The organism is Fredinandcohnia onubensis (genome assembly GCF_002734285.1).
In the GTDB taxonomy this organism is placed as follows: domain Bacteria; phylum Bacillota; class Bacilli; order Bacillales; family Bacillaceae_L; genus Ferdinandcohnia; species Ferdinandcohnia onubensis_A.
Genome location: NZ_NSEA01000014.1, coordinates 1 through 57,671 on the forward strand (window position 1 = coordinate 1; position 57,671 = coordinate 57,671).

General features: G+C 37.2%; 51 protein-coding genes, 1 pseudogene and 2 riboswitches. Of the genes and pseudogenes, 21 read left to right on the plus strand and 31 right to left on the minus strand.

Annotation, left to right across the window (positions count from 1 at the left end):
• Positions 1-54 precede the first annotated feature (54 nt).
• Positions 55-180, minus strand: a complete 126-nt coding sequence (locus CKJ95_RS23840) for a DUF6254 family protein (RefSeq protein WP_010283238.1) — start codon at positions 178-180, stop codon at positions 55-57.
• Positions 181-304: 124 nt separating this feature from the next.
• Here CKJ95_RS23840 and CKJ95_RS14130 point away from each other — a divergent pair, with 124 nt between their 5' ends.
• Both CKJ95_RS14130 and CKJ95_RS23420 read left to right on the plus strand, forming a co-directional pair.
• On the plus strand, positions 305-919 hold the full coding sequence (locus CKJ95_RS14130; protein ID WP_099354089.1) for a CPBP family intramembrane glutamic endopeptidase: 615 nt from the start codon (positions 305-307) through the stop codon (positions 917-919).
• Positions 920-923: 4 nt separating this feature from the next.
• A complete protein-coding gene (locus tag CKJ95_RS23420) occupies positions 924-1,088 on the plus strand; it encodes a hypothetical protein (protein WP_165918087.1) in 165 nt (54 codons plus the stop codon).
• Here the strand turns inward: CKJ95_RS23420 and CKJ95_RS14135 are convergent.
• From CKJ95_RS14135 to CKJ95_RS14145, 3 genes are all read right to left on the minus strand, one after another.
• Positions 1,085-2,482 (minus strand): amidohydrolase, encoded by a 1,398-nt coding sequence (locus tag CKJ95_RS14135; RefSeq protein WP_099354090.1) that lies wholly within the window; start codon positions 2,480-2,482, stop codon positions 1,085-1,087. The genes CKJ95_RS23420 and CKJ95_RS14135 overlap by 4 nt on opposite strands.
• A gap of 73 nt (positions 2,483-2,555) precedes the next feature.
• Positions 2,556-3,278, minus strand: coding sequence for a small-conductance mechanosensitive channel (locus CKJ95_RS14140; RefSeq protein WP_099354091.1), 723 nt, complete (start codon positions 3,276-3,278; stop codon positions 2,556-2,558).
• A 21-nt stretch (positions 3,279-3,299) separates the two neighbouring features.
• Positions 3,300-4,007: a DUF5058 family protein gene (locus CKJ95_RS14145; protein WP_099354092.1), complete on the minus strand. Its 708-nt coding sequence runs from the start codon at positions 4,005-4,007 to the stop codon at positions 3,300-3,302.
• 203 nt (positions 4,008-4,210) lie between these two features.
• Here CKJ95_RS14145 and CKJ95_RS14150 point away from each other — a divergent pair, with 203 nt between their 5' ends.
• Positions 4,211-6,292 (plus strand): helix-turn-helix domain-containing protein, encoded by a 2,082-nt coding sequence (locus tag CKJ95_RS14150; protein ID WP_099354093.1) that lies wholly within the window; start codon positions 4,211-4,213, stop codon positions 6,290-6,292.
• Positions 6,293-6,405: 113 nt separating this feature from the next.
• Here CKJ95_RS14150 and CKJ95_RS14155 read toward each other — a convergent pair whose 3' ends face one another.
• Positions 6,406-7,437 carry a YkvI family membrane protein gene (locus CKJ95_RS14155; protein ID WP_099354094.1) on the minus strand — a complete coding sequence of 344 codons (1,032 nt, stop codon included), beginning with the start codon at positions 7,435-7,437 and terminating at the stop codon, positions 6,406-6,408.
• Positions 7,438-7,685: 248 nt separating this feature from the next.
• Between CKJ95_RS14155 and CKJ95_RS14160 the strand changes: the two genes are divergently transcribed.
• Positions 7,686-9,821: an ATP-dependent Clp protease ATP-binding subunit gene (locus CKJ95_RS14160; RefSeq protein WP_099354095.1), complete on the plus strand. Its 2,136-nt coding sequence runs from the start codon at positions 7,686-7,688 to the stop codon at positions 9,819-9,821.
• 43 nt (positions 9,822-9,864) lie between these two features.
• On the opposite strand, the gene CKJ95_RS14165 is transcribed toward CKJ95_RS14160, so the two are convergent.
• Genes CKJ95_RS14165 through CKJ95_RS14175 form a run of 3 tightly spaced genes read right to left on the minus strand, consistent with a single transcriptional unit; the run spans position 9,865 to position 12,256 of the window.
• Positions 9,865-10,845 carry a DMT family transporter gene (locus CKJ95_RS14165; protein WP_099354096.1) on the minus strand — a complete coding sequence of 327 codons (981 nt, stop codon included), beginning with the start codon at positions 10,843-10,845 and terminating at the stop codon, positions 9,865-9,867.
• Between the two features lie 14 nt (positions 10,846-10,859).
• Entirely contained in the window at positions 10,860-11,324 is a 465-nt protein-coding gene (locus CKJ95_RS14170) for a GNAT family N-acetyltransferase (protein ID WP_099354097.1), read from the minus strand.
• A 59-nt stretch (positions 11,325-11,383) separates the two neighbouring features.
• Positions 11,384-12,256: a GNAT family N-acetyltransferase gene (locus CKJ95_RS14175; protein ID WP_099354098.1), complete on the minus strand. Its 873-nt coding sequence runs from the start codon at positions 12,254-12,256 to the stop codon at positions 11,384-11,386.
• 133 nt (positions 12,257-12,389) lie between these two features.
• Between CKJ95_RS14175 and CKJ95_RS14180 the strand changes: the two genes are divergently transcribed.
• The gene (locus CKJ95_RS14180) at positions 12,390-12,692 is read left to right on the plus strand and encodes a hypothetical protein (protein WP_099354099.1); all 303 of its coding nucleotides are present in this window, start codon (positions 12,390-12,392) and stop codon (positions 12,690-12,692) included.
• Positions 12,693-12,733: 41 nt separating this feature from the next.
• Here CKJ95_RS14180 and map read toward each other — a convergent pair whose 3' ends face one another.
• Entirely contained in the window at positions 12,734-13,486 is a 753-nt protein-coding gene (gene map, locus CKJ95_RS14185; protein ID WP_099354100.1) for a type I methionyl aminopeptidase, read from the minus strand.
• 307 nt (positions 13,487-13,793) lie between these two features.
• Positions 13,794-15,488 carry a M3 family oligoendopeptidase gene (locus CKJ95_RS14190; RefSeq protein WP_099354101.1) on the minus strand — a complete coding sequence of 565 codons (1,695 nt, stop codon included), beginning with the start codon at positions 15,486-15,488 and terminating at the stop codon, positions 13,794-13,796.
• A gap of 212 nt (positions 15,489-15,700) precedes the next feature.
• On the opposite strand from CKJ95_RS14190, the pseudogene motA reads away from it, so the two are divergent.
• Together motA and motB are read left to right on the plus strand one after the other, a co-directional pair.
• Positions 15,701-16,563, plus strand: a pseudogene (motA, locus tag CKJ95_RS14195) (flagellar motor stator protein MotA).
• Positions 16,524-17,237, plus strand: coding sequence for a flagellar motor protein MotB (gene motB, locus CKJ95_RS14200; protein ID WP_373604855.1), 714 nt, complete (start codon positions 16,524-16,526; stop codon positions 17,235-17,237). The pseudogene motA and the gene motB overlap by 40 nt, the downstream one beginning before the upstream one ends.
• 35 nt (positions 17,238-17,272) lie before the next feature.
• Here the strand turns inward: motB and CKJ95_RS14205 are convergent, their stop codons facing one another.
• A complete protein-coding gene (locus tag CKJ95_RS14205; protein ID WP_099354104.1) occupies positions 17,273-18,838 on the minus strand; it encodes a bifunctional metallophosphatase/5'-nucleotidase in 1,566 nt (521 codons plus the stop codon).
• Positions 18,839-19,054: 216 nt separating this feature from the next.
• Between CKJ95_RS14205 and CKJ95_RS14210 the strand changes: the two genes are divergently transcribed.
• On the plus strand, positions 19,055-20,560 hold the full coding sequence (locus tag CKJ95_RS14210) for an ATP-binding protein (RefSeq protein ID WP_180271520.1): 1,506 nt from the start codon (positions 19,055-19,057) through the stop codon (positions 20,558-20,560).
• Positions 20,561-20,606: 46 nt separating this feature from the next.
• Here the strand turns inward: CKJ95_RS14210 and CKJ95_RS14215 are convergent, their stop codons facing one another.
• Positions 20,607-21,554: an aldo/keto reductase family protein gene (locus tag CKJ95_RS14215; protein ID WP_099354106.1), complete on the minus strand. Its 948-nt coding sequence runs from the start codon at positions 21,552-21,554 to the stop codon at positions 20,607-20,609.
• Positions 21,555-21,783: 229 nt separating this feature from the next.
• Here CKJ95_RS14215 and CKJ95_RS14220 point away from each other — a divergent pair, with 229 nt between their 5' ends.
• A complete protein-coding gene (locus CKJ95_RS14220; RefSeq protein WP_099354107.1) occupies positions 21,784-23,019 on the plus strand; it encodes an MFS transporter in 1,236 nt (411 codons plus the stop codon).
• A 576-nt stretch (positions 23,020-23,595) separates the two neighbouring features.
• Here CKJ95_RS14220 and CKJ95_RS14225 read toward each other — a convergent pair.
• The 7 genes from CKJ95_RS14225 to CKJ95_RS14255 form a co-directional block, all read right to left on the minus strand.
• Positions 23,596-23,856, minus strand: coding sequence for an aspartyl-phosphate phosphatase Spo0E family protein (locus tag CKJ95_RS14225; protein WP_142353951.1), 261 nt, complete (start codon positions 23,854-23,856; stop codon positions 23,596-23,598).
• 307 nt (positions 23,857-24,163) lie between these two features.
• Positions 24,164-24,793 (minus strand): cyclic di-AMP binding protein CbpA, encoded by a 630-nt coding sequence (cbpA, locus tag CKJ95_RS14230; protein ID WP_099354108.1) that lies wholly within the window; start codon positions 24,791-24,793, stop codon positions 24,164-24,166.
• Positions 24,794-24,969: 176 nt separating this feature from the next.
• Positions 24,970-25,515, minus strand: coding sequence for a 1,2-dihydroxy-3-keto-5-methylthiopentene dioxygenase (locus CKJ95_RS14235; RefSeq protein WP_099354109.1), 546 nt, complete (start codon positions 25,513-25,515; stop codon positions 24,970-24,972).
• A gap of 22 nt (positions 25,516-25,537) precedes the next feature.
• Entirely contained in the window at positions 25,538-26,158 is a 621-nt protein-coding gene (locus CKJ95_RS14240; protein ID WP_099354110.1) for a methylthioribulose 1-phosphate dehydratase, read from the minus strand.
• Positions 26,145-26,813 carry a 2-hydroxy-3-keto-5-methylthiopentenyl-1-phosphate phosphatase gene (locus tag CKJ95_RS14245; RefSeq protein WP_099354111.1) on the minus strand — a complete coding sequence of 223 codons (669 nt, stop codon included), beginning with the start codon at positions 26,811-26,813 and terminating at the stop codon, positions 26,145-26,147. Before CKJ95_RS14245 ends, CKJ95_RS14240 begins: the two co-directional genes overlap by 14 nt.
• A gap of 2 nt (positions 26,814-26,815) precedes the next feature.
• Complete coding sequence (gene mtnW / locus CKJ95_RS14250) at positions 26,816-28,054, minus strand: 2,3-diketo-5-methylthiopentyl-1-phosphate enolase (RefSeq protein ID WP_099354112.1); 1,239 nt, start codon at positions 28,052-28,054, stop codon at positions 26,816-26,818.
• 77 nt (positions 28,055-28,131) lie between these two features.
• A riboswitch (SAM riboswitch) is annotated at positions 28,132-28,238 on the minus strand.
• Positions 28,239-28,379: 141 nt separating this feature from the next.
• Positions 28,380-29,555: a pyridoxal phosphate-dependent aminotransferase gene (locus CKJ95_RS14255; protein WP_099354113.1), complete on the minus strand. Its 1,176-nt coding sequence runs from the start codon at positions 29,553-29,555 to the stop codon at positions 28,380-28,382.
• Positions 29,556-29,651: 96 nt separating this feature from the next.
• On the opposite strand from CKJ95_RS14255, the gene CKJ95_RS14260 reads away from it, so the two are divergent.
• From CKJ95_RS14260 to mtnA, 3 genes are all read left to right on the plus strand, one after another.
• On the plus strand, positions 29,652-30,443 hold the full coding sequence (locus CKJ95_RS14260; RefSeq protein ID WP_099354114.1) for a carbon-nitrogen family hydrolase: 792 nt from the start codon (positions 29,652-29,654) through the stop codon (positions 30,441-30,443).
• A gap of 86 nt (positions 30,444-30,529) precedes the next feature.
• A riboswitch (SAM riboswitch) is annotated at positions 30,530-30,664 on the plus strand.
• A 255-nt stretch (positions 30,665-30,919) separates the two neighbouring features.
• The gene (mtnK, locus tag CKJ95_RS14265) at positions 30,920-32,110 is read left to right on the plus strand and encodes an S-methyl-5-thioribose kinase (RefSeq protein ID WP_099354115.1); all 1,191 of its coding nucleotides are present in this window, start codon (positions 30,920-30,922) and stop codon (positions 32,108-32,110) included.
• A 4-nt stretch (positions 32,111-32,114) separates the two neighbouring features.
• Positions 32,115-33,164 carry an S-methyl-5-thioribose-1-phosphate isomerase gene (gene mtnA, locus CKJ95_RS14270; RefSeq protein ID WP_099354116.1) on the plus strand — a complete coding sequence of 350 codons (1,050 nt, stop codon included), beginning with the start codon at positions 32,115-32,117 and terminating at the stop codon, positions 33,162-33,164.
• Positions 33,165-33,215: 51 nt separating this feature from the next.
• Here mtnA and CKJ95_RS14275 read toward each other — a convergent pair whose 3' ends face one another.
• Both CKJ95_RS14275 and CKJ95_RS14280 read right to left on the minus strand, forming a co-directional pair.
• Positions 33,216-33,704, minus strand: a complete 489-nt coding sequence (locus tag CKJ95_RS14275; RefSeq protein WP_099354117.1) for a methylated-DNA--[protein]-cysteine S-methyltransferase — start codon at positions 33,702-33,704, stop codon at positions 33,216-33,218.
• Between the two features lie 113 nt (positions 33,705-33,817).
• Positions 33,818-35,578 (minus strand): methyl-accepting chemotaxis protein, encoded by a 1,761-nt coding sequence (locus tag CKJ95_RS14280; RefSeq protein WP_099354118.1) that lies wholly within the window; start codon positions 35,576-35,578, stop codon positions 33,818-33,820.
• A gap of 209 nt (positions 35,579-35,787) precedes the next feature.
• On the opposite strand from CKJ95_RS14280, the gene CKJ95_RS14285 reads away from it, so the two are divergent.
• On the plus strand, positions 35,788-37,533 hold the full coding sequence (locus CKJ95_RS14285; protein ID WP_099354119.1) for a B12-binding domain-containing radical SAM protein: 1,746 nt from the start codon (positions 35,788-35,790) through the stop codon (positions 37,531-37,533).
• Positions 37,534-37,756: 223 nt separating this feature from the next.
• On the opposite strand, the gene CKJ95_RS23425 is transcribed toward CKJ95_RS14285, so the two are convergent.
• Positions 37,757-37,912 (minus strand): hypothetical protein, encoded by a 156-nt coding sequence (locus tag CKJ95_RS23425; protein WP_099354306.1) that lies wholly within the window; start codon positions 37,910-37,912, stop codon positions 37,757-37,759.
• 145 nt (positions 37,913-38,057) lie between these two features.
• On the opposite strand from CKJ95_RS23425, the gene CKJ95_RS14295 reads away from it, so the two are divergent.
• On the plus strand, positions 38,058-38,414 hold the full coding sequence (locus CKJ95_RS14295) for a DUF3905 domain-containing protein (RefSeq protein ID WP_257215805.1): 357 nt from the start codon (positions 38,058-38,060) through the stop codon (positions 38,412-38,414).
• A gap of 161 nt (positions 38,415-38,575) precedes the next feature.
• Here the strand turns inward: CKJ95_RS14295 and CKJ95_RS14300 are convergent, their stop codons facing one another.
• Positions 38,576-39,925 carry a TrkH family potassium uptake protein gene (locus tag CKJ95_RS14300; RefSeq protein ID WP_099354121.1) on the minus strand — a complete coding sequence of 450 codons (1,350 nt, stop codon included), beginning with the start codon at positions 39,923-39,925 and terminating at the stop codon, positions 38,576-38,578.
• A gap of 231 nt (positions 39,926-40,156) precedes the next feature.
• Between CKJ95_RS14300 and CKJ95_RS14305 the strand changes: the two genes are divergently transcribed.
• Positions 40,157-40,351: an alpha/beta-type small acid-soluble spore protein gene (locus CKJ95_RS14305; protein ID WP_099354122.1), complete on the plus strand. Its 195-nt coding sequence runs from the start codon at positions 40,157-40,159 to the stop codon at positions 40,349-40,351.
• 47 nt (positions 40,352-40,398) lie between these two features.
• Here CKJ95_RS14305 and CKJ95_RS14310 read toward each other — a convergent pair whose 3' ends face one another.
• Both CKJ95_RS14310 and sigI read right to left on the minus strand, forming a co-directional pair.
• Positions 40,399-41,439 carry an anti-sigma factor domain-containing protein gene (locus tag CKJ95_RS14310; protein WP_099354123.1) on the minus strand — a complete coding sequence of 347 codons (1,041 nt, stop codon included), beginning with the start codon at positions 41,437-41,439 and terminating at the stop codon, positions 40,399-40,401.
• Positions 41,436-42,188, minus strand: coding sequence for an RNA polymerase sigma factor SigI (gene sigI / locus CKJ95_RS14315; protein ID WP_099354124.1), 753 nt, complete (start codon positions 42,186-42,188; stop codon positions 41,436-41,438). The genes CKJ95_RS14310 and sigI overlap by 4 nt, the downstream gene beginning before the upstream one ends.
• 356 nt (positions 42,189-42,544) lie before the next feature.
• On the opposite strand from sigI, the gene ku reads away from it, so the two are divergent.
• Both ku and CKJ95_RS14325 read left to right on the plus strand, forming a co-directional pair.
• Positions 42,545-43,477 (plus strand): non-homologous end joining protein Ku, encoded by a 933-nt coding sequence (gene ku, locus CKJ95_RS14320; protein WP_099354125.1) that lies wholly within the window; start codon positions 42,545-42,547, stop codon positions 43,475-43,477.
• A gap of 48 nt (positions 43,478-43,525) precedes the next feature.
• Positions 43,526-45,358 (plus strand): DNA ligase D, encoded by a 1,833-nt coding sequence (locus CKJ95_RS14325; RefSeq protein ID WP_257215806.1) that lies wholly within the window; start codon positions 43,526-43,528, stop codon positions 45,356-45,358.
• A 444-nt stretch (positions 45,359-45,802) separates the two neighbouring features.
• Here the strand turns inward: CKJ95_RS14325 and CKJ95_RS14330 are convergent, their stop codons facing one another.
• From CKJ95_RS14330 to proV, 4 genes are all read right to left on the minus strand, one after another.
• Positions 45,803-48,871 (minus strand): efflux RND transporter permease subunit, encoded by a 3,069-nt coding sequence (locus CKJ95_RS14330; RefSeq protein ID WP_099354126.1) that lies wholly within the window; start codon positions 48,869-48,871, stop codon positions 45,803-45,805.
• 126 nt (positions 48,872-48,997) lie between these two features.
• Positions 48,998-49,900, minus strand: coding sequence for a glycine betaine ABC transporter substrate-binding protein (locus CKJ95_RS14335; RefSeq protein WP_099354127.1), 903 nt, complete (start codon positions 49,898-49,900; stop codon positions 48,998-49,000).
• Complete coding sequence (locus tag CKJ95_RS14340) at positions 49,900-50,748, minus strand: ABC transporter permease (protein ID WP_099354128.1); 849 nt, start codon at positions 50,746-50,748, stop codon at positions 49,900-49,902. Before CKJ95_RS14340 ends, CKJ95_RS14335 begins: the two co-directional genes overlap by 1 nt.
• A complete protein-coding gene (gene proV, locus CKJ95_RS14345; RefSeq protein WP_099354129.1) occupies positions 50,748-51,998 on the minus strand; it encodes a glycine betaine/L-proline ABC transporter ATP-binding protein ProV in 1,251 nt (416 codons plus the stop codon). The genes CKJ95_RS14340 and proV overlap by 1 nt, the downstream gene beginning before the upstream one ends.
• A 331-nt stretch (positions 51,999-52,329) precedes the next feature.
• Between proV and cudC the strand changes: the two genes are divergently transcribed.
• Together cudC and CKJ95_RS23430 are read left to right on the plus strand one after the other, a co-directional pair.
• Positions 52,330-52,860, plus strand: a complete 531-nt coding sequence (gene cudC / locus CKJ95_RS14350; protein ID WP_099354130.1) for a choline uptake/conversion transcriptional regulator CudC — start codon at positions 52,330-52,332, stop codon at positions 52,858-52,860.
• Between the two features lie 105 nt (positions 52,861-52,965).
• Positions 52,966-53,130, plus strand: a complete 165-nt coding sequence (locus CKJ95_RS23430; protein ID WP_180271521.1) for a hypothetical protein — start codon at positions 52,966-52,968, stop codon at positions 53,128-53,130.
• Positions 53,131-53,309: 179 nt separating this feature from the next.
• On the opposite strand, the gene CKJ95_RS14355 is transcribed toward CKJ95_RS23430, so the two are convergent.
• Positions 53,310-54,569 (minus strand): helix-turn-helix transcriptional regulator, encoded by a 1,260-nt coding sequence (locus CKJ95_RS14355; protein ID WP_099354131.1) that lies wholly within the window; start codon positions 54,567-54,569, stop codon positions 53,310-53,312.
• Positions 54,570-54,827: 258 nt separating this feature from the next.
• Entirely contained in the window at positions 54,828-55,325 is a 498-nt protein-coding gene (locus CKJ95_RS14360) for a PTS sugar transporter subunit IIA (RefSeq protein ID WP_099354132.1), read from the minus strand.
• 207 nt (positions 55,326-55,532) lie between these two features.
• Here CKJ95_RS14360 and CKJ95_RS14365 point away from each other — a divergent pair, with 207 nt between their 5' ends.
• On the plus strand, positions 55,533-56,795 hold the full coding sequence (locus CKJ95_RS14365) for an ATP-binding protein (RefSeq protein WP_257215807.1): 1,263 nt from the start codon (positions 55,533-55,535) through the stop codon (positions 56,793-56,795).
• Positions 56,796-56,813: 18 nt separating this feature from the next.
• Positions 56,814-57,491: an SOS response-associated peptidase gene (locus tag CKJ95_RS14370; RefSeq protein WP_099354133.1), complete on the plus strand. Its 678-nt coding sequence runs from the start codon at positions 56,814-56,816 to the stop codon at positions 57,489-57,491.
• The last annotated feature ends 180 nt before the right edge of the window (positions 57,492-57,671 follow it).

Genomic DNA, 57,671 nt, shown 5'->3' on the forward strand with positions numbered 1-57,671 from the left:
TCTATCCCTAATTATAGTTGTGTTTTCAAAACAGAGTGTGTGCGCCGCATTTACCTATTCTTTTGTATCCTTGCCAGCTTCTTCAGCCAGCTGTTCAAAGGATTTGACTTTTCCATGTGGGTTTTGTGATTGTTTTCTAACTGTCCACTGGCGTTCTTGTTGACGTTTTGATTGTGTCATGTAGAATCTCTCCTTCTTTCAGATCATCACCATTAGGATGAGTCACCGTCGGTTATTTATTCTAAAAAAATGTCGTTCATGTTAAAATGACTACGACATAATCTAAGTAAAGAGGAACGACAATATGCATAGAAACTTTTATCTACTATTACTATTGGTACATATTTTATTGGCGACGAGTTTCCTGTCCACCATCCCTTTTTGGGTCATATTCACCATATCCTTTTTCCTTTTAACAGCAGCAGCAATCCGTTTCGCCAATTTTGATAAGAAATCTATATCAGCATCCAACCTAGCTATCGCTATCTTCTCTGGCATTATGATGTATGGCCTTTTCTCGATTGGAAAAATGGGTTCCGCTTTCCTCTTTCCGAACATGCTAGATGAAGTGGCGGATTTATATATGAAGATTCAGCCACAGCTTTCCTGGCATTTTGTAGTACTCTTTCTCATCATCATTCCGGGTGAAGAGCTCTTTTGGAGAGGCTATATACAGAAGAATATCGAGGCAAAATTCGACAACAAGCTAGTCGCAATCGTCATATCCTCTCTTCTTTATACGTCTGCCAATCTTTATACGTTTAATCCACTTTTTTTGCTTGCGACATTTGCAGGTGGGGTTGTTTGGGGAACATTATATATGTGGAAACGAAATATTTTTCTAACAATCCTTTCCCATCTTGTCTTCAATTTATTTTTGCTAGTACTTTTCCCACTATTTTTAAATAAGGGGGCATGACTACATGAAGAAACGCAGAAAAAGGAGAGCGAAGGATGGTAAGTATACCTTCTCCGATCTCCTAGGTGATATTTTATTTGCTTTGCCTGAGATTATTATTTTCCCATTTCGTATCATTTTTTACCTAATTAGAGGTCTCTTTAGGAATATATTTGATTTCTTTAATTAAGCTAAATTTGTCGTTTTCGGTTTAACATTTTCAGGAATACCTGCAACATATGACTTATCTTTTGTGCTTAGATTAAACTCCTCTTTTGCTCTTTCAAGTATATGATTATTATTTAGTAACAAATCATATGCTGATAATGCCATTGTTTGCGCGGCAAAGTGCATTCCCTTGATACCAATGGATGAACCAAATGAGGCTGTGGCCTGCCAGGTATGTAACTGTATACCGATAGGAGCACAAGTTGCCATTATTGAACCTACAGGTGTAATCCAACTAACATCACCAACATCTGTTGAACCAGTTAAAACTTTGCCCTTTGTCAATTTATCATTTTGTAAGTCTGACGCCAGGTTTTCATTTGTAGCATTATGGGTCATTTTTACGATGTTAGAATCTACTGTCTTAAGTAATTCCTGAGCAAATTTCGCTTCTTCAACAGTATATGCTAATGGTTCTGCTAGTTTCATATTTTCAAACATGAGGTCATTTAAGGCTTCATTTGGAAGTGTGTCATAAGCAAAAGCATCAATTTCTGAATAGACCTCAGTTTCTGTCATAAGTGCTGCTCCTTGAGCAATTTTCTCTACCCTTCTAAGGATATCTTCAACTTGTTCTTTTGTAGATGCCCGTAAATAATACCAAACACTAGCATGTTCAGGAACAATATTAGGAGCAAGTCCCCCATTTGTAATGACATAATGTATTCGCGAACCGTCCACCACGTGCTCTCTTAAAAAGTTTGTACCGACATTCATCAATTCAACTGCATCTAGTGCACTTCTTCCAGCATGTGGTGAGGCGGCCGCATGGGCTGGGATGCCTTTAAAGTGAAACCTAATGGATACAATTGCTTGCATGCTCATATTTAATGTCATGGTAGTTGTCCATGGATGCCAAGTTAACGCACAATCTAAATCGTCAAAGACGCCTTCTCTCGCCATGAACGTTTTTCCAGACAATACTTCTTCAGCTGGACAGCCATAATAACGAATAGTCCCATTGATATCACACTCATCCATTACTTCTTTTAATGCGATTACTGCTTCAACCCCTGCTGTTCCGAGTAAATTGTGACCGCAGCCGTGACCTGGGCCATCTAATTCAACTGGTTCCTGAACTGTATTAACCGTTTGAGAAAGGCCAGGCAAAGCGTCGTATTCCCCTAATATCCCTATTATTGGTTTACCTGAGCCATATTCAGCAACAAACGCAGTAGAAATTCCTCCTATCGGGGAATGAATTCGAAATCCTTCTTCTTTTAATTTAGACGCTTGTAGATCACTTGCATAGTTTTCCTCATATGCAATTTGCGGATGTTCCCATATTTTTTTTGCCATTTCAGTAAAATCTGATTGGTTGTTTTTAATCCACTGTAAAATATTCTGTTTACTCATCTTTTAATCCATCTACTTAATGGATTTTCACCCCTTCCAAAAATTCATTACATACAAGGTCGACACCAAGAATTTATTTATTTTTCTCTTGTTTTTTGATTTTCTCTAAAAGTAAACAAACTACAACTGTTCCGAGTATGCAGACAAATGTTTGGAATGCACGGGGAACAGGATCTAAATTAACAAATAAACCAAAAGCTATCCCAACTACACCAAATAATGGTTTTTTTATAGCAAACTGAGCAATGACTCCTCCAAAAATAGCCGGAAGGACAAAGTTTAGGCTATTTAAGACTGATTCAGGCAAGATTGTTAAAATGTATGAACCACTTAGTATTGCTAAAATAAGAATGATAGCATTCACGATCGAAGCAGTCGCAATTGCCAATGAGGCAGTGATTTCTCCCTTTTTAGTTCCTGGTTCTGCATCAACAACACGTTGAGCAACCGAAGCACATGGAAGACACATGTTTCCGATATTACCTGTAAGAAATGCAAGATATGTACCAGAAACCCCCAAAACAGGATAATAGCTAATCGGCTCCAGCACCCAAACAAACATGATAATAGCTGCATAAGCAGTAAAACCTGAAATTATAGTTGACCAGCCTGGATGGTAACCAAGAACATATGATAGATATAGAGGCACAATTAATGTTAATGCAATGATTCCCCAAATTGTTAAGCGTCCCCAAAAATGAGACTTTAATTGAAAGGTTTCAAAGTCCATTGATGATGCAGACACTGGCACTGATTCGTTTATAGATAGATTATTTTCCTCTCTAGTAACTGGCATATAGCTCTCCTACTTTCTTTTTTAAGATATCAAGTAACCAGCAAACATACCCACAATAATAACCAGACCTAATGACCATTCTTTTATCCACCTCAACTGGGTTTTATCTCCGATCCATATAATGATGGGCATAACAATAAAGGCAACAATAAATACGACGAATTCACTAATACCTTTTACCATTTCTCCCCCACCAAGGTAGCTAAAAGCCCCAATCATTGCAGCAACTGATACTGTACTTAACATCGTTACATTTTTGGGATTAGCTTCTGCTTTTTTCTGTATTTTCCCTAGAGATTTAGTAAATAGAGCAACGAATAATAACCAGCCCATTCCACCAAGACACATCACCCATACTGCATTTGTAAAGGCTTGTAACGTATAACCTTGAGAACCTAAATCTACCCCAGCTGCTTTAGACCCTATACTTGCACCAACTGTTTCTATTGCTGCTGATCCAATAATAGAGATTCGCATTAATGTAACTGGGCTTCCAATTAAAGAAATCATTGAAATAGCGACAACGATGATTGCTAAAGATGGTCCAAGCGAACTAATCGCACCCGCCCTTATCGCAGACTTTACATCTGTGGAAGTCATACCGACGGATTGGCTTGTTTTTGATGCAAGCCGAATAAAGACGATAGCTTGAAAGATTACGATACCTACTACCAGTGAGGCCAAAATCCAGAGTGGTAAGCTATTTGCCGTTTGTAATACTTTTTCCAAAATAATCTTCCTCCTTTTTTTAATTACTTTTAATTACAACCTCTAACTCCTAAAGAAAGTGCATTCAAAACTTAATGGTTGAAAATTCTATATTTTCTAATTCTTATAGTAATTTATTGAATTACCGATTACAATGTAATAAATTACATAAATGATACGGATGAGATAGAACTTTCTACATTTTCTAGTCTTGGAGGTTAGTAATGAAAATAAATCAGCAAATTTTATCTTTTCTAGATAAGATGTTTAAAGGCGCTTCCTATGAAATCTTGGTACAAAAAGCACATGATACTTCGTTCAACCTTATGTATAAAAAAGGAACTCTAAGAAAAGAGAATATTAGTTTACTAACATGTAATGGAGAGAGCAAATACAAAATCATGACAAAAAAGGGGTACTTATATATTTCATTTTCTTACGTAAACGAGCATTTAGTGCTTCTTCGCTCTAACTGTGAATCTTGTCCTTTTGATGAAAGAGATTTGGATTATTTATATGTGTGCTTCGAACTTTTAGATGCTAAAAGTCAAATCGAGGCTAAAGGTGCAGAATTAGAGATGCTAATCGAGGGGATACGTTCTGTTTCTTCCTCTCTTGTCCTTGATGATCTATTAGAGAAGATTACAAAAAATGCATTATCAGTAATACCAGTTGCAAATGCAGGTTATCTACAACTCTATGACTATGATCAAGAAAAAATCATTACAAAAACAAGTGTAGGATTTGAACCGAACATCAGAAAGCTTAAAATGAAGGTCGGAGAATCGATTACGGGTATGGTTTTTAAGGAAGGAAAACCGTTGATTTATCATTCTAAAGAACAGATTTATAAAGTAATGAGTGAGAATTCTATTTCCGAGAGAAATCTAAATATTATCAAGTCTTCGTACAAAGGAAAAGAAATTCAAGCAATTGTTAGTGTACCTATATCTATTGGGGAGAAGCGTATTGGAGTCATGACGATTCACCAATTTAATAAAGTAGGGAAATTTACGGATGATGACGTGCGACTTTTACAAGGATTTGCATCCCAGGCTGCAATTGCGATTCAAAATGCACGTCTTTATACAGAGGTAAAGCAACAATTAAATGAGCTCGCAAAAAGAAACGAAGTCCACGACAGACTTATTAAGATTTCTATACAAAACAAAGGTTTAAAGTCAATTATCAGAGAAATAGGTAAAATGATAAATGATCCGTTTTCCTTCTACGACTATTTAGAAAACGATTGGTACCATAATCAAGAGAAAGAAAAAATTTATTTTAGCGTGGATGAAATTACTACTATTTTTAAACATAGAAGAAATGCTGTTTTCGTGGAATTGCGTAAGCCTGATGAGGGAAAATTTTATCTTTACCCAATACTCAATGGTACTATTTTTCTTGGATGTTTTATTTACCCCTACTCTAATACATTATCAATCATTGATCGAATAATTATCGAACAAGGTGGCTCCCTACTCGCACTTGAACTTGTAAAGAAACACACACTAGAGGAAATCTATTATAAGAAATCTCATGAATTTTTTAATGAATTGATTCAAAGCAAAGAGCCAGAAGTCTTACTTGAGAAAAGAAAAGAGTTTAACTTAAATCCTTCTCATGTGTTTTATGTGGTCTTAATTGAACTTGTTAATTATAAAGATTTATATAAGCTTGGTGCTGATATTCATAGTATTATCTCATTGATAAAAAAAAACATCCAAGTCGTGCAACTCATCTACGGATTTCATAATAAAATCATATTACTTGTTTCATTTGCACACAATTCAGTATCTGACAACACGATAAGGGGATTAAAAACAATTATTACTAACTGGAAAACTAATAATGATTCGTTTGTGTGTGTGGGTATTGGTTCTGAAAAACAGGGAGTATATCACATAGGAAAGAGTTATGAGGAAGCAAAGAAGGCAGTTGCCTATCTAGTTAATAAAAAAGAATCTGGTATGATTGCATATGAAAGCATTGGGGTTAATCGCTTGTTTATTAATCAGGATACAAATGAGATTCAGGAATTCATAAATAACTTTTTCCAGCCTTTAAGTACAGCAAAATCAAAGAAAAATGATTTAGAACAAACATTGCTAACATATGTAAAGTTAAATAAGTCTATTAGTGAAACTGCGAAAAAACTTCACGTTCATATTAATACACTATATCAGCGTCTTAAAAAAATTGAGGACATGCTAAATTTGAGTTTTAATGACCCTAAAGACTTTCTTGAAATACAACTTGCCTGTCATCTTAAAGAAACATTCGCTTATTCTAAGGATGTACATTAGTTATTTAAGTAGTTACGTTAATCACCATAAAAAGTAAATAAAGAGGTTGAAAATACCTCTTTATTTTTCCTCTTGTATAGTTTTATTTATCCAGGTTTTGATTATTCCCTCGGTTAGCGTTTCATCGGTCTTGCCAACAGGACTAATAAAATCAAACTCATATACCCAAACAACGGATATAAGAATGAGATCAATGAGCCATAACCTAATTGACTTATCACATACGCAATCGATAGTATACCAAACACAATTAAAATGGATGGTAGTTTGAGGACATTTTTCAGTTGGCGCTCAAGGCCAAATAGGTTTCCGATTACAGACGTAAAGATTTCCCCATAAATCACAAGGATGTACAACCAGTAAAACGCAGCCATGAAGTTTTTCATCACTTCAGCCATCGGGATTTCAAAACCTTCTACATTTGGTAGTGCGGATAATGATATATGGCTCGTAAATAAAATGAGACATAACGCGCCACCACCGATAAAACCGCCCCATCTTAATGTTTTTTCATGGTCAATTTCCTTTGCAAGCGGAACTAATACGGGCATCGCCATTGTCAAATTAAAAGCCGAATATAAAAACGGTGAAATCAACCATTTAGCGCTTTGCGACTCAATTTCTGGCCGACTCAAAAGACCCGTTGCATCCGTTGCTATTACCTCTATTGCTAAAACAACACTAAAGAATATCATAATTGGAACAACAAACATATTTACACCAAATAAACCCTTAACTCCATATGTTAAAACAAAAACGGAAAGCCCACCCGTTAATAAGATTCCGAGCTGATAGGATATCCCCAATTGTTCATGAAAAACTGCACCTGCACCAGAAAGCATTACGGAAGTTACTCCTATTAGTACAAGGAGCATAAGTGCATTCACAACAAACCCTATTTTCTTTCCGAATAAATATTCATTAAATTCTTTATATGAATCTGCTTGAATTCGGTTTGCAATAATCATAATTCTTGTTCCTAACCATATAAATAGGAAACCGCTGATGCAGATTCCAATCATGCCATATACACCGTGCTGGGTAAAAAATTCAACAATTTCTCTACCTGTTGCAAAGCCTGCTCCTACGATTGTTCCTACATATACAGCACCAATCTGGAATGCTGCTCCCCAATTCCCTCGCACAAATAGCCACCTCATTGTTTAACTGTATTACTTGATATATATGTACAAGTTCTATAAATAAGACGAGCTATTATTTCGGAAACATGCGGAAAAAATTGCTAGGACTTTTCACTTGAAAGTCAAAATTGGTCAAAGTATAATGTAGTCATAAGGTCAAAGATGGTCAAACGCTATGTATCATCATAAATGACCTATTTCATTTATCTTATTGGTCAAAGATAGTCAAAAATTCAAGGAGGTATTTGTTTATGATTTGTCAAGCATGTAATCAAAATGAAGCTACTGTTCAATTACATCTTCAACTTAACCATGAAAAGCGACAAATTCAACTTTGCAGTGAGTGTTATGCGAAGGAGAAGAACAACATGAAAATACCTTCAGGATTGAACGGTTTCCCTAATTTCACATTTGATGACCTATTTAAAGGCAATGCCTTCGGTCAACAAATGGGAATCAATCAACAACAAACACAAACAAAACACGGTGGAAATGGCGGAGGTCTTCTCGATCAATTTGGACGGAACCTTACTCAAATGGCAAAAGCTGGACTAATTGACCCAGTGATTGGCCGTGATGAGGAAATCCAACGTGTCATTGAAATATTAAACCGCCGTAATAAAAATAACCCCGTTCTAATTGGGGAACCGGGTGTAGGTAAAACTGCAATCGCAGAAGGATTAGCCCTACTTATCGCTGAAGGAAAAGCACCTAACAAGCTTTCAAATAAACAGGTTTATTTACTAGATGTTGCATCATTAGTTGCAAACACGGGTATTCGTGGTCAATTTGAAGAGCGTATGAAACAATTAATTGCGGAGCTTCAAAAACGTAAAAATATTATTTTATTTATCGATGAAATTCACCTATTAGTTGGTGCAGGTTCTGCAGAAGGGTCAATGGATGCAGGTAATATATTAAAACCAGCTCTTGCTCGTGGTGAGCTTCAAGTGGTCGGTGCAACAACCTTAAAAGAATATCGAGAAATTGAAAAAGACGCTGCACTTGAGCGCCGCTTCCAACCTGTTATTGTGGAAGAACCATCGATTGATGAAGCGATTCAGATTCTTGAAGGAATTAAAGGGAAATATGAAGACTTCCATGGCGTAAAATATTCAGATGAAGCGATACGCGCCTGTGTTACATTATCACATCGCTACATTCAGGATCGCTTTTTACCAGACAAAGCCATTGACTTGCTTGATGAAGCTGGTTCAAAAATGAACCTAGTATCTGGTGGAACAAATCCAAAGAATATTGAAGAAGAGCTTTCAAAAATTGCAGCAGAAAAAGAAAAAGCTGCTGGTGAAGAAAATTATGAATTAGCAGCAAAATTAAGACATCAAGAAATTCTACTTGAAAAACAATTAAATAATCCAGAAAACAACGTAGAGCATGTGATTGATGTCGAAAACATTCAACAAATTATTGAAAAGAAAACGGGTATTCCTGTTGGTAAGCTCCAAGAAAATGAACAACAAAAAATGAAGCAACTTGCAGAAAATCTTGCCAAAAAAGTAATTGGTCAAGATGAAGCAGTAACAAAGGTTGCGAAAGCAGTTCGTCGTAGCCGTGCTGGTTTAAAGACTAAAAACCGCCCAATCGGTTCCTTCCTCTTCGTTGGACCAACTGGTGTAGGTAAAACAGAGTTAACGAAAACCCTTGCAGAGGAACTATTCGGCTCGAAGGATGCCATGATTAGACTCGACATGAGTGAGTATATGGAGAAACACTCAGTCTCTAAAATCATCGGTTCACCTCCTGGCTATGTCGGCCATGAGGAAGCTGGTCAACTTACTGAAAAAGTCCGTCGTAATCCTTATAGTATCATTCTTTTAGACGAAATTGAAAAGGCACATCCGGACGTTCAACATATGTTCCTACAAATTTTAGAAGATGGTCGTTTAACAGACAGCCAAGGACGTACAGTAAGCTTCAAAGAAACAGTCATTATCATGACAAGTAATGCCGGAGTTGGTGCTCCTAAGAAAATTACGGTCGGCTTTGAAAAGGCTGAAACTGATGCCTACAAGGAATCATCTATCCTTGAATCACTTGGTTCCTTCTTCAAGCCTGAGTTCTTAAACAGATTTGATGCCATCATCGAATTCAAACAGCTTGAAAAAGAACATCTGCTACAAATTGTCGACTTAATGTTACATGATCTAAAAGCAACTCTTAAAGAACAAGAAGTAACCATCACTGTTGACGATGAAGCGAAACAAAAATTAGCTGAGCTTGGTTACCACCCGGCCTTTGGTGCACGTCCACTACGCCGTGTCATCCAAGAACAGCTTGAAGACCAAATCACAGATATTCTTCTAGAAAATGAAGATCAAACAAGTTTGAATGTAACAGTTGAAGAAAATAAAATTGTAGTAAAATAATCTTCCCACTAAAAATGCAGAGCCCAAAAAGCTCTGCATTTTTTTATATTGACTTAGTCTCCAGGTCAGTCACTTTAATCGGTGTCTTTCGATTCGAGAACAGGCTGTGTAGCACCATGCCACCAGCAATCATAAAGAGTCCAATAAAGGAATACATCGTTGGCATTGGTGCACTTAATAAAAGGACCTCACCGAATATGACAAAAATAATCTGAGTAGCTTGGGTTGCTTCTACAGCAGCAAGTTTACTTTGATCATGTTTAACAAGCTCTGTTGCAAAAAAGAAAAGCACGGTTGCGATAATCCCAGAGGAAATCCCTACAATAAAGGACTGAAACACCTGATCCTTACTTGGAAGTCCAACCGTAGCACCTCCAATTCCAGCAATGATTAGCCAAAATGGAGTCGATGCAAGTGTCATTCCAAGCACACGTTGAAACGTATCAAAGTTATTATTACAATGCTGCATCATTTTCCTGTTACCTAATGGATACGCAAAAGCTGCCACCACAACTGGAAGAATCCCTACAAGTAACATCTCCATTCCAATACCTTCATCTGCTGCTTGAAGTTGAATCAAGATAATCCCAATAAAAATTAGACTAGAAAAAATAAGACCTTTAACAGGGATTTTTTCTCGAACCCTTTGCATTCCATTCTTTGTTTCTATTGTCTTATAGAAAAACGGAACAACTAGTAATCCAGCAATAATCACAAATTGCCACGTTCCCGCAACCAACCAACCGGGACCTGATGCTGCTGCAAATGTAAGGGGTGCATAAAACAATCCAAACCCAATCGTACTCCATAATATCCATGTAACGGGATTTGTTTTTAACTCATGTAACAGTTCCCGCATATTCCCTCTGATGAGAACAATGCCAATCAAAAATGGCACCATAAAAAAATACCGCAATGAAGAGCTCCAAAGCCAACTACCACCTGAAAGCTCCATCGAACGATTTAGAATAAAAGTAACTGCAAAAAATAAAGATGAAACAATTCCAATGAGTATTGCTTTCATTCATTTACTCCTTCCTACACCTTAAAACAATATACATCTTCGTCCACAAAGCCTTTAATGATTTCACCTGTTTTCGTAAATCCCGCTTTTGTATAAATATGGATTGCAGCTTTGTTCGTTGGAATAACCGACAAGTAAATCTCTTCACAATAGGGTAAAGTCCTTATCATTTCTGCAATAATTTCCTTTACTGCCGCTGTACCATAGCCTTTACCTTGAAATTTATAATCAATCATAATCCTGCATAGTTCAAACCGATTTCGTTCATTATCTAGGCCGAACATCGTAAATCCAATTAATTGCGTCCCATCGTAAATTGCCTTTGTTACCCAATCTGGTTGGACTTTTGCCTGGGCAAGTGAAAAAACATTTGAAGCAACCCATTTTTCAAATAAAGCAAACTCTTTGTCCTCTGATTTTAATCGAATGACATCCAGTAAATTTTCCATCGTGACATCACGTAAAATGATTTTTTTCAATTACCCTCCCCCACTTTACAATTGGTTTGGTAACCGATTGGTAGGAATATTCTAATAATTTATTTTATCATAAAGACTTGCTCTGCTTTCACATTAAATCCTTCTTTTTCTAATATATCCCGTAAAATATTATTCGACATTGAAATATTGGCTGCTGTCCTTGCCACTTGTAGACTAGTTGGTTTATAAACCATACATAGTAGATTTCTTACAATGTCCTCTTTTATTAGCTGCGAAGGCTCGGCCTCACATTGAAATAGAATAATAGATTGAAGTGTAGCTTCCTCATTAAACAACCTTTTATAGATTGCATAACCGACCACATTGCCGTTCTCATCTAAGGCTAGAATCGATTCTCCATCACGCGCATTGTTCCACTGCGTTTGCCACGGAACAAGTGCTTTATAAAATGGTGCCTGCAACGCGTCAATTGGAATCCCTTTTTTATATGTATAACGGTTATTTTCTGATGAAAATGCATCCTTTGATAATTGACCTGTATGTTGGAGGTGAACTAACTCATCTACAATTTTATAACCGAACTTCTCGTATAAAGAGATAGCTTTCGCATTTTCTTTCACAGCCTCAAGCGTGGCAACTTCTACACCTTCCTCTTCATAGATTGCTAGAACAGCATCAATCAGCTTTTTGCCAACGCCCTTCCCGCGGTAGTCAGGGTCAACACCTGTTCCACCATTCCAAGAAACCTTCTTACCATTAATAAGGCGAATGCCGTTTAATATAATTCCTACTGGTCGCTCCTCGTCATAAGCAATCACGGAGAGGGTTGGAGAAAGCCCTTCCAAAATTAATCGTCTTGTAAAAAAATCGACAGTAGTTGTCATATCAAAATAGTAACCTTCAAATCCTTTATTCCAAGCAACTACTGCATCTTCAAGTGTACATTGGGACAACCGCTTTATCGTGATCATGATTTTATCGCCTCTTCCTAAAAAGTAATTTAGTTGATTTATTTAACCATATTTTTGGATGGGCTACAAGTAATTTTTGGAAGTGTGTCATCTCCCTCTTTTCCCCCTCATATACATTAATGAGGTGGAAAACATGTCCATTATTCCAAAAATATTCTTAATCATGTCATTTGCCCTATTATTTTTAAATGGTTCAGCATTAGGATTTATTTTGTTTACTGAAAGGTTTAATTCTTTGTTTGGATATGGCTTTTTTATCTTTACGTGTCTAGTGGGGGCAGTTTTTGCGTCGATTGCTGAAGAACCTGGATCGACGACGAAGAGGTTTTATTGTAGATATTGTTTATATGGGAACCTGCTTGTTATAGTTTTCCCGCTCTATTTTCACTGGGTTGCGGACTCCATCTTCCCAGTATTAATCGATACCTTTCTTTAACAAAAAAAGTGCCACAATGGATGTGACACTTTTTTTGATTATTATGCATCTTGATCGGTTAAGATTAGTGGACCATCTTGTGTAATTGCAAGTGTATGTTCATATTGTGCGGAAAGGCTGCCATCGATTGTGCGCGCAGTCCAGCCATTTTTATCCATGGTTGTTTGATATTTTCCGACGTTGACCATTGGTTCGATTGTGAAAACCATACCTTCTTTTAAGCGCAATCCTTTGTTTGGAAGACCATAGTGTAACACTTGTGGCTCCTCATGCATTGTTGGTCCGATTCCATGTCCGATAAAATCACGAACAACTGAGAATCCTTCACCTTCTGTGTAAGACTGGATAGCGTGACCGATGTCTCCAAGTCGGTTGCCGATTACCGCTTGTTCAATTCCTTTGTACATTGCCGTCTTTGTAACATCGAGAAGCTTAGCTGCCTTTGTTGAAATTTCACCGACCCCATAAGACCATGCAGAATCTGCGAGTGCGCCCCCAAGGTTTACGACCATATCAATTGTGACAATATCACCATTCATCAGTGGTTTCTTTCTAGGAAACCCATGACAAATTTCATCATTAATTGATGCGCATGTTGCAAATTTATAGCCCTTGTAGCCTTTTTGTTCAGGCGTGGCACCATTTTTCTTTATAAAATCCTCAGCAAAGCTGTCGATCTCAAGACTTGTGATTCCAGGCTGAATCATTTTAGCAATTTCCTTATGACAAGCAGCTAAAATTTGGCCCGCTTCACGCATTAATTCAATTTCTCTTTTTGTTTTTAAATGAATCATGAAAACACCCTCAATTTCAGTTTGATGTTCTTATTATATCCTTAATTAATACCTTTTGCATAACATACAACTTAATTTGGAAAATTTGAAAAAAAAGCACATCAAATGCGCTTTTGCATTTGCGCCCGATTTTTAGGCCCACAGGAAGTGGGTCAAAAAGACGTTGCCACAGGAAGTGGCGTTCTTAGTCTTTGAACTTATTGCTCGAAAAATTTCCTTTGAAAAATCGTGGCATCCGCCGGAGGCTTTAACTTTATTCATGAATAAAGTTAAAAGACCGCGGATTCCTCCACAGTCCTTATGTTTCTTATAATGTTTTGTCGTCAACGCTATTTAGCCATGCTTCGATTTCACCAATAACAGATTCTACAGTTCCCTCTTCAAATGGAGATAGTAGATTTGCAACCTCCACTAATTCGGTGAAAGGCTTGCTTCCACCTTGTTTACATAAGTGAAGATAATCAGCCCATGCTGCTTCATGGTTTTCTCTAGATTTTTTCCAAAATTGGAATGCACAAATTTGAGCTAATGTATAATCAATATAATAAAAGGCAGTTGTGTAAATATGGCCTTGACGCTGCCAGAAGCCACCTTTTTCTAGATATTCATTACCATCATAATCGCGTAATGGCATATACTTTTTCTCAATATCTCTCCAAGCTTTATTGCGTTCAGATGGTGTTATTTCTGGATTTTCATATACAAAATGTTGGAATTCATCTACTGCAACCCCATATGGTAAGAATAATAACGCTTCACTTAAATGAGAAAACTTGTATTTATCTGTATCTTCTTTGAAGAATAACTCCATCCATGGCCATGTGAAGAATTCCATGCTCATTGAATGAATCTCTGCAGCCTCATATGTTGGCCAGTTGTATTCAGGAACTTCGTAATGTCTACTTGAGTAAACTTGGAATGCGTGACCTGCCTCATGTGTCAGAACATCAATATCTCCTGAAGTTCCATTGAAGTTTGAGAAAATAAATGGTGCTTGATAATCGCTAATGTACGTACAGTAACCGCCACTAGCTTTCCCTTTCTTGGCAACAAGATCCATTAAATTCGTATCAATCATATAATTGAAGAATTCTTTTGTCTCCTCAGAAAGCTCCTCATACATTTTCTTTCCATTTTCAATAATCCACTCAGGGTCACCCTTTGGTACAGCATTACCGGTTTTAAAGCTGAATGACTCATCATAATATTTTAGGCTATCAATTCCAATACGCTCTGCTTGACGCTCACGAAGCTTTACTGCCAATGGAACGATATGATCCTTTACTTGTTTTCTGAAGTTAGCTACCATTTCTGCATTATAATCTGTTCTGGATAATCTTACGTAAGCTAACTCTACAAAGTTTTTAAATCCTAGCTTATGTGCAATACGTGTGCGTACCTTTACAAGCTGATCATATATTTCATCGAACTTCTCTTGGTGCTCTTGGTAAAATGCAAATCGTACTTCATTCGCTTTTTTACGCATACCTCTGTCTTTCGATTCCATAAATGGCTGTAACTGCGCTAACGTACGTTCTTCTCCCTCAAACATAATTTTTGCAGACGCCACAAGCTTTGTATACTCTGAAGAAAGCTTATTTTCTAATTGAAGATCCTCCACAACTTCTGCAGAGAATGTTTTGATTTGTGTTTCAGCAAAATCAAATAGCTGTTTGCCCCATTTGTTTTCTAATTCGGTACGGAATTTAGAATTAACAAGAGCATCATAGTATTTCGTTGTTAAGCCTTGAACTAATGGCTGTATTTCATCAAGATAATCTTGCTCATTTTTATAGAATTCATCATTTGTATCAACCGTATGCCTGATATAGCAAATGTTAAAAGCTGTATCAACTGTTCGTTGAATGGCAATGATTTCTTTCATCGCTTCATCTTGTCGGACTGGATTTGCCGCATTTTTAAACTTTTCAAGCGCTACATTAAATGTTTGCTCTACTTCGTCCATGTTCGGGCGGACATACGTAAAATCATTAAAATTCATAGAAAGTTCCCCTTTTCGCTTAAGAGATTCGTATATGTATACTCTTACATTGTAAACCACTCCTACATATATTTTCCACTCCGAAATATTCGCGATAAAATGATAAGTTTCGCTAAATAATCTAGTAATTTTGTCGATAAAAATAGTAGAATGTTAGATAAACTATTAGAAACAACTTTAGTTGTTACGTATGAAAGTATAGGTGATATTAATTGGATAAATCGTCATTAATTGGTGTAATACTTGGTTTAATTGCCGTCTTTATAGGTATGATTTTAAAAGGGGTTTCAGTAACAGCTTTGATAAACCCCGCTGCCTTTTTAATTATTATTTTAGGAACGATTGCAGCAGTAACAATTGCTTTTCCTACCAGTGAATTAAAAAGGGTGCCACAATTATTTGGGGTCCTTTTCAAAGAAAAAAAGTTGTTAGGTGTTGAAGAATTAATTCCAATGTTCTCAAGCTGGGCAACGATTGCTCGTAAGGAAGGCCTATTAGCACTTGAAGTCAAGGTTGCTGAAGTGGATGATCCCTTCTTAAAAAATGGTTTAAGCATGGCGGTTGATGGACAAAGTGCGGAATTTATTCGTGATGTGATGACGGAAGAATTAGAAGCAATGGAAGACCGCCATTTATCTGGCGCTTCGATTTTCTCCCAAGCAGGAACATATGCCCCAACACTTGGGGTATTGGGGGCAGTTGTAGGTCTGATTGCAGCATTGGGCCATATGGACGATACAAATGCACTTGGGGAAGCTATTGCAGCTGCGTTTGTTGCAACTCTATTAGGGATTTTCACAGGTTATGTACTGTGGCATCCTTTCGCAAATAAATTAAAACAGAAATCAAAGCAGGAAATAAAAATTAAAGAAGTCATGATTGAAGGCGTTTTGTCTGTCCTTGAAGGTCAATCCCCTCGAGCAATCGAACAAAAACTTTCAATGTACCTATCAAACAAAGACCGTGAAAAGGTTTTGACTGAAGGTGAAATGATAGATGGCTAGAAAAAGACGAAAACGAAAGCACGATGAGCATATGGATGAATCATGGCTGGTGCCCTATGCGGATATTTTAACGTTATTACTGGCCTTGTTTATTGTTTTGTTTGCAGCAAGCAATGTAGATGCTCAGAAATTTAATGCGCTCCGAAGCTCTTTTAATAATGTTTTCACAGGTGGAACCTCTGTTTTAGAATACGAGAGTCCGACACCAGTTGAAATTGATACAGTTGCAATCCAAAATGATAAAGACAAAGAAAAAGAGAGAGAAAAACAAGAGCAAGAAGAACTGAAGGAATTGCAAAAGAAGATTAATGGCTATATCGCCGAGAGTGGTTTAGATTTAAGTCTTAAAACGCGCTTAACGGAAGAAGGTTTGCTAGTTACCATTCAGGATGGTGCCTTCTTTAATCCGGCAAGTGCAAAGGTTCGACCAGAGGATATTAAAATTGCAAGAGAAATTTCTGAGCTGTTGGTTATGGATTCTCCTCGCAATATCATTGTAAGTGGACATACAGATACTGTCCCTATTAATAATCATGAGTTTAAAAGCAACTGGCATTTAAGTGTCATGCGTTCCGTTAATTTTATGAGTATTTTATTAGAGAACGAAAAACTTAATCCAAGCCGTTTCAGCGCTCGCGGCCTTGGTGAATATGAACCTGTTGCGACAAATGACACACCAGAAGGTCGTAGTCTTAACCGACGAGTAGAAATACTAATCCTGCCAAATGGAGTTGAGCAAGAATAAAGAAATCCCGCGGAGCACATCCGTGGGATTTTTTATTACCATATTACCTTCCAATTTTCATCAACAGTGGCTTCAATTGTCCCTCTTTTAAGGATATAATCTGCGATTAGCTCGGACATATCGAGTGGAATATCTTTAATAACTGGCTTATCCTTAAACATCACATATTCTCCGCCACCACCTGCACGGTAGTTGTTCATGACCACATCATACTCAGCTTCTGGCTGAATGGGTTCACCCTTAAAGATTAACTGTACGACTCGCTCTCCAATCGGCTTTGAAATATCGATTATATATTCAATACCCTCCCACATATCATAATTGTAATGCTGTGGCTTTGGTGTTGTGAAGGTCGGATTGACTGCTGCCTTCCCATTATCAAGGATAAAATAACTTGCACTTCTTTCTAGTGCCGCCTTCATGTCCTCCCCTGTTATCCGAATGACCGTTAATGTGTTTGGGTAAATATAATTAGATACCACATCTCTCATCGTTATATTTGATGGAAAACCTTTCGTTATATTATTAAAAAGAGCTGTATTGGAAATCGATACCTTGGCAACATCCATTTGCACCTTATTAATAAATTCAACAAGCGCATTATCCTTTAAGCGTGCTTTTAATGGATCATCAATTGTCATATTTCCGATAACCCGGCCAATTGGTTTATCCAACCATTCTTGTGTCGCAGCCTCATATTCGTTTACTAGTTCAATTGAACCTTCGTCTTCTTTTTTATCTTCTACTAAAATAAGTTCAGGCTTAGATTCTGAAATGGTCCACTTATCCTCTTTTTTTGTAAGAGTTAGAGTGACTTTACCAATTGCCTGTCCATTAAAGCTTGGCTGAACAATCGGTATGCCATTTACTTTCCTGGCAAGAGAACGATGTTGATGGCCAGTTAATAAAACGTCAATCCCCTCAATCTCTTTACAAATTCGGTACCCCTGATTTTCTCCAGTTTGCTTTTCGGTTGGTTCACCGGTTTCCAAATCTGCTTCAAAGCCACCGTGGTAGGAAACAATCATCAGATCTGGCTTTTCATCTTTACGAATTTTCTCCACCCAATTTTTCGTTGTTTCGAATGCATCATTAAAAGTTAAACCTTTAATGTGCTCCGGATTCTCCCAATTCGGAATGTAGTGAGTGGTTACACCCAGAATCACAGCCTTTATTCCTTCCTCAAGCTCAACCATGATATATGGCTTTCCAACAAATGGCTCTCCTTTTTCATTTACTATATTTGCAGAAAGCCATGGAAAAGTTGATTCTTTTATTGCCTGCTGTAAAACATCGATTCCATAATTGAATTCATGATTCCCAACTACAGCTGCATCATATTTTAAATCATTCAATATTTTAATCACTGGATTTTGTTTATGACGACTTGAACGTACATAATGATAAGATAAAGGTGTTCCTTGGATTAAATCTCCATTATCAATAACGATGGTATTCTTATTACGACTTCTCTCTTCTTTAATAACAGTCGCAATCTTTGTAAGTCCAAGTCCAACAGGCTCATTGTTCCCATAGTTAATTGGAAAAATATTGCCGTGTACATCACTCGTTTCAAGAATTGTAATTGATATCGATCTCATTTTTTGTTACCTCTTTTGTATAGGGTCAATTTTAGTATACATAATTTTACCAATTTCGGGGTTAAGAATTATATTCTTTTAACATTAGAGTTTTTCCATTCACTCCTAAATAATGTAACAATAGACCGAAATTGATTGTTTTTGTCGAAATTTTATATGTTTCTCTTTGTCATTTTGATATAATATTTTTACAGGAAAATGGCAAGGAGAATGTGTTTGAGAATAAAATCGAATGTTCTAAAAAATATTCTTGTATATCTAATAATTGTAATCTTACCTACCACAATTGGTAGTATTTTATTTGCGAATTATCATTATAATACGGCTATAATTAATCAAACTGCCGAAACAAAAGAGATGGTAAACTTTCAATCTAGCTATATTGATCGATTTATTGGAGAAGCAATAGCCAGCACCGAAACGCTTGGAATTGTCTTTGAAAACAAGAATAGTAATGAAGAGATTAAGAACATGTTACATTCAATTCATAAAAAGGATGATCGCTTTTCTGGACTATATTGGGTAAACCCAAACGGTGATATACTTGTGTCTACTCTCGACTTAGATAAAAAAGTGAACATTTCCTATCGCGAATATTTCCAACAGGCCCTTCAAACAAAAAGGACCGTCATCTCACCAGCCCATAAAGGAGTTATAACAGGGAGATTTGTTGTTACAATTGCCACACCCGTTTTAAAATCTAATGAAGTTAAAGGTGTTGTACTCTTTAGCTTACGCTTAGATTATTTAGAAAACGTATTGAAGGTTCTTGCACCGGATGAAATTTTAAGAGTCGTAGACCCAACTGGTCAGGAATTAATTACCACTAATTTAAATTCACATTCACTTGATAGCGATATCATTCGTACAGAGCTTACTAATGTGAACTGGACAGTTGAAGCATGGCCTCGAACAACATTAACCAATAAAAAAATATTTATTTTAAACTCAGTTATTTTTAGTGGTATTTTATTAATCCTTACTCATATTCTATTTCTTCTTGGAAAATATCTTCTTCTCAGACGCCAAACCATTCGTGAACGAGAGGAAAATGAGTTACAGAAATTAGAATTAGTCGGGACATTAGCCGCTAGTAGCGCCCACGAAATTAAAAACCCTTTAACTGGGGTAAAAGGACTCATTCAATTATTAAGTGAAAAACATAAGGATCCGAACGATCAATTTTATTTTTCGGTGATTCAGCAAGAGATTACAAGAATCAATGATATTGTCAATGAGTTCTTGATTCTTGGAAAACCTACTGCTGATAAACGAAAAAGCTATGATATGAATGATATTGTGAAAGAAGTCCAACCCATTATACAATCTGAAACAAACCTATATAATGTGGAATTTGATTTACAGTTTTCTGAAACGCCACTGTACATCATGTGCTCAAATGATAATATTAAACAGGTTGTTTTAAATCTATCCAAAAATGCAATTGAATCAATGCAAGCAGATGGTGGCAAACTGACAATTTCGATCCAAAAAGAGGGACAGTCTTGTCTATTGTCAATCACTGATACAGGTGTCGGCATCCCAAAACATATCCTTTCAAAAGTGTATACTCCATTTTTCACCAATAAGGATACTGGAACTGGGCTTGGTCTCGTGATTTGTAAAAGAATTGTCAATATGTATAATGGAACTATTAACATTGAGAGTGTGGAAGGTAAAGGTACAACAGTTCAAGTATACTTACCTCTACACGAAGATTAAAAACAAACCCACTTTTTCGAAAGTGGGTTTGTTGATGCTTATGGGACTATACAGTCAAAATCGATTCGATTCTCTTAATCTCTTCAAATCCAAGCACAAGGTCAGAAGCTTTGGCATTTGCTTCAATCTGCTCAGGATTTGTCGCCCCGACAAGTGTACTCGCAATATTGTGTTGTCTTAAAATCCAAGACAGAGCTAATTCTGGCAGGGTAACACCTAGTTCTGTTGCAAATTCTTCGAGACGATCTAATTTAGTTGAAACAATTCCATTAATAATATTTTTCACCCATGTATTTACCTGAGAGTTTGCTCCTCTGCTACCAGTTGGAATCGTACCTCCTCTATACTTGCCTGTTAATACCCCTTGGGCAAGCGGTGAATATACAACCTGAGAAATTCCATTTTTCTCACAAACTGGTATAATCTCATCCTCGATGTCACGATGGAGCATATTGTATTGAGGTTGATTCACAATAATCCGATCTAATAAATACTTATCTGCAATGGCTACAGCTTCCTGGATTTGAGCTGCACTCCATTCACTTACACCCACATAAAGAATTTTTCCTTGCCTAATTAAATCGTCAATTGCTCGTAGTGTCTCATCCAGAGGAGTATCTTCATCATAGCGGTGACAGTAAAACACATCCACATAGTCTAGTTCCATGCGTTTTAAACTCGCATTAACTTGTTCGATTACGTGTTTCCTTGATAAGCCCCTATCGTTTGGACCATCACCCATCGGACCATATGCTTTTGTTGCGATAACATAAGATTCACGCGGGTATTCTTTTAACGCACTTGCTACGATTCGCTCTGCTTCCCCTCGCTCATACACATTTGCCGAATCAAAAAAATTTATTCCAAGTTCATATGCTTTATGAACGGTTTTCGTCGCCATTGATACATCTACTGTTTTTCCAAAAGTTAGCCAACTACCCAAACTAATTTCACTAACTTTAAGACCAGAACGTCCTAATCTTCTGTATTTCATGTCATGCCTCCTCCTTCAAGCGAATATTATCTTACTATTAAATTTATCAGAAATTTCAAACAAGGTAAAGCAATTGTTCAATGAATAAAATGTTGACTTTTGTCTTGATTTACCTATATTTATTTTGAATTTTCACTTTACAAAATTGGAAAAAAGGTTTTTCATAGAGTAAAGGATTATAATGATTAAAATTACTTCATCGGTAAGTAACAAAGGGGAAATAAATAAAATGCTCGCAGCAAAAACACAAGCTACACCTACTGAAAATGACGCGAATAAAACACTTTATGGGATTTTATTTATCATTGGATTTGTCCACATGCTCAATGACTCAATACAGGCGATTATTCCAGCGATGTTTCCAATTTTAGAACGATCGATGGGATTAACGTTTACGCAGCTCGGATTAATATCCTTCGCGTTACAAATTGTATCTTCAGTTGCTCAACCTGTTGTCGGTTGGTATACAGACAAAAAACCAATGCCATTTGCTTTGCCAATTGGACTAACCTCTACTTTTTTTGGAGTTATTGGACTCGCATTTGCACCAAACTTTTTAACGATCATTCTTTCTGTATTGTTTATTGGAATAGGTTCAGCTATTTTTCACCCTGAGGGGTCACGTGTAGCCTACATGAGCGCTGGGAACAGACGCGGATTGGCACAATCGATTTATCAAGTTGGAGGGAATTCAGGGCAAGCCCTTGCACCCGTCATTACCGCTTTAATCCTAGTTCCATTAGGACAATTTGGGGCCATTTGGTTTTCGTTAGTTGCAGCACTTGCAGTCGGACTACTAATCTATATTGCAAAATGGTATTCTAAAACGTTAAAAACAGTTGAGCTTCAAAAGAAAGTAAAAAAGGCCGTTTCAACTGTTCCGCGAAACATGAAAGCTGTAAAATTCGCATTAGTTGTTATCGTGCTATTTGTATTTGCTCGCACATGGTACATGTCAAGCATCACAAATTTTTACTCATTTTATGTAATTGAAAAATATGGTTACAGCATTTCACAAGCTCAAATTTTTATTTTCTTATTCCTAGCTACAGGGGCATTAGGAACATTCTTTGGTGGACCATTGGCTGATAAATTCGGAAAACGGAATGTCATCATTGTTTCCCTTTTAGGTACAGCACCATTAGCACTGGTTCTTCCGTTTGTTGGACCACATGTGGCAATCGTACTCGTAACGGTTATCGGGTTTATGCTTTTATCCAGCTTCTCCGTAACTGTTGTATATGCGCAGGAATTGGTGCCTGGTAAAATCGGAATGATGTCCGGGTTAATTGTTGGCCTCGCCTTCGGTATGGGTGCTATCGGTGGTGTTGGAATTGGTGCCATCATCGACGCAATCGGTTTAACACCAACCATCATCATGATGGGCTTCCTTCCATTGTTGGGATTGTTGGCCTTCTTATTACCAACTGATCAAAAGTTAAATGAATGGAATAGTGCAGGATAACACATTTTTAGGGACGCTTCTGGCGTCCTTTTTTGTTGCTTGGGGCTTTGGGAGCATGCGGTATACCATTTATCGTTTTACGGCTTGATGATATACCGATTACCTCGGTTGCGGTATACCATTTATCGTTTTACGACATGATGATATACCGATTACCTCATTTGCGGTATACCATTTATCGTTTTACGGTTTGGTGATATATCGATTACTTCATTTGCGGTATAGCATTTATCGTTTTACGATTTGGTGATATATCGATTTCCTCGGTTGCGGTATACCATTTATCGTTTTTCGACATGATGCTATACCGATTAGGACGTTTGCGGTATAGCATTTATTGTTTTGCGATTTGATGATATACCGATTACCTCGTTTGCGGTATAGCATTTATTGTTTTATGACATGATGCTATATCGATTACCTCATTTGCGGTATACCATTTATCGTTTCTCGGCTCTTCAATATACTGATTACCCCGCTTACGTTTTTTCTCCTCTAACCCCCACCCCATTCAACACACACTTTCTTTGCAAAAAAATAAACAATCCATTTTCATGAATTGTTAAGTAAATTATATTATGATTGTGATTTATAGCTGACTTTTTGAAGTGCAAAAAATAACATGACTCTCTTTAAAAACTGACGAAAAAGTGAATGGTTTCGTTCTGCTGATTCTGCTCGTTGATAGATATTTATAAGTTCATCAAGTTCTTGACTACATTCAATTGTTTCATTACTTGTAAACCCCGTACTATTAGCAATAGTGATCATTTCTTCTCTTTTTCTATTAATTTCCTCTAATAGTATCTGTTTGTAATCTATACGTCTAGTTTCCAAAACTTCCACTCCTTTATTCACACGTTAGAAGATTCTAACGCCGCATACAACTATCGTATGCCAACCAATACTACCTTTGGTGCATGCTGAGTTGCTATTACTCTATGAATTATTACAAAATCTACTATTTATGTAAATAGATTCGCAAAAATAGACATTTTTTTCTTAAAAATTTTTACAAATTTGTGTACGAAATCGCTTCCAACCCGTCTTTCAACTTTTTTCGACATCCGAAATAATACAAGAAACGACATAAATCTCAATAAAAAAAACCTATAGGTATACTCCCATAGGTCTAAACATTCTCTTATTTAATTCGATCGATATGTGTAACACGGAATTCTTTCGCTTCAAGCTTCCTTTTGATAGCCTGAATCTTTTCCTCTTCAAGTGATCCTGGTAGATTTAGGATGATGCGGCGGAGGTATTTTTCACCATTATCAAGTGTTAACATGCCATCAATGTTAACGTCACGGATTAGAGATACAAGATCTTTTATCGCACCTTTATGTTCAATCGTAGCTATTGTTAGTGTATATCCGCCTGTTCGCATTCCAAATGAATCCTCAAGGACATCCATTACATTTGAATGTGTAATAATTCCAAGAAATTCATTCTCGGAGTTAAGCACGGCAATAAATGGCAAACGGCGAATCGTTAAAAATGTCTTAAAGAAGGAATCCTCATCGTAAACAAAAGCATCCTTGCTCTCGACAACGGTAAGAATACTTGCATTTGCATCTCCACTTTTTTCATAAAGGTACTCTAAAATGTCGACTTTATAAATTAAACCTTCAAATGTTGTTCCATTTTTTGATAATACCGGGACTGACCGATAGCCTGTTTCATTTAAAAATTGAAGGGCTTGCTGAACGTTAAAATCGTCGTGACAATATTTCACATCTGATTTCTCGACAAAATTATAGCGAATCTTCATAATCTCCACTCCTCATACAGTAGAAAGAATTCCCAACTACCTATAGTATATGCAACAAAATATTTCTTTTCCAATGAACAAAAATGTAACATATTTATATTCATATGTAAAGAATATTCTAAACATTTAGATATAAAAAAGAGCCTATGGTAAAACACCATATGCCCTAGCTATTCCTATTTTGCACCCGTAAAATCTGGGTCTTGGAATGGGTGAGCTACCCAACCAGCTGCATCAATAAATAATCGCACTGCAACGACTTCACGATCATCCATTAGTGTGAAAAAGTGTGGTGTGTCAACAGGTACAGAAATAACATCCCCTGCTTCTAGTTCAACGTCAAAGTAGCCAGTATCTCCACTTCCTTTAATAATAAAAATCCCATGTCCTGCTACAATTGCGCGTACTTCATCTTCGGTATGAACATGTACTTGTTCGAATTTCTTAAGAAGTTCATCAAGGTTTGGGGTTGCATCGGATAATGCGATGACATCCCAATTTTGGTATCCATTGCGCTCACCAAGTGATTTGATTTCTTTTTCATAAATGGATAGGATTTGTTCTTTTTGCTCATCATTAATTCTGCAATTTCCTCTTAATTCCACTGGTAGTTTACTAGTGTCCCAGTGCTCATAAAGAACACCTTGTTCTTGTAAAAATGCTGCTACCTTTTCTTGACCCTCTAGTCTTTCACCTGTATTACGTAATTTAATATTTGCCATTTTTCTTCACCTCGTAAAATTTTTATACCCTTAAGGGGGCTAATGCTAATAGTTTTAAATGATAGCTAAAAAGAAACTCATATGCTTCTAAATGTTTTTTTGCATCAAATGCATTCTTGGCCCAGACAGTGATTCCATGGTTTCGGATCAGAACAGCGCCAAAGTCCCCAGTGACATACTTGCCAAAATTTCTAGCAAGTGTCGGGATATCAGCATCATTATGGATGATTGGTATTCTGATTTCTGCATCCTCATCCCATAAACCAAGTGCTTTAATAATTTCCTGTCCCTTGAATACAACCTCACCCCTGTCAGCATATAGTTCAGAAATGACATTGTTATCAACTGTATGGACATGAAGGCTACAGCCTGCATTTGTTTTGTTATAGATCTCAACATGCAGAAGTGTTTCTGCTGAGGGCTTCAAGTGAGTAGGAGTAACTGGATAACCTGCACCGTCCACTAGTAAAAAGTCCTCATCCGTTCGTTTCTTTTTATCCTTACCACTTGCTGTAACGAGAAATGTGATGGGATTGTCGGATACTTTTATAGCAAGATTTCCACTTGTTCCCATAAACCAATCACGGGCTGCAAGCTCATCTTTAATATCCGCAAGCTCAGTCCATTGTTTAATTCGAAGCATTTGTCACAACCTCCTTTTTTAGAACCTCAATAACATCAAAAAAGGAATGGAAGGAAGAATGTTCGATTCCGAGTTCTTCACACTTTTGCCCAAGAAAATCTCTAGCAATGACCTTGTCTCCAAGTTTAGCAGCCTGAAGATCGGTAATGGAATCACCAATGACAATCTTAAAATCAGCCTCATTTGCAAGCTTTCGAATTAATGTTGGCTTACAACAGCCACACTCGTTTGTACACTCATCATCACAAGTGTATGGCCATACAATATTAATTCTTTCATTTGAAAAATCAGATTTGTTACAGTAAATTTGCTCCTTTGGAACAAGTCCTTCGAGTAATGGCTCTACAAAAAAATCAATCCCACCGCTGACAATGTATAGCGGAATTCCCTCATCTTTTGTAAACGCGACAAATTCCTTAAAGCCATCACGAATTTCAGCGTGGTTCAGAATATATTCTGTAATTTCTTCTCGCCAAGCTGATGGTAGAAGAGAAAACATATTACTTACACCCTCTCGAATCGGGATTGTTTGAGTGAGAACCTGATCCTTAATCTCTTCCCAACCAGGCGGTGCAAATCTTTTCATGATGGCTATAATGTTATCTGTATTCGTGATTGTGCCATCAAAATCACAGAAGATAATTGGTTTATTCATTTTTATACCTCTTTATATCCCCATAATTCAATTGCCTTTTTAAGCTCTGGGCTATTTTTTGCAAATTCAATAAGTGTCTTTCCACCTAGTACTGCATCAACCGCAGCATTAAAGGCTTTTCCGCCCCCAATTGCACCATCAGGATGTCCGTGAACACCGCCACCGGCATTGATGACACTATCTTTTCCAAAATCATTGATTAGTAGTGGCACTAGGCCTGGATGGATTCCCGCTGAAGGAACAGGAAATGTTGGTTTAAATGCCTCATCATTTTTTGTTAACTCTTCTGCAATTGCTAATGTCTGTTCTCTTTCAAGCGCAACACTACCATATGGTGAAGGGAACAAGACAAGATCTGCCCCAGCATATCTAAGTAATTTTCCTAGTAATAGCCTATTAGAAAATCCGTAAAACTCAGAGGGAGTAAGTGTCCCACTCACAGCTGGATGAGCCATAATTGGTATTGAAATTTGCGGGTCTTCTGCTAAGCTTTGAAGCACATCAATTCCGTAAGCAAAAACATTAAACAATAGAAGGTCTGCACCTAACTCTACTGCCTTCCTAGCTTTTTCCCTTAGTTCGAATGTTCTTCCGGTCAAGTTTACAGCGTAAAGTGCTCGATGGCCGGTTTCTTTGTAAACATCTTCTAGTATTTTTCTTCCCTCTATAATTCTTGTTTCAAAAGGTGTTAATGTATTCTCAAAGAGGATTTCATCATCCTTGATGATATTCACACCGCCTAAGGCCTGCTCACGTAGCTGATCCTTGAGGTACTCCATATCCCTTCCAATAACTCCTTTAAAAATGCTCATCACGAGCGGTCTATTATATACTCCTAGTTTATCTCGAATGCCATTAATTCCAAATTTCGGACCTGGTAATGTGGATTTTAACTCACTTGAAAATTCCAAGTCTAGTAGTTTCACTTCCCCGTCCAAAGAAAGCTTACCAAACGTAGTTGTTAAAACAGCTGGTAGGTCTGCACTAAAATTAGCGCTTGGGTATGCTATTTTAATAATTCCCTTTTTTACTTGCTTTCCTAAATATTGACTTGCTCGGCTGTCTGTATCTAATTGCTTGACACTTATTACTATACCTTTATGCTTTATAAGCTGGTTTTGTTCTATTTTTGGTAAATTTGTCCAAGATCCAATCGTTAAGCCGAGTGCGATACTTTCAGCTTTTTTCACTAAGTCGTCCCCGGTGTCATGCACCAAATACGTAGCAATCACTTCACTCATTTTTCAACCCCCATTTCAAAAATCTGCCATAAGACGAAAAAAACCTCTTCATAAGAAGAGGTTAGCAAACTAACATCTTCTTATCTCTCAGCTTAACGCTGCAAGAATTAGCACCGTGCTTACAATTTGTAAGTCGGTTGCCGGGCTTCACTGGGCCAGTCCCTCCGCCTGCTCTTAATAAGAAAATAGATTCTATTTATTATGTTGAGCCTTGTTTTAAACAAGCTCAACGTTTATTTAACTTTTACGAATTTGGAATTTAACTAGGATTATGACAGGAATTATTTTTCTTGTCAAACGTTTTTTAATTTTTGAATATTAATGGTTATTTAAACAGGTTTAGTTCTTTAATACGATTAGCAGCTTCAACAAGTCTATCCTCGTCAGTTAAAAGCCCGACACGTACATATCGATCACCATATTCGCCAAAACCGATTCCTGGTGCAACAGCAACATGGGCTTTTTCTAGTAATAGATCTGCAAAGCTAACCGATGTATAACCTTCAGGAACAGGTAGCCACGCGAAAAATGAGCCTGCAGGTGCTTTTACCTTCCACCCTAGTGTATGTAATGCACCGAAAAATGCGTTACGTCTTGATTCATATTTGTCGACTAATTCTTTTACACAGTCCTGTGACTCTGTCAGTGCGACTGCAGCTGCTGCTTGAACTGGACTAAACAAACTAACGTACATATGGTCTTGAATTAAATTTATTGCTTCGATTACGCTCGGATTTCCTACAGCAAAACCAACTCTCCAGCCTGCCATATTATAGGTCTTTGAAAGTGTATATATTTCAATACCGATATCTTTGGCACCTTCCACTTCCAGAAAGCTGATTGGCTTTTTCCCCTCATATCCAATCGCACCATATGCAAAATCATGTACCACACAAATATTATGTTCTTTCGCAAAAGAAATTGTTTCTTCAAAAAATTCTTTCGTTGCAATAGCCCCTGTTGGGTTATTCGGGTAATTTAAGAACATTACCTTTGCTTTTTCAAGCTTTTTTGAATCAATTTCTGTGTAATCTGGTAGAAACTCATTCTCTTCTTTCAGAGGCATATAGGCCATTTCAGCTCGTGCAAGTTCAACACCAGACCAATAGTCTGGATAACCAGGGTCAGGTACTAATGCAACATCCCCAGGATTTAATAGACATTGTGGAATCTCTACCAATCCAGCCTTTCCACCAAATAAAATCGCGATTTCTGTTTCGGGGTCAAGTTCAACACCATATTCACGTTGATAAAATTCTGCTGCTGCCTTCTTTAAGAATGTATGGCCTCGAAACGGAGAATATTTATGAAATTTAGGCTGGTCGGCGGCATTTTTCAATGCTTCAACGATATGCTGAGGCGTAGGTTGATCCGGATTCCCCTGACCTAAATTTATTACATCATGCCCTTGGGCAATTACATTGTTCACCTTAGCTACAAGTGAAGCAAAAAATTGTTTCGGTAATTTTTGTAGAATTTCAGATTGTTGGAAATTTTTCATATATACACCTTCTTCAAAATACTTGAAATACTAACCCAAAATAATATATTGTTAGAGTTAACTTGTAAAGTATTATTTTCACTGGGAGGATACCAAATGAATCTTAAAATTGCTTGTATACAGTATGATATTCAATTCGGTAAACCGCAAGAGAATTTTGCCTATATTGCTAAAGAAATCGAAAAGACAATGAATCAGGACAAACCTGATATAATCATCCTTCCAGAGCTTTGGACGACTGGATATGATTTAACTAGATTAGATGAAATTGCAGATGAAAATGGCGATGAAACAAAAACGTTTATAAAAACCTTAGCAAAACAATACTCTGTAAATATTGTAGCAGGCTCTGTAGCCAAAAAGACAGAGCAAGGTGTGACAAATACGATGTTTGTCTTTAATCGAGACGGAGAATTGCTAAGTGAATACAGCAAACTACATTTATTCAAGCTAATGGATGAACATTTATATTTAAAGGCCGGTGAAGCAAAAGGCGATTTCATAATTGAAAATGTACCAGCAGCTGGTGTGATTTGTTACGACATTCGCTTCCCTGAATGGATTCGTGCACATACAACAAGTGGCGCCGAAGTTTTATTCGTGGTAGCAGAATGGCCACTACCCCGCATTGAGCATTGGCGAACATTACTCCTTAGTCGAGCGATTGAAAATCAGTGCTATGTTGTTGCATGTAATTGTGTTGGAAGTAATCCTAATAATGAATTCGGAGGTCATTCGATGGTCATCGACCCTTGGGGAAACATTATTGTTGAAGCAGGTACTGAAAGCACAACACTAGTTGGAGAAATCGACCTTAGCAAGGTAGAAGATGTGAGAAAACAAATTCCTATCTTCCAGGATCGTCGTCCAAATTTTTATCATTCATAGAAATAAAAATATATTGACAATTATGTACATTCGTTGATATCATTCTTTTCAGTATCAACATATAATAGAATATCAATTAATTTGATCTCTTATCAAGAGTAGGCAGAGGGACTTGGCCCGATGAAGCCCAGCAACCGACCGTAATTCCATCGCAAGGTGGGGCGCTATCTTTTAGCGCTGGGGAAACCCACAAGGCACGGTGCTAATTCCAGCAGGAAGTGAATAACTTTATTCAGTCATGCTTAAAACCAGACTGAATAAAGTTATAGCCTCCGGCGGATGCAACAGATTTTCAAAGGTAAATTTTCGAGCATGCTCGAAAAAATCTGTGCGCAAATTCGCTGAAGGCTCATTTGATCTTCTTGGCAGATAAGAGGTGCGAAGCCGTGTCTTCAAGCCTCTTTCAATGAAAGAGGCTTTTCTGCTTTTAGAAAAGCCTCCAAACTACTAAATAATACTTCTGGAGGAATATAAATATGTCAATCTCATATCAATCGATTTACGAACCTTTAACAGAAAGCACTGCGGTGGCATTAGCCATACGTTTAGGTTTGTTTGAAGAAGGAACATTTTTAAAATGCAGAGAAATTGGGGATGGAAATTTAAATCTAGTTTTTCATATCACCGAAGAAGAAGGAAATGGCATCATCATAAAGCAGGCTTTACCATATGCAAAGGTGGTTGGTGAAAGCTGGCCATTATCTATAAAGCGAGCAACTATTGAAGCAAATGCATTATTAGCAGCAGCTGATTATGTTCCAACTCTTGTACCAAAGGTTTATTATTCTGATGAGATTCTAGCTATTACGGTAATGGAAGACCTCTCCCACTTGCAAATCTCAAGAGCCGGTCTCATTGAAGGTAAAAACTTCCCACTTTTGTCTGAGCACATTGGAACATTTTTAGCTAAAACTTTATTTCACACTTCAGATTTTGGACTAGAGCCAACAAAGAAGAAAATATTGGTGCAAAAATTTATTAATCCTGATCTATGTAAAATTACGGAGGACCTTGTTTTCACAGATCCATTTTTCGATATCGATACAAATAACTTCGAAAAGGAATTACAAAAAGATGTTGAACAAATCTGGGCTGACCAACCTCTAAAGCTTGAAGTTGCAAAACTTAAGCAGAAGTTCTTAACTCAAGCAGACGCCCTATTGCATGGCGATTTGCATACAGGAAGTATTTTCGCAAGCGAAACAGAGACTAAAGTTATCGATCCTGAATTTGCTTATTTTGGCCCACTAGGTTTTGATATCGGCCAATTTATTGCAAATCTATTATTAAATGCGATCTCAAGAGATTCTCAGTATCGTGAGCCATTATATGAACATATCGATAAAACATGGGATGTGTTTTCTACTACTTTCTCAGACCTCTGGAAGAATGAAGCTGTAGAACTTTATCGTGATACGGAAGGCTATTTGGAATATGTTCTTGAGCAAACTTTTGAAGATGCGATTGGTTTTGCAGGCTGTGAAGTGATACGTAGAACAATCGGACTTGCTCATGTTGCCGACTTAGACGGCATTGAAAACTATGAACAAAGAATTGCAACTAAACAGCATGCACTCCGTTTAGGTAAAGAATTAATACAAGAACGCAAGTCAATCAAGGAACTTGGAACTCTACGAAACTATGTAGAAAAAACAGCTAAGGAGTGACAACATGACCTACATCAAAACAGTTCCCCAATCCGTTCAGTGGAGTGAAACACATATTAAACTATTAGATCAAACAAAACTTCCGTTAGAGACTGTGTTTATCAACCTTTTAACAATTCAGGATGTTTGGGACAGTATTACCACTTTAAAAGTCCGTGGAGCTCCAGCGATAGGAATTACAGCTGCTTTTGGATTAGCATTGTCTGCTCAAGGCTATGAGGAAACATCCTTAGAAGAATTTAAGGAAAACCTACTAAAAGATAAAGAATACTTAGCAAGCTCACGCCCTACTGCTGTAAATCTGATTTGGGCGTTAAACCGTCTAGTTGCAAGCATCGAAGCTTCAAAGTCTGTGAACGAAGCAAAAACAACACTTGTCCACGAGGCAATTCGAATTCAAGCAGAAGATGAAGGGGTCTGCCGCCAAATTGGGGAAAATGCACTTACTCTATTCAAGGATGGATTTAAAGTGTTGACAATTTGCAATGCGGGTTCAATCGCAACAGCTCGCTATGGGACAGCATTAGCACCGTTCCATCTTGCGGCACAACAAGGAATTAATCTATCAGTCTATGCATCAGAAACAAGGCCAGTATTACAAGGAGCTCGACTAACAACTTGGGAGCTACTTCAGTCAGGTGTGGATGTAACACTCATTACGGACAATATGGCCGCCCATACGATTTTGGAAAAAGGGATTGATGCCATCATCGTAGGTGCTGATCGAATTACAGCAAATGGGGATACTGCCAATAAAATCGGTACCTTCAATTTGGCGGTATTAGCAAAAACATTCGGTATTCCTTTTTATGTCGCGGCACCACTTTCTACTTTTGATGTGACATTAGAAAGTGGTAAAGAAATTCCAATTGAGGAACGAAATCCAGAAGAAGTGACTCATTTGGGTGGTGTACGCGTCGCTCCAGAAGGCGTAAAAGTGTACAATCCAGCGTTTGATGTTACGCCAAATGAACTGATTACAGCCATTATTACCGAAAAAGGGATTTTACAAGGTGATCTCAAAGCGGAAATCCAGCAGGTGTTTGAAAAATAAAAGAAAATCCAGTGTGAAATCACACTGGATTTTTTATGAGTTAAAAGCTCTTTATAACACGCCTTCCAATTCCAACAGTTTTTCTTTTAAATCTGTTCGTGTACCAGAGTATCCAGTCAATGACTTGTCCTTTCCTATTACACGGTGGCATGGAACAACAATCGGAATTGGATTTTTCCTGTTGGCTTGTCCAACCGCACGAACGGCTTTTGGATTATCAATGGCATTCGCAATATCCGCATAACAGCGAGTTTCACCGTAAGGAATATTCAAAAGTTCATTCCACACCTGTTCTTGAAACACTGTACCGCGAAATTTTATTGGGAAGCTGAATGTCTTCCGTTCCCCTCTAAAATATTCCTCGAGCTGATTTTTAATTTCAACGAGAGTAGCATCCTCCGGAGCATAGGAAGCCTCATATTTTTTATTAGCCACCTCCCAATCGTCCTCAGAGAGTGAGATGTCAACTAACTCCATTTCATAGGCAAGAATATATATGGTTCCAAATATACCGGTTTTCATTTCACTATATTTATACATCACGCAGTACTCCCTTCTCTTCTTTTATTTTACAAAACCCTGAAACATTTTGGAAATCCTATATTTACAAATAGTAAGCTAGTGCTTTGAATTGGCACTGGCATTTCCCCGCCTTATAGTTTGAATCTAGTAATCATAGTGTTCAGTCTATTTGCTAATTGTGATAATAGCTCTGAATGGTCAGAAATTGTTTCCATCGTACTCGTTGTCTGTTGAACAGAGGCTGAGGTTTGCTCAACTCCTGCTGCTGATTGCTCGGAAACGGCAGCGATATTATCAATCGATACATTCATTTCCACCGTATTGCTTGCGATTGTATCGAGGTTTTCAGAAATCGATTGAATCCGTTCAACCATGACCGTAACGGCATCATAAATATCCTTGAATGTTTGACCCGTTATTTGAATTTGTTTGGACCCTTCATCTACCTGGCTGTATCCATTTAATAAACCCTGAGCAACTGAGTTTGATTCCTTTTGAATACTATTAACAATTTCAGTTATGTCTTTTACTGAATGAGATACTTGTTCAGCTAGTTTCCGAACTTCATCTGCAACAACTGCAAATCCCCTTCCATGTTCTCCCGCACGTGCTGCTTCTATTGCTGCATTAAGTGCTAACAGATTCGTTTGATCTGCGATATCTCGGATGACCTTAACAAGGGTTGAAATTTGCTTCGTTTGTTCGTCAAGTCCCTTGACCTTTTCAACAGAAAACTGCATGATGCTGTTTATTTTATTCATTTGCTTCGTTGAGGCACTCATATATTCATGGCCCTTTTTCGTCATTTCCAATACGCTTTGAGACGACTCATTAATTTGGATTCCACTTTGATTTGCTGTTTGAATTTTTTCAGCATAATCATCCATCATTTTAGCTAATTGCGTAGACGAGTTTGCCTGCTCTTCAGCTCCTGTCGACAACTCTTGGACGGTAGAGGCAATTTGCTGGCTCGCTGCTTTCACTTCACTTGACGAGATCATTAATTCGGAACTCTTTGTTGTTACTTGTTCGGAAACTGTTGTAATTTCGCGAATCATCGACCGAAGGCTTTCATTCATTACATTTAATGAATTGCTGAGCAACCCTATTTCATCATGTCCTTTCACTTGAATGACATCGACATTTAGGTTCCCCTCCGCAATTCGATTCGAAATTCCAATCAATTTATTAAGCTGCTTTCCGATATTTCGACCGATTATCACAAGGCTCAAAATAGCAATTATCGTTGATATCACAATTGAAACGAGTAAAACAATAGCCGTTCCAGTTACATTCGAATCTGCTACTGTAATGGCACGTTCACTTTTTACTTTCATCTCAGCTCGCAACTGGTCCAATTGTCTGACAGTATCCTTAATTATTTGTTCAGCTTCCCGGCTCGCTTCTATTGAACTTAGCTTGTTTGCCGAAACAACCGCTGGAAAAACTTTCTCATCAAATAAAGTGGTGAGCTTTTGTTTATTTTCTCCAACCTTGTTATAATGCTGAAGCTCTATTGGTGTTAGAGATGGTTCAAGTTCATCAGATAATTCGTCATATCGTTTACTTAAGTCTTGAAATGCTGTAACATGTTTTCCATTACTATCTTGTATGTAAATACTAATCTCGCTGCCAAGCTGGTTGAAAACGCTAGCAATTTCGGTAATCATTATGGACTGCTCTCCGCTTTTTTTCACTTCTTTCATTTCATTGTTTACTTGATACAGCTGTACAAAAATGATGAAGGCCGATAAACAAAATAAAAGGATGGTAATCGTGAATGCCACTCCATATTTATAGCCAATCTTTAAATTATGCCACCCTGCGGCTAGTTTTGTAGGTGACTTTTTATGTACGTTTTTTTCCCGTTTTTCTCTTTTTGACCCCTTCAACTGCTTACCCCCTGCTTACTGCGTTTCTCTATTTTAGATATTTCGACAAAATCTCTGTTTCACTATTCTTTATTATAGTAGAAATTGTCGGACTTTGGAATGAATTCTGAGAATTAAACAAAGGAATATTCACTTGTATTTGGTCCAAGTAGCCTCCTGTGGTAAAATAAATAAGTTAATCATAGTGTTTTTAAATAAGGAGCAAGAGAATGAATATTGTTGTTAGTACGTTAAATGCAAAGTATATCCATACAAGCCTTTCCATTAGGTATTTAAAGGCTTTTGCAGCACCTGAATTTGATGTTACACTTGCTGAATATACAATTAAGGATCCAGCAATGAACATCGTTACTGACTTGTATCGAAAAAAGCCGGATATTATCGGCTTTAGCTGTTACATTTGGAACATTGAAGAAACCATTAAAGTCATTAAAATGCTAAAGAAAATAAATCCGGAGCTAGTCATCATCCTTGGCGGTCCTGAGGTGACCTATGACGTTCACGAATGGCTTGAGCGCATTCCAGAGGTTGATTACATTGTCGTGGGTGAAGGTGAAGAAACCTTTAAGGATCTACTCACTGCAATTCGTGATAATGAAAGTAAAGATGATATCAGTGGTGTCGCTTTCCGTAAAGAAGATCGATTGAAAATCAATCCACAACGAAATAAGCTCAATCTTAAGGATTTACCTTCACCATTTCGGTTTGAAGAGGACCTCGAACATTTATCAAAACGCGTGACATACATTGAGACAAGTCGTGGTTGTCCATTTAATTGCCAATTTTGCCTTTCCTCCATTGATGTTGGAGTGCGCTATTTTGATCGTGAAAAAGTCAAAGACGACATTCGTTTCTTAATGGACCATGGTGCTAAAACCATTAAATTTGTTGACCGCACGTTTAATATTAGCAGAAGTTATGCGATGGAAATGTTCCAGTTCTTAATTGATGAACACCGTCCAGGTACTGTTTTCCAGTTCGAAATTACAGCAGACATCATGAGACCTGAAGTCATTGACTTTTTAAATAAAAATGCACCTGCAGGGCTGTTCCGATTTGAAATTGGGGTTCAATCTACAAATGACCTAACAAATGAATTGGTTAAACGTAAGCAAAACTTCGCAAAGCTGCAGCGGACTGTAATGATGGTAAAAGAAGGCGGAAAAATCGATCAGCATTTAGATTTGATTGCGGGTCTACCTGAGGAAGATTACCAATCCTTCCGAAAAACATTTAATGATGTGTTTGAAATGCGTCCTGAGGAGCTTCAGCTTGGCTTTTTAAAAATGCTTCGTGGAACAGGAGTCCGAATCACTGCTGCACAGCATGATTATATCTATATGGATCACTCGCCTTATGAGATTCTAGGAAATAATGTTTTGAGTTTTGAGGATATAACAAGAATTAAACAGGTAGAGGATGTTCTCGAAAAGTATTGGAATGACCATCGAATGAACGAGACGGTAGAGTTTTTGGTTACTCATAGTTTTGAGACACCATTTGATTTCTTCCAAGACTTTGGCACGTATTGGGATGAGCGTGGATGGTCTCGAATTGGTCACCAGTTAGAGGATTTATTCAAGCGTCTGTATGAATTTTTACAAGCGACAAACCAACATCAGCTTCATGTTATCGAAGCTATCATGAAATATGATTATTTAAGAAATCAAAAATACAAGCCACGGAAACCATGGTGGGAGGACTTTGTAAGCAAGCAAGATCGGGCAACCTTCTATCAAGAGATTGTAGAAGACCCGAATGCTTTGGGTGAGGAATATAGCAAACTGAAGCTCCAGGAAAAAGATTTGTACAAGCATACAGTTGTAGAAAAAATTCCATTTAATCTTGAGGCTTATAAACAAACGGGTGAAATTAAATTACAAGATACGTATTTGCTCGTTTATTTTGATCCAATTGAAAGACAAGCAAAAGTATATTCCCGAAAAGTTTCGTAAAGAAAAGAGTCAGCGCGGCTGACTCTTTTTCTTACGTCCAGCTCCAACGCCTAGCCCCTCGAGGTCACAAGCCAATCCGTCAAGAAGGTCAAAGAGCAACCTTCTAGCCAGCTCGTCTTGTGCTTGTCGGACTTACACAGGACGTGTTGACATCGACGTTTGCCACAGGACGTGGCAGAAGTTAGTCGATGCTCCTTTTTCAAGGCGTTTTCGCCTTTGGGGTTTATTCGCCAGTACTGTTTCCTTTTTTGGAATTACGATTTGCACCCTTCATTGGGTTTTCATAATCTGCTTCTGCTGAAAATTCTGTATCAGGCATACTTTCTTTTGGTGTAAAATTACTCTTTCTCGCTGCGTCAAACTTCACTTTACGTTTCATATTTTTTACCCCCTTTTCTTCTGTAGTTTTCACCATGAATGTTATCTGCATAAATGGTAAAATACACCTCTTGATAAACTCTCCACTTTATAAATTTCTGGTTGTTGCAAACACTATAGAAAATGAATATGTGAGGTGTATAAGATTGACAAAAAAGAAAAAACAATCAGAAGAGATTGAATCACCCATTTTAGATGAAACGATGCCCCATCAAATTTCTGCACCATCTTTTAAAGGTACCGGAATTAAAATGGAGGAACCATTTGTCAACGAACATGGAGTGGTTATAGGCGATAGCCTATATGACTCCCCAAATTCACCATTGAATAATTGGAGCGATGAAGTGGATCCAGAAATAATGGCTGGTGACCAATGGGTGCATCCAACAAACGATATCGGCTGGAATACAGCCGAGAATCGTGAATTACTTGAAAATAAAAAACAACCTAAAGGTGTTCCGTTCATGCACCCCTCGCAAGACACTAGCTACGGAAACGACTAATTAGAAAAGTATAAGGCGCCCGCAAATCTGCGACAAGCACAAGAAAAGCGCTGGCAGAAGGCGCTTTTTGCCTTCAGAAGCGATTGGCTTGTGACCTCGAGCAGATGGCGCCTGAAGCTAGACATTTGAAAAAGAGCACCCAAATCGGGTGCTCTTCTGAATTATCCAATTATTAGTCTTTCTTTCGGGTAATGATAATTTGCATCCTTTCCTTTCTTACCAATAATGAAGATAAAGTTTAGGATACCGACCCGTCCAATAAACATTAATAACATAATAAGGATTTTTCCAAAATTACTTAAATCAGGGGTAATTCCCATCGATAGACCACAAGTACCGAAAGCAGATGCTACCTCAAAGAAAATTTCCGTAAATGTAAAATCCTCGGTAATGGTTAATAAAAATATAGAGATAAAGCAAGTAAAAAAAGCAAAAATCGTGACTATAAGTGACTTTCTAATATCATCTTCATGAATTTCACGTTTGAAGATTTTAATATTTTTGTTTCCCCTTGCAAAGTGATATAAAAACAATATATTTATCGCAAATGTCGTAGTACGAATTCCCCCACCAACAGAACTAGGTGAAGCTCCGATAAACATCATAGCACCTAGAAACAGTAATGTAGGCTCCGAAAATTGATTTACATCCATCGTTGCAAGACCAGCACTTCTTGTTGTTGTCGATTGAAATAAGGCATAGAAGAAGGTTTCATGCCAGTCCATCCCCTTAAAGAAATGGTTGAATTCCAATACCAATATCATCAACGTACCAAAAACAACTAAGGATAAAAAAGTAACAGTCGTAAGTTTCGTGAATAGTGAAAAACGATATCTTCCTTTTTTCTGAAAAAGAAAATCTTTTATTTCGACTAATACCGGGAAACCAATTGCGCCTAAAATGATTAATATAATCGTAACAAATTGGACGAAATAATCGTTCGCATACGGTACTAAAGAGGTTCCTGTAATATCAAACCCTGCATTCGTGGTCGCACTAACAGCGGCAAAAATACCATGAATGAAAGCTTCCTGCCAAGTATCAAAAAACTGCATAAAATAAAGACCTAAGATTAAACTGCCAAAGAACTCAATAATAACCATTATAATAATAATTTGTTTAAGCAGATTTACTAAACCTGATAGCTGTGATTGATTCTGATCAACCATAATTAACCGTCTTTCACGAAGACCAATTTTCCTACGAAATAATAACCAAATGAAGGTTCCCATTGTCATAATTCCAATTCCGCCAACCTGTAGAACGAAAATCAAAATGAAAATACCAGAAACGGTATATGTATCTTTGACTGAAATTACACTTAATCCTGTTACACTTACTGCACTTGCAGCTGTAAATAACGTATCAATGAAGGCCACCTCTACTCCTTCCTTGATAGCAAAAGGAAGACTAAGTAATATAACGGAAATCGTAACAGCCAAAAGATAGAATGCAAAAATTAATTGAGCTGGAGAGAGACCATTGAAATACAAATTTAACTTTTTCCACATTTTTTCTTTCACCCTAACCTAATTGCGAAATCTATTCCTCTATATTAAAGAATTATTTACCATATTAAAAGTCTTTTTTGTGTAAACGAACGGTCTTCTTTTAAATGCTTTGTCTTGATCGTTTTTCGTTATGATGATTAGTATGCATTTCCAGTATTGAAATTAATTATATTCTCATACTAAACATACAACGAATTAAACGTTGTTCATATTGAATAAGGAGTGAGTTAAATGGCTAGAAGTAGTAATAAATTGCTTGTTCCTGGAATTGAACAGGCTTTAGATCAAATAAAGTTTGAGATTGCCCAAGAATTCGGTGTTAAGCTTGGTTCAGATACAGCTTCACGATCAAATGGTTCTGTAGGTGGAGAAATTACAAAACGCCTTGTTTCCCAAGCGCAACACCAATTAAGAGGCGGAGAATAAAAAACTTCATAAAATGGACGAAAGCCGAGGCGTGTATGCCTCGGCTTTTAATCATCGTTATCGTCATCATCGTGATTTCTGTCTTTTCCACGATTATTGTTTTCTTTCCTTTGTTCTCTTTCTTCTTTTTTCCGTTCCTTTTCTTCCTGCTTCTGCTGTTTCTTTTCCCACTTCTCTTCAATTTTCTCTATTTTTTTTTCTTTTAAGTGGGGTGGCATATTGGAGTTTTCAATATTATTTTTGACTTTTTCTTTTATCTGTTCTTTTTTCTCTTTAAGTTCTTCCTGAACATCTTCAGCCTTTTGTTTTTGATTGTTCCTAAATTCGTTTATCTCTTTCTGCTCAACGGCCTTTTCCTGCTGATTCTTTTTCTCTTGGCGAGCAGGCGGAGCCTTCTGTTCTTCTACTGGTTTTGGAACCTTATCTTCTTCAATTAACAGCTTGCCCGTTGAAATCCCCTTATCTTGAGCCGCCTTCCTTGTTTCAACCGTACTTGTTATTGACGTAACCGCAATCTTTTCCCTTTTATATTCTTCTTTTATTTCTTCTATACCTTGCTCTAGTTCACGGTCTACATCTGTATTATGTGAGTCCGTCACAACGGTGGTAATTAAAACTTGCTTACCGTCCTTTAGATAGCCGCTTTCTTTACTATGTTCGATGATTTCTTCTGTGATCGAATCTAACGTACTATTTTTCCAATCTGGAATGGATTCAAGCAGTTTTTTCGCCTCGTCATTAAGAGCTTCTAAGCTTATGACTTGTAGGTTTTCATCTAATCCAACTTCAAAGCTTGGATTGATATCAATGGACATGTATGCATACACTTCATCACGCGATGAAAAAGGTATAAATAAAGATAAAAATAAAATTGCAACTAAAGAACTTGCTAATGCATAACGCCATTTTCTTACCTGAAAAAACCGAGACTTTGAAGAATTCCTTACCCGTTCGTCAACCGAAAAACAGGTTATTTCTTCGCCTATTTCATAGCTCGTTTTTGTATGTTTGGCTTTTACGAACTCACCATCAGGGGTTAGCATCGTAACATAATCATCGTTCACATCCATAACGATCCCCTTTTTCAACTCTCGAGCACCCCTTTTAAATAATCTTTTAAATAGACATATTCGCTAGATAAAATGATCGCCATTGCAATAATGTATTTTCGATTTCTCTCTATCGTTTTACGACTAACTGAGACCTTCGATTCAAGCTGCTTAATTGGAAGGTGTTTCTTTTCAAACAGCGTCTCCATCAGCTCTTCATTTTCTACAACGGCCTTTGATACCATAATAGCATTTTGTCTAGCATCTGCATGTTTTGGCGAAATTTCAAGGAGCTCTTGAAACGACAATCCAAATTCCTGCAATACCTTATGAAAATGGAGAATTTCCTCTTTTCTCTGTTCTTGCTCCACTTTCCTTTGATAATCGTCAACAGACAGATGAGCCTCGAGCTTTGATTGTGCTCCTTCCTCATCGGTTTCACCATTAGAGATAAAATTAATATTGCGTACTCGTGCTTCTTTACGAATGTAGTCAATCACTCGTCGTTTAATGAGGAGTTCACTAAATGATAAAAAGGAGCTTCCCTTTTCTTTCGAGTATTTTTCAATGGCCTCATTAAATGCAATAAGGCCGATACTAAATTCATCATCTGATTCATTTATATATCGTTTACAAACAGCAGAAACATTTTTTGCAATAAAGGGTTTATAGTCATCAATTAGTTTATTTTGTAGTTGTTGATTTCCATTTTGAATCTCTATAACGGTTTCTTCCAGAGTGCTTTTTCGTTTTCCAATTTTAAATAAAAGACTAAGCACCTGTTTCACCTCAATTCTCTTTACTATCTGTTAATAGTAGCAAGAGTTTGAAGCGAGATTCAATAACAATTTTTCACATTGGAATGCCCCAACAGAAAATATTACAAAAGAACTAATACGAAAGACTAATCTTTTATTGAAATGGTGACAAGCTCTGTAACATATATTTCTTTTCCGTTACATCCGCTTCTATTTTTGTAATGTTTGACTCATTTACAGTTTACGTCCTCGGTATTATTTTTGAGGGGGTAAATAATACTTTTTTATGAAATTTATTTCAACAGATATTGTTAGGTTATTATTACCATCATTCCTACCCCATTTAAAGGAAACAATAGTAGTAAAAAAGGAAAGTAGGAAATCATATGCATACGATGTGGAAGGGCTCGATTAGCTTTGGTCTCGTCAATATTCCAATAAAGCTTTTCTCGGCAACTGAGGACAAGGATATCAAGTTAAGAAATCTTCATAAAGAATGCAATAGCCCCATTCAATATGAAAAAACCTGCCCAAATTGTGAAAAAGACATTGGAAATGATGACATTGTTAAAGGCTACGAATATGTAAAAGGGAAATTCGTCATCTTGAACGATGAAGAACTGAAAGAACTAAAGGACGAGCACGAGGATAAAAGTGTAGAAATCATTGATTTTGTGAAGCTTGAAGAAATTGATCCAATCTATTTTAGCCGTTCTTACTTTATGGGCCCTGGCGAAAATGGAAGCAAAGCCTATGCACTGCTTCGTGAGGCTCTCCAAAAATCAGGCAAAATCGGAATCGCTGAAATTACAATACGTTCCAAACAACAAATGGCCATCATCCGAGTTTATAAAAACAGCCTAGTAATGGAAACGATTCACTATCCTGACGAAGTTCGGAATGTAGGCGAGGTTCCAGGTGTCCCAGAAAATGTGGATTTAAATGAAAAAGAACTTGATACTGCCATCATGCTGATTGACCAATTAACAACAGAGTTTAATCCTGAAAAGTATAAGGATGAATACCGCACTGCTCTCATGGAACTCATCGAATCGAAAATTAATAATAATGAGGGGACAACCTCTAAAGAAGCACCAAGGACAAATGTTGTAGACTTAATGAGTGCCTTACAAGCTAGTATCGAACGAACAAAGTCGAAGGAAACAGCCACACCCAAAAAAGCAGCAGCTCCAAAAGGAACAGCAAAGGCAACCGGAACTGCAAAGCCAAAAGCAACACCTGAAGCACCAACAGGCACGGATAAAACGACATCAGTCAAACCAAAAACGAGAACAACTCGTAAAAAAGTTGGTACCTGATAAGAGCTCCTAGTAAGGAGCTCTCCCCTTAAATAAAGGAGTGGTATGATGCTGAAACCAATGCTTCCAACCCTTATTTTCGAAGCCCCTACTGGCCAAAACTGGGTATATGAAATTAAATATGATGGTTTCCGAGCGATGCTACATTGGGAAAAAGATCGCATCCAGCTAATCAGTAGGAACGGAAACCTCCTAAATGAACAGTTTCCGGAGATTATTAAGCAATGTGAGTATCTTTCGGATGCAATGATTCCCTACCTGCCACTCATTTTTGATGGAGAACTATGTATTTTAGAATCACCTTATAAAGCTAGTTTTGAATATATTCAGCAACGTGGCAGATTAAGGAGTACTGATAAAATAGCACAAGCATCTGCTTCTAAGCCTGCTCATTATTTGGTATTTGATTTGTTAGAGCTTGGTGGCCATAATCTCAGGACCAACTCATTTCAGGTAAGGAAAGATGAACTCTATAAACTTTTTAGTAAAGCCGAACTCTCCCACACCATTAATCCAAATAGTGACCAACTCATCCAATTAATTAAGTACGAGGAAGACCTAGAGGCGATTTGGAAGAATGCTACTGAACATATAGCTGAAGGGATTATTGCTAAAAAAGTAGATAGCACCTGGGAGGAAGGTAAGCGCACTACTAACTGGTACAAAATTAAAAATTGGCAAGCTGGTGTCTTTTTTATTCTAGGCTACGATAAAAAGAATGCTTTTTTTCATGTCGGAGTTATAAGAAATAAACAAATCTATGAAGCAGGCTTGTTTTCACATGGTCTCTCTCCAGATGAAAGACAAGCACTCCTTCAGGTTATACAAACTAATTCCACCGAAGAAACAACTAGTTTTATAAAAGTAGACCCTGGCATTTGTGTGGAACTTTTTTATCTAGAATTGTATAAAGAGCAATTACGACAGCCTAGCTTCTCCAAGTTCCGGTTTGATGTAGAATGGCAGGATTGCACATGGGAAAAGCTCATAAAAAATGCCCCACTTCTACCTAAAGAAATTGAGATTACCCATCCTGACAAGCCACTTTGGAAAGATAAATCAATAACAAAACTCGATTATATTCAATATTTGGTTGATGTTTCACCCCATATGCTCCCTTTTTTAAAGGACCGTTTGTTAACTGTGATTCGTTATCCACATGGGATGTATGGCGAGTCCTTTTATCAAAAAAACTGCCCGGAGTATGCACCTGATTTTATCCAGACTTCGATGTCAGATGGAATTGAATATATTGTGTGCAATGATTTAAAGACCCTTTCTTGGTTAGGAAATCAACTGAGTTTCGAGTTTCATATCCCGTTTCAAACGATTCACTCAAAAGGACCATCTGAGATTGTTTTTGATTTGGATCCACCATCCCGCGCTGCTTTTCCACTCGCTAAAAAAGCTGCGACCATATTAAAAGAAGTTTTTGACGGACTAAAACTAACATCATTTGTAAAAACTTCCGGAAATAAGGGTTTGCAAATTTATATACCGCTGCCGGAAAACAAGTTCACGTATGAGGATACGAGACAATTTACAGAGTTTATCGCCAATTATTTAATAAACCTTGAGCCTGATCTATTTACTACGGAAAGATTGAAAAAGAATCGGGGAAACCGCATGTATGTAGATTACGTGCAACATGCTGAAGGTAAAACGATTGTAGCACCCTACTCGGTCCGCGGGAATGACGGGGCCTATGTTGCCACCCCCCTTTATTGGGAAGAGATCACGGATGAATTGTCGATTGAAGATTTTCCGCTGGAGACTATCATTGAAAGAATTAATGAAAAAGGCTGCCCCTTTGCGCATTATTTTGATGCGAAAGAAAAACAGCCATTTGAGCCTGTGCTGGAGTTTTTGAGGCAAAGCTAGGGTAGGGTATTTGGTTGGATTGGATTTGGTTGGGGCGCATCTGTTTTGTTGTGTGATGAAGGACATTTGAGTTGTGATTTTTGCTTGAAGTGTCCTTCACTGGGCTTATGAAGTACATTCGAGTCGTGATTCTTGCTTGAAATGTCCTTCATCGGGCTTATGAAGTACATTCGGGTCGTGATTTTTGCTTGAAATGTACTTCATCAAACATATTTAATGTTTGTTTTTCCTTAATTATCCAAAAGTACTATCTTATATACCACTTATCCAATGGCTTTTACCAACATTACCCAATACCCATTCCTAATCAACCACTTTTTCCAACATTACCCAATCCCCCTACCATATCCACCACTTATGCCATCCCTATATCCAAAATCACCCAAAACACCCTTCATATCACTCACAGCCCCCCTTGCCTTCCAATCCTTACCACAACTCCCCCTATTCCCCTCTAGCTCTCTTCCTCGTCTCCTTGTCAAACAAGCTATACACAATTGGAATGATAAATAAAGTTAACAATGTACTACTTATCAAACCACCAATGACTGTAATTCCCATCGGTTGGTTGATTTCGGAGCCCTCACCGATACCAAATGCCAGTGGTAATAGCCCCAAAATAGTTGTGCTTGCTGTCATCATAACGGGTCGGGTTCGATCTTTTACAGCGACAACAATTGCTTCATGTGAACTCATTCCTTCCTCTTTCTTCTTATTTATATAATCAACAATCACAATTGCGTTGTTTACCACAATACCCGCTAGCACGATAATTCCGATGATGGCAGTGATTCCGATTGGAGTGCTAGTTAGATAAAGGCCAATTGCAACCCCAATGACCATTAACGGAACCGTAAACATAATAACAAACGGATATTTTAATGATTCAAACTGTGCTGCCATTACGATATAAATCAATGTAAGTGCGAGCACAAATGCTAGGACCATTTGATCTATAGAGGAATCTAAAAGTTCCTTATCACCACTGTAGACGATGTCTGTTTCATCAGAAAGTTCAAGGTCTGTTACTACTTCATCCACTTTTTTCGAAATTGCACCAAGATTCGTTGTTGTTACGTATTTGACCGTAAATTGTACAGCATGTTGCTGATCAATTCTCCGAACAGTTAGCGGCCCCTCGCCAATTTCAATATCTGCCACTTCCTTTAGAGGCACAAAAGAAGTTGCTTGTGTTTTTAAAAGTAGGTTCCCTAAACCCTCGATATTGTTTGTAAAATCTCGATCATAGCTTACAGTAACCGGATAAATTTGATTCTCTTCATCAGTTAGCTGTAACGCTCTTGTTCCTCTTGTAACATCGTTTACCGTCGATGCGATTTGTACAGGCGCAAGTCCTTCCTCAAACGCTTTTTCTTTATCAATCGTAATTTGAAGTTCCTCAATTGTTTTCGAAACATCTGTTGAAACCTCTGTTACATCTTTCAAATCAACCAACGCTTCTGAAAGCCTTGAAACTGCTTCATTCAGCCTGTTTTTATCTGTATCTTTTACATGAAACTGCAAAGTATTTGGAGTTGAGCCTGATGAGGATTGTAAATTAAATCTTACTTTTGCCTCTGGATGAAGTTCGATAACTGGAGACTCAATTTTCGATTTCGTCTCGTCAACAAACTCAAATGTTGAGCGCTCACGTTCCTCGAACCCAACCATTTTCACATAAATTTCTGCTTCATTTGAACTTCCCCCACCCCTGAAACTTTTCTCCTGGGTAGTGCCTATCAGGCTTACAAATACATCGACGTCAGCTTCTTTTTCTAATTTATTTTCAATCTCACCAACGATTTTTTGTGTTTCATCTAATGGCGTTCCATTTTCAAGCTTTAAATTGATTGTAAAAAAACCTTCATCACTTTTTGGTATGAATTCCGTTCCTACTCTAAACAACCCGAATATACTAGCCGCAAATAACGCAATCGTAAGCAAAAGGACAACGAACCGATGTCCTAGTGACCATCTCGTAGCATTTTCTAAAAAACGCATACCCCATGATGATTGACGTTTTTTCTCAAGGTTTTCATTCGGTTTCTTCAAAAATCGACTGGCTAGCATTGGAACAACTGTTAGTGCCACCACGAGAGATGCAAATAAACTAAACGCAATCGTAACAGCAAATTCAGTAAACAATTCCCCGATTAAACCGGTAATAAAAACAACTGGTAAAAAGACAGCTACCGTCGTTAAAGTCGATGCTATAATCGCCGTTCCAATTTCCTTTGTTCCGTCTGCAGCAGCTTGTTTTGGTTCTTTCCCCATTGATAAATGACGATAGATATTTTCGATGACGACGATTGAATTATCAACGAGCATCCCAATACCGAGCGCTAATCCACCTAACGTAAGAATATTTAACGAGAAATCTGAAAAATACATAAGCACAAAGGTAACAATGACGGAATATGGAATCGCAATCCCGATAATGAGTGGACTCTTTACACTTCTCAGGAAGAAAAAGAGGACGATCATCGAGAACAGTCCACCTAACAGCAATGTACTTGTAATATTTCCAATGGCGATTTTGACATAATCACCTTGATCAAACAGGACTTCTGCTTGGACATTTTTATATTTTTCCTGAGAAAGCTTCTTCTCTAGTTCTGTTTGGAAGGCTTTTGATACTTGCGCGGTATTTGCGTCTGATTCTTGGAGGACGCTGACTAACATCGCAGGCTCCATATTGGCTCGAGTGATGGTTTTCTGTGATTCGGGCACAATTTTAACTTCAGCAAGGTCTCCAAGAACGACTTCTTCACCAAGGAGTGGGTCAATTGTTATAGAAAGCTCCTCTAAGTCCTCGACAGACTCCAATGTACTAATGACTCTTGTAGTAAGTTCTCTGCCTTCAGATTCAATTGTATTTCCAGGTAATGAGACGGAATTTGCTCTGAGAATGTTTACAATATCAGCCTGGGTCAGAGCGTACTCTTCTAACTGTTCTTGATCAAGTTCAACTTTTATTTCTTCTGTTACAACACCTGACAAATTAACATTTGCAACACCTTCAACTTTATTGAGCTCTGTTGTTAAACCTTCTGCAAGCTGTTGGAGTCCTTTTTCATCCCCTTCCATGCTAAGGGACAATTGAATAATTGGAAACTGAGATGGATCGAATTTTAGAAACCGAGGCGCCTCTGCGTCATCGGTAATTTGTGTTTGATTAATCCTACTTAGAATGTCATTTTCAATATCATCAATGGAGGTTGTCCATGAAAACTGCAGTAAGATTAGAGCAGCCCCCTCCTGAGAAGTGGAGGACATTGTTTTTAAACCGGGCAAGGTTGACAAACTTTGTTCAAGGGGTTTTGTCACTTTTTCAGAAACTTCATTTGGACTTGCACCAAAATAATTGGCAACAACTACACCTACAGGTGGATTGATTTCTGGGATTAATTTAAGTGGGATATTCATTAAAGAAACGAATCCTAGAATAATCACTAAAAACATTGTCACCAACGTAAAAATAGGTCGTTTTATCGAAAATTTGCTTATGTTCATATATAAGTACCTCATTTCGGAAAAAAGTACAACATCATTGACATTATACCCATTAAATAGAAAAAAACTGTACACCCATTATAGAATGTACAGTTTCTTTTTAACTTATCTTTACTTTAATGATACTTATTCTTTTAAGTCTTCGATTGAGTCAATATCCATGTAAGCTGGTACAACTAAACCGATTTTTGTGCCTTCAAGGTTTGAACCTAAATCTTCAAACTGACCATCATATTTCTCTACATAATCAGCATGAGTTACAGGTAACCATCCAGCAACGTGTGCATCAACAGATCCATCAGCTACACCAGTCCACATTGGGCCGGCCTCCACTTGGCTCATTTTCACTTTATAGCCTAAATCTGTTAAAACCTTAGCCACAATATTGGTACTTGCGATTTCACTATCCCACGCAACGTAGGCTAATTTTACCTCTTCGCCATTACCTTCTTCTACACCTTCAGTCCACTCTGCAACTTTATCTGGATTTTCTTCAATCCATTTTGCAGCGGCCTCTTCAGGCTTTGTTCCTTCTTTAATATCTACCATTACACTTCCCATATCATCTGACGTCCAATTGAATTGGTCTAATAACGTATGAACAGCTGGTAGATCTTCTTTTAAACCATTTCGTGCAATCGTATGGATGTTTTCTTCTCCACCATATACTCCTTTAGGATCCTCAAGATATTTAAGATCGAAAGCTGAGAATTTCCAGTGTGGCGTCCAACCAGTGATGATAATAGGTTCTTCTTTGTCATACGCCTTTTTAAGTGATGCTGTCATCGCTGCACCAGAGCCTTCTACTAAAGTCCAATCCTCTAGACCGTATTCTTCAATCGCCGAAGCAGTTGCCTTCATGATTCCTGCACCTGGATCGATTCCAACAATCTCATAATCTACACTTTCTCCTACAGATGCTGTAGAAGTAGATGTAGTTCCTGCCTCATCAGAATTGCCGCCACCACATGCAGCAAGTCCTAGAGTAAATCCAATTGCTAATGATGTTTTGACTACTTTTTTTAACATTAAGCAGTTCCCCCTTGTTTAGTTTTTCCTATATTTTGAGTAATCCGGTCTAAGATGATTGCCACAATAACAATCGCTAGACCAGCTTCAAAACCAGTTCCTGTTTGCAGCTGTGTAACAGCTCTGTATACATCTGCTCCTAATCCTGGTGCACCTACCATTGAGGCAATTACAACCATGGATAAAGCAAGCATGATACTTTGGTTAATTCCAGCCATAATTGTAGGCATAGCTAGTGGAATTTGAACTTTTACTAATCTTTGTTTTGTTGTAGATCCAAAGGCTTCAGTTGCCTCGATTAAGTCCTGTGGAACTTGGGTAATTCCAAGTATCGTTAGTCGGATCGTTGGTGGCATTGCAAAGATAACAGACGCTACAACACCAGGTACAACTCCGATATTAAAGAAAAAGATTGCCGGTAATAAATAAACAAATGCAGGCATTGTTTGCATGAAGTCTAGAATCGGGATTACGATACTTCCCACAGTTTTACTTTGGGAGGCCCATATTCCAAGCGGTATTCCAAGAATGACTGATATCCCAACAGATGTTAATACAAGGGCAATTGTTTGAAGCATATTGTCCCAGTAACCTAAATTATCAATAAGCAACAACCCTATTAACGTAAAAATAGCGATTTTCCAATTACAAATCTTCCAAGCTACTACACCTAAAATAATTGCTAATAGAATAGAAGGAATAAATCCAAGTCCTAAAACAATTCCTTCTACAAATCCTTCAAGTCCTACTGCAATTCCTTCAAATAGAAATTCGAAGTTTGAGACTAACCAGTCTACAAATATATCAATCCAGTCCGCTATTGGCAGCTTTGGTAATAAACCTTCCATTATAAAACCTCCCTTTCATCACTTGAAGGGAGTTGTTCAGTCCCAAAGTCATTAATATATGTGTCATTACCAGCAAGTGCGCCTATCACGGCACCTCGAATGACAATTCCCTTAAGTCGATTTTGTTCATCAACTACGGCCACTGGAATAGTAGCTTGAGAAACATCATCGAATAAATCAACAAGTAATGTACTCGTATCAACCGTTTTAAGATTTGTTTCCATGACATCGGCCAATGTTAAATTTTGCTCGACCGCTTTTGAAGCTTCTACAGCGCTAACAGCACCCACGAGTCTTTTCTGCTTGTCAACAACATAAACAGTCGATAGACCATTATCCTTCATAATTTTAAGAGCAAGTCTAGCTCCTTTATCAACCTGAACGGTTTCCGCTCGTTTGACAATATGGCCAGCAGTAAGTACCTTCGATAAATCAACATCCTCAACAAATCTTTCTACATATTCATTAGATGGATTCATAAGTATTTCTTCAGGGGTTCCGATTTGAACGATGTTTCCGTCCTTCATTAGTGCGATACGGTCACCGATCCTTAAGGCTTCGTCAAGGTCATGAGTAATAAAGACAATTGTTTTTTCCATAGAGCCTTGTAACTCAATCAATTCATCCTGCATATCTTTACGAATTAATGGGTCAAGGGCACTAAATGCTTCGTCCATTAATAAAATATCCGGGTCATTAGCGAGCGCTCTTGCAAGTCCAACACGCTGCTGCATCCCACCACTAAGTTGGTCAGGAAATTGATTTTCATAGCCTTCTAGACCGACTAATTTAAGTGCTTCGAACGCTTTTTGTGAACGTTCTTGCTTTGCTACACCTTGAATTTCTAGTCCGTATTCCGTATTCTGAAGAACCGTTTTGTGTGGGAATAATGCGAAGCGCTGAAACACCATGCTCATTTTTTTCCTACGAACTTCTCGAATTTCTTCTTTATTCATGGTTACGACGTCTTTACCATCAATTAAAACTTGACCAGAAGTTGGTTCTATTAATCTATTTAAAAGACGAACTAAGGTAGACTTCCCACTTCCAGATAAACCCATAATGACAAAAATTTCTCCGGGATATACCTCAAAACTTGCTTGATTTACACCGACAGTTGATCCAGTGCTTTTTAAAATTTCTTGCTTTGTTTTTCCTTCTTTTAAAAGTTGAATAGCTTTTTTAGACGATCGCCCAAAAATTTTCGTTACACTAGAAACCTTTATTTTTGCTTGTTTCTCACTTTCCATTCTGTCACCTCAATTTTTTCTTGGTGTTAATAACCCCGATTTATACTAACAACCTATTTAATATCTAGACCAAACCAACAAATACCATGTAGAAAGTAATTAGTAACTATGACCTATTAATTGTATAAATAATTATTATAATTCTCAAAAGGGATATAACGGGATATTAAGCCGTAAAGTTTGTAAAGTAAAAACTGTACGTACTTTACATTCCAGATACATAGAATTCCTCCAATATCCTCCATAATCCTTTCAGCACCTCCCCTTTACATTCAAAGTTCAAATGAGTAGTCTATATATATCAAACCTTTGATGTAGGATGTGAATCTATTTGCAAGGCATAGACAAGCTAGAAAAAGCCCGAGAACGTGTGATTGATGCGATTGCTCAAAATATGAATTTATATGGAGTAACACCTTCAGTTGGAAGACTTTGGGGTCTCATGTATTTTCATGACGAACCGATGACGCTGGATGATATGAAACAAGAGCTAGGAATGAGTAAAACAAGTATGAGCACTTCCGTACGTAACTTAGTGGATTTGAAAATGGTTGATAAGGTATGGAAAAAAGGGATTCGAAAAGACCTTTATGAGGTTGAAGAAGATTGGTATCAAACCTTTATTGACTTTTTTACGATAAAATGGAGGAGTGGCATTTCCATGAATGTAAGTGCCATTCAGAAATCTTTAGCTGATCTAAAGGAACTCTTAGAGGACGAACAAATTAGCGAAGAAGTTAAAGTTGAAGCAGGGAACGATATTGCAAAGTTGAACAATGCGTTAGAATATTATTTTTGGCTTAACCGGTTAGTAGATAGCTTTGAAACACATGAAATCTTTAAATATGTTCCAAAAGAGTAACGTTTATGAACGTTGCTTTTTTTATTTTAAAAACAGATTACGATTCGTGTGTATCCTTCATCTCTTTTATACGTTTTTCATACGCTACTGTATGGGGGTGAGAAAATGCCATTATGGGGCTGGATGTTAGTCTTTTTTGGAGGGTTACTCCTTGTTGGTTTTGTCGCAGACCTTATTTCCAAAAAGAAACGTTCTACCGACTCCCGTAGCATTCAAAATCAAGTCGATGAAGTAAAAAACAACCAAACAGATTATCATAATTTTCTATAGAAATAAAGAAAGCAGCCCTAATTTTATCGGGCTGCTTTCTACATTATACCTGTACTTCTTGTGAATCAGGGTAGTCATTGTCCACCCATGCAACACCTTCATTTAATTGGTAACCTGCGATTGTCACAAGCCCAAGCATGAATAGTAGCATTAGTTTTTTCATCTTTCCATCATCTCCTTTATTGATTTATATGACTATGTTTTTTCAAAGATGAAATTACCTTTGAAAAATAATAGCTTGCTAGCTTATATTTATGATTTTCTTGATAGATTTTTCCAAGTTCCTCTGCATAAAAGGCTACGTGAAGATGATGTTCAATGCCTTCAAAATAAGGCAATGCATCCTTTTCAATAAATCTCATTAATTGATCAGATTTATTCAGCAAATAGTCATAATAGATAAAATGAATCTTAAATTCAGGATACCCCTGGTGATTCTCAACTAAAGCAAAACCTTCTTCGAGCCATTTTTTGCAACCTTCATGGTCACCTATTTTATAATTTTCTTCAATTAAACCGTGAATCGACCGTAAACGCCCGATGACCATATGTTCTTCTTTATGCTCAAGGCTATTTACAAATTGCTTAATGGCTTTATTGGATTTACCTAATTTTGAATAAAGGACACCTTGGTTATGATAAATCAAACCTAGTAATGACGGGTCTTTTATCCCCTCTGCTACCTTAGTTGCTAGCAAATAATTCTCTTCCGCCATTTCGAATTCGTTAATTTTTTCATAACAAATCCCTAATAAAATTTGACACTCGGCACTCCTTTTTAAATCGTAAAGAGATTGATAGATTGCCAATGCCTTCTGTATATACACGATACTTAAGGCTAATTTCCCCATCCGGTTATTATTTAGCCCCTTATAATAATACAAATCAGCCGTTTCCCAGCTTTCAAAGTGGACACTGCTCGTTAAGATCTCTTCTGCAACTTTAAAATGCTCCATTGCAACAGAAAACTGGCTCTTCAAATAATAAAACTGACCAACAAATTTTTCGTAAAAATAGTTCATGCGTAGTTCAAAAATATCTTTATATAAGTCAATTTTCTTGATATGTTGTTCAGCCTTGTCTAATTGGTTTGTAAAAATTAGATACCTAAGTTCAAAAAGAACGAAGAAAATGGCAACCCGTGAATCATTTGTATTCTTACACTCATAAGAATCATAAAATGAAACCGCCTGCTCCCTTTTTCGAGAAACCATTAGGTGGTACCAATCATAAAGCTCCTTTAATTGGGCATATTCTTCACTTTCAATCAACTTGATTCCTAATCGATCACATAATAATTCAAGTACCTCTAAGCTTGCAGAGGTTTGGTTATTTTCAATTTTTGAAAGATAAGAAATTGAGATAATCTCTTGTGCCAATTCTTCTTGTGTCATATTGTTTTGAATTCTAAAGAAACGTATTCTGCTTCCTATCTCCATCTTTCATACCCTCTCATTGACTACTTATATATTGTTTCTAGAAAATTGGTAAAAATCCTCTTTTAATAAATAGGGCAAAAGACTCATTTTTTCAGACCCGCACCTTGTAGGTCACAAGGACGTTGCCACAGTGAGTGGCTTTCTATCTTTTATTTAATTCATTAAAATCCTATGCTCAGTTCTAATTTATATGTAAAAACATGTTCAAATACACAATAAGTACTATAAAAAAAAAACGGTCCAGATAGGACCGCAAGCTTACTTTTTCTTCACTTTTGCAAGTTCTGTTGAACCCGCTGTTGCCTGGCCACTTCCAATTATCTCAAACGTTTCAACTGCATCAAAATTAGTGATGACAACTGGTGTAATTGTACTCGCTGCCTTCTCTCTTATTAAATCTAAATCAAAGGTTACGAGATCGGTTCCAACCTCAACTTTATCCCCTTCTTTTACATGTGTAGTGAAGCCCTCTCCCTTCATGTTCACTGTTTCAAGGCCTATATGTATAAGAAGTTCTAAACCTATTTCAGTCTTAATTCCAATTGCGTGTTTAGTTGGGAAGACCTGAATAATTTCACCTTTCACAGGCGAAACAATTTTCCCTTCAGATGGATCAATCGCAAGGCCATCGCCCATCATTTTTTGAGAAAAGACAGGATCTGGTACCTCTTCTAGGGCAAGAATTTTTCCATTTGCAGGAGCCACTAACACTTCCTCAGTTTTTTTATCTTTACTTCCAAATAATTTTTTAAACATAATGAGCCTCCAATATTAAAGATATGTTTAGTTGTATCATACCCATATTAAGAAAAAAAGAATTATGATTGGGTTAAATAGCATATTTCATTTTGTCAAAATATGTTCGAGTACGCAAGTAATATAGAAGGATTATCGGTGAATATGTCGAATTTCTAACAAAAGACAGTATTCGAAAAATTAAATCAAGAGGGGGTGTCACAAAAGTTGTTAGAGCATATTGGACATGTTCTTTATCATGTACTTATCGTTATTTTTCCTATTCTTATCTATTATTTACTTACTATTCAGGATAATCGTTCTTCACCAAAGCCCCACCGAAATAAACTGCTTGGAATGATTATCATTATGCTTCTATTAACCATCACTTTCCCTGTAGCATACGCGAATGGATTTGCTTATGATTTTAGGATTATCCCTATTTTTGTTGCATTTCTTTATACTGGATTTTTCCAGGGAATTGCTGTTATTTTGATTATGCTAGGCTATTTACTTCTACTCGGAGATACTAAGGTTATCTTTTCGATTGTCAATTATGCCATTATTATAGCCATATTTTATTTTCTTTTTAAAAAATATCATTCCCTTCTATTAAATAAGAAGCTGATAGTTCTTTCTATCATTTATAGTTTTATCGTTATTACAAGAGCGATCGTCATAGTAAAGTCTAATCAAATTGATCAACTACTAGTTATGATTCTTTTTTCAATAGTTACGTGGATTACCCTCTTACTTGTAATTCTAATTATTGAAAACTTAAAGCAACAAATCCTCTTGCAACGGGAACTAAGACGTTCTGAAAAAATGAATGTAGTAAGCCAACTAGCAGCCTCCGTTGCCCATGAGGTTCGTAATCCACTAACTACGGTAAATGGATTTTTACAGTTAATTATTCGGGATGATAATATTACTGATAAACAGCGAAATTATATCGACATTACTCTTTCTGAATTAAATCGTGCACAATCGATCATTAATGATTATTTATCACTCGCTAAGCCAAATAATAGTAATACTCAATTGGTAAACATCAGCGAGGAACTATCAAAAACGGTTGAACTTATGACATCCTATACAAATATTCAAAGCATTGAGGTTGAAACCTTCATTGAAGACTCGCTTTACATTAATGGGAATAAGGATGAAATCAAACAAGTCTTGATAAATATTATTAAAAATGCAATAGAAGCAATTGGAAATGATGGCTTATTGCAAATAAATGCCTTTGCAAAAGACCAAGACATTATTGTAAAAATCACCGACAATGGTCCTGGTATGACAAAAGAACAGCTTTCAAAAATTGGTACACCTTTTTATTCAACAAAAGATAAAGGAACCGGCGTAGGGCTTACCATTTGTTTTCAAATCATTGATCAATTAAAAGGGTCAATCGATGTTGAAAGTACGGTTGGGAAAGGTACCTCTTTTCTAATCAAGTTACCAACATCCAAAAATCCTCCTACATTATAAAAAATGAGGTGATCCACAATGTGTGGTCGATTTACTCTTTTTGCAGAGTACGATGAAATTCTTAATCGTTTTGATATTGAAGCTGCAATTGAACAAGATTTATATTTACCAAGCTATAACATTGCCCCTTCCCATTCGGTCCTTTCAGTAATTAATGACGGTACACAAAATCGCTTAGGATATTTACGCTGGGGCTTCGTACCTTCATGGGCAAAGGATGAAAAAGTCGGATATAAAATGATCAATGCACGTGCTGAAACATTGGCTGAAAAACCAAGCTTCAGAAATGCCTTCAAACATAGACGCTGTCTGATTATTGCGGATAGCTTTTATGAATGGAAAAAAAGACCCAACAAAACAAAAACACCGATACGAATAAAATTAAAATCGCAAAATCTATTCGCAATGGCGGGAATCTGGGAACGTTGGAAATCCCCGGAAGGGAATACCTTATTTTCTTGTTCAATTATTACCACAACCCCAAATGAACTAATGAAGGATATTCACGACCGTATGCCAGTTATTTTGAATAAGGAGGACGAACAAGCATGGCTTGATCCTTCTCTAAATGATGTATCAAAGGTTACACATCTACTCAAACCATTGGCAGCTGACAACATGGAGGCATATGAGGTTTCTTCATTAGTAAACTCGCCTCGCAATAACTCACCAAATTTAATTCAAAAAATATGTTAAAGAAAAAACGACTAATTCCTATCATGGATTTGTCGTTTATTTCTTTTTTCCAATCAGTTAGTTTCACGAAAAAACCTCTCTAAACTATTATTTTAGTATACCGAAACACTTGCGAATAAGTGATAGTCATTTTAAATACATTCAGTTCTCAAAATCTTGGTTTCTATGATAAAATAATGC

What these genes read in the sequence shown, in the direction of transcription:
- CKJ95_RS23840 (WP_010283238.1), bottom strand. Translation starts at nt 180, where the DNA reads ATGACACAATCAAAACGTCAACAAGAACGCCAGTGGACAGTTAGAAAA.
- CKJ95_RS14130 (WP_099354089.1), top strand. Translation starts at nt 305, where the DNA reads ATGCATAGAAACTTTTATCTACTATTACTATTGGTACATATTTTATTG.
- CKJ95_RS23420 (WP_165918087.1), top strand. Translation starts at nt 924, where the DNA reads ATGAAGAAACGCAGAAAAAGGAGAGCGAAGGATGGTAAGTATACCTTC.
- CKJ95_RS14135 (WP_099354090.1), bottom strand. Translation starts at nt 2,482, where the DNA reads ATGAGTAAACAGAATATTTTACAGTGGATTAAAAACAACCAATCAGAT.
- CKJ95_RS14140 (WP_099354091.1), bottom strand. Translation starts at nt 3,278, where the DNA reads ATGCCAGTTACTAGAGAGGAAAATAATCTATCTATAAACGAATCAGTG.
- CKJ95_RS14150 (WP_099354093.1), top strand. Translation starts at nt 4,211, where the DNA reads ATGAAAATAAATCAGCAAATTTTATCTTTTCTAGATAAGATGTTTAAA.
- CKJ95_RS14160 (WP_099354095.1), top strand. Translation starts at nt 7,686, where the DNA reads ATGATTTGTCAAGCATGTAATCAAAATGAAGCTACTGTTCAATTACAT.
- CKJ95_RS14165 (WP_099354096.1), bottom strand. Translation starts at nt 10,845, where the DNA reads ATGAAAGCAATACTCATTGGAATTGTTTCATCTTTATTTTTTGCAGTT.
- CKJ95_RS14175 (WP_099354098.1), bottom strand. Translation starts at nt 12,256, where the DNA reads ATGATCACGATAAAGCGGTTGTCCCAATGTACACTTGAAGATGCAGTA.
- CKJ95_RS14180 (WP_099354099.1), top strand. Translation starts at nt 12,390, where the DNA reads ATGTCCATTATTCCAAAAATATTCTTAATCATGTCATTTGCCCTATTA.
- map (WP_099354100.1), bottom strand. Translation starts at nt 13,486, where the DNA reads ATGATTCATTTAAAAACAAAAAGAGAAATTGAATTAATGCGTGAAGCG.
- CKJ95_RS14190 (WP_099354101.1), bottom strand. Translation starts at nt 15,488, where the DNA reads ATGAATTTTAATGATTTTACGTATGTCCGCCCGAACATGGACGAAGTA.
- motB (WP_373604855.1), top strand. Translation starts at nt 16,524, where the DNA reads ATGGATGAATCATGGCTGGTGCCCTATGCGGATATTTTAACGTTATTA.
- CKJ95_RS14205 (WP_099354104.1), bottom strand. Translation starts at nt 18,838, where the DNA reads ATGAGATCGATATCAATTACAATTCTTGAAACGAGTGATGTACACGGC.
- CKJ95_RS14215 (WP_099354106.1), bottom strand. Translation starts at nt 21,554, where the DNA reads ATGAAATACAGAAGATTAGGACGTTCTGGTCTTAAAGTTAGTGAAATT.
- CKJ95_RS14220 (WP_099354107.1), top strand. Translation starts at nt 21,784, where the DNA reads ATGCTCGCAGCAAAAACACAAGCTACACCTACTGAAAATGACGCGAAT.
- cbpA (WP_099354108.1), bottom strand. Translation starts at nt 24,793, where the DNA reads ATGAAGATTCGCTATAATTTTGTCGAGAAATCAGATGTGAAATATTGT.
- CKJ95_RS14235 (WP_099354109.1), bottom strand. Translation starts at nt 25,515, where the DNA reads ATGGCAAATATTAAATTACGTAATACAGGTGAAAGACTAGAGGGTCAA.
- CKJ95_RS14240 (WP_099354110.1), bottom strand. Translation starts at nt 26,158, where the DNA reads ATGCTTCGAATTAAACAATGGACTGAGCTTGCGGATATTAAAGATGAG.
- CKJ95_RS14245 (WP_099354111.1), bottom strand. Translation starts at nt 26,813, where the DNA reads ATGAATAAACCAATTATCTTCTGTGATTTTGATGGCACAATCACGAAT.
- mtnW (WP_099354112.1), bottom strand. Translation starts at nt 28,054, where the DNA reads ATGAGTGAAGTGATTGCTACGTATTTGGTGCATGACACCGGGGACGAC.
- CKJ95_RS14255 (WP_099354113.1), bottom strand. Translation starts at nt 29,555, where the DNA reads ATGAAAAATTTCCAACAATCTGAAATTCTACAAAAATTACCGAAACAA.
- CKJ95_RS14260 (WP_099354114.1), top strand. Translation starts at nt 29,652, where the DNA reads ATGAATCTTAAAATTGCTTGTATACAGTATGATATTCAATTCGGTAAA.
- mtnK (WP_099354115.1), top strand. Translation starts at nt 30,920, where the DNA reads ATGTCAATCTCATATCAATCGATTTACGAACCTTTAACAGAAAGCACT.
- mtnA (WP_099354116.1), top strand. Translation starts at nt 32,115, where the DNA reads ATGACCTACATCAAAACAGTTCCCCAATCCGTTCAGTGGAGTGAAACA.
- CKJ95_RS14275 (WP_099354117.1), bottom strand. Translation starts at nt 33,704, where the DNA reads ATGTATAAATATAGTGAAATGAAAACCGGTATATTTGGAACCATATAT.
- CKJ95_RS14285 (WP_099354119.1), top strand. Translation starts at nt 35,788, where the DNA reads ATGAATATTGTTGTTAGTACGTTAAATGCAAAGTATATCCATACAAGC.
- CKJ95_RS23425 (WP_099354306.1), bottom strand. Translation starts at nt 37,912, where the DNA reads ATGAAACGTAAAGTGAAGTTTGACGCAGCGAGAAAGAGTAATTTTACA.
- CKJ95_RS14300 (WP_099354121.1), bottom strand. Translation starts at nt 39,925, where the DNA reads ATGTGGAAAAAGTTAAATTTGTATTTCAATGGTCTCTCTCCAGCTCAA.
- CKJ95_RS14305 (WP_099354122.1), top strand. Translation starts at nt 40,157, where the DNA reads ATGGCTAGAAGTAGTAATAAATTGCTTGTTCCTGGAATTGAACAGGCT.
- ku (WP_099354125.1), top strand. Translation starts at nt 42,545, where the DNA reads ATGCATACGATGTGGAAGGGCTCGATTAGCTTTGGTCTCGTCAATATT.
- CKJ95_RS14325 (WP_257215806.1), top strand. Translation starts at nt 43,526, where the DNA reads ATGCTGAAACCAATGCTTCCAACCCTTATTTTCGAAGCCCCTACTGGC.
- CKJ95_RS14330 (WP_099354126.1), bottom strand. Translation starts at nt 48,871, where the DNA reads ATGAACATAAGCAAATTTTCGATAAAACGACCTATTTTTACGTTGGTG.
- CKJ95_RS14335 (WP_099354127.1), bottom strand. Translation starts at nt 49,900, where the DNA reads ATGTTAAAAAAAGTAGTCAAAACATCATTAGCAATTGGATTTACTCTA.
- CKJ95_RS14340 (WP_099354128.1), bottom strand. Translation starts at nt 50,748, where the DNA reads ATGGAAGGTTTATTACCAAAGCTGCCAATAGCGGACTGGATTGATATA.
- proV (WP_099354129.1), bottom strand. Translation starts at nt 51,998, where the DNA reads ATGGAAAGTGAGAAACAAGCAAAAATAAAGGTTTCTAGTGTAACGAAA.
- CKJ95_RS23430 (WP_180271521.1), top strand. Translation starts at nt 52,966, where the DNA reads ATGCCATTATGGGGCTGGATGTTAGTCTTTTTTGGAGGGTTACTCCTT.
- CKJ95_RS14355 (WP_099354131.1), bottom strand. Translation starts at nt 54,569, where the DNA reads ATGGAGATAGGAAGCAGAATACGTTTCTTTAGAATTCAAAACAATATG.
- CKJ95_RS14360 (WP_099354132.1), bottom strand. Translation starts at nt 55,325, where the DNA reads ATGTTTAAAAAATTATTTGGAAGTAAAGATAAAAAAACTGAGGAAGTG.
- CKJ95_RS14370 (WP_099354133.1), top strand. Translation starts at nt 56,814, where the DNA reads ATGTGTGGTCGATTTACTCTTTTTGCAGAGTACGATGAAATTCTTAAT.